Here is a 57,671-nt window from a genome sequence, read left to right on the forward strand (position 1 = left end):
ACAGGTTCTTGAGTAATATACCCAAATCTCTTACGGTAAGTAGATAGATCTAAATCTTTACGATTTGTGTCATTTATGAAAATATTACCAGAAGTAGGATTCAGCAACCCGATTATTAAATTTACTAAAGTTGTTTTACCACTTCCACTTTCACCAACAAAGGCATATGTTTTGTTTAACTGAAGATCAAGATTAATATCAGAAAGAATCAATTTTTCCTTTTGATAATAATAAGACACATTGTCTAACTTGAAATTGTATCGTTCTGGGATTGATTTCTTATTTGAAGTTTTCTCTTCTTTAGAATCATTAAACTCTTCAATTAGATCAATACCTGCTTCTATGGCACCTATCTGACCAATAAAGCCTTGCCAGCTTGTTTGTACGGTTAGTAAATAATTTAAAGCCCGGTAAAAAAACAGAATACTTAAAATAATTGATGTCAAGCTGGTTCCCAATAACATTGCTTGAATACCTATCACAACAGCTACAATAACTATAACAATTGGTTCTCTGGTACTTATCAGAATTGCATTATAATTCCCAATTTTCAATTGGACTTTCTCGACTTCTTCGATCTTCTCTTTAAGTTTGAACTTAAAATCAAAGAAATAACCTGTTCCCTTTAAGTACTTGAAAAATAATATTGACTGAACCAAAAGCGATTGATAGTCATGACTTATACTGGTTATTTTTATAGAAGCTTCCCTAGTCCTTTTATAGAGATATTTAAATATAAAACTAGTTAAATATCCCCCTAAGGAAACGAAGAAGGCAAAATTGAAATTGGAAATAAAAGCCAAAAACACATACACTAAGAGCAGTACAGCTCCCTGCATGGTATTAAAATAAAAACCAAAAGCACTGACAATTTTATTGACCTCCCCGGACATCGTATTTTGAATTCTTCCTCCATTAATTTTGGAAAATTTTTCATACGATATATCCCCTAGCCCGTCAACCATATTGAACCTTAACTTTCTTACAAATTTGATTTGAAGAATAATCCGATAAAGCATTTCTAGGTATTTGAAAAAGCCCTTCAATACAAAAAGGATTAATAAAAATCCTAATACAAGTGAAAGATTAAAAGGTAATCCTGTGCTTTCTAAAATGTTAATTAAAAAACTGAAGTCCCCTAAATTTTCTGCTGCCTTTTCATAACTAACTTCATCCGAAGCTGCAGATTGCAGTAAAGGGATAAACATGGATAAACCAAATCCATCCATCAAGCCTACAAGGATACTTAAAATAAGAAGTAAAAAAAGGCTAGGCCCTAAATACGAATAAAAGAACCTAAAATACCTTATTTGATTTTTCACCTTAATTAATCTTATTTATAATCTTCATAATAGCCATAACCGTAGCCATAAGAATATCCATACCCACTGTTGACCTTGGTCATATCTACACCATTAAAAACAGCATAAATACTTTTTAAATTTTTTGTGCCCTTCAAGGTGTTCAGTGAATCAATGAAGGTGCGTTGGCTATAATTTTGTCTAAATACAAAAAGGGTCAAATCAACATGATTCAATAAATCTAAAGTTTCACTTACTAGACCCACTGGAGGAGTATCCATGATAATAACATCATATTCTTTTTTCAACTCTTCTACTAAAGCAGTAAATCTAACTGAGAGCAACAATTCTGCAGGGTTTGGTGGAGTTGGTCCAGCAACCAGAATATCCAGATTTTCATAACCTGAGGGACTGATAACTTCCTTCCAATCATTCGATTCCCCACTTAAAAAAGTGGATAGGCCTTTTTTATTTTCAATTTTAAAATCGCCAAATATTTTAGGCTTTCTCATATCACAACCTAGCAAGACAGTTTTTTTGCCTGTAAGGCTGTAGACAGAAGCCAAATTCACGGCACAAAAAGTTTTCCCTTCTCCAGAAATTGTTGAAGTAACCATAATAGTTATTTTTTCATCTCTTTGGAGAACATATTTAAGGTTGGCCCGAAGAGATCTAAAGCCTTCCGATATACCCGATTTACCTTGATTTAATACAACTAGATTATTATCAGATCTATTCAATAAAATAGTCGATAAAATTGGGATTCTTAGTCTCTTCTCTAAGAATTTAAGATCCTCAATTTTCGTCCTGAATATTTCTTTCAGGAATATTAGAATTAGAGGGAATAATATTCCAATCAGAAAAGCTACAGTATAATTCTGTAATGGTTTAGGAGTGATTTTAAACCCTCCGGTTGCAGGTTCAATTATCTTATTATTGACTGTATTGGAAGCTTTAGTGATAGCTGCCTCAGCTCTTTTCTCTTGTAAATACGTATAAAGGTTTTCACTTAGTGTGAATTGTCTTTCGATACGAATTAAATTTTGTTCAGTCTCTGGCAATGACCTGAATGAGACATCCATTTGATTAATTCTTGACCTTAAATCTTCAATCAGCATTAATGAGTTTTGATCCACATTATTGAGTATTTCTCTAATAGACCTGTTTGAATCCTCAATTTTCCTGTTAATCTCTTTAACAGCCGGAGAAATTTCAGTCTGTGTAGCTAAAAGACGGGATTTGTCTACTTGTAGAGAAAGTAAGTTTTCAATCAATCCGTTTAGAATAGGATCATCAATACCAATACCGGAAGGAACTACCAGTTCCTTATAATTTTCTCTTAAAAGGTAATCCTTAAGGCTTTGATAATATTTTCTTTTGAACTCTTCATTATTAAGTTGAGTCTCCAGTTCTGACATTTGATCAAAAACAGCAGCTCCTTCAGTGCTTAGATTGTAGATCTTATTTTCAGATCTATAATTTTCCAATTCTTTTTCAAAAAATCGTAAAGTATCCGCAACACCTGAAACCTGACCATCAATGAATTTTATTGTATTGGAATAAACTTCATTTTTATCCTGCAATTCTAAATCAAGGTAAGTCTGCATCAAGGTGTTCAAGTATGCTTCTCCCATTAAGGCGTTAGAAGTAGTGATACTTAAATTCATGATTGAGGCCCCCCTTTCTACAGCTTCAACATCCAAATTATTTGCATAATAAGAAGTTAAAGAGGTTACATCTTTTATTTTATAAAGTATTTTCCCTTCCTTCTCAACATCAAGTTTTGTTACCTTAATTCGGAATTGATCTGTTTCAACCCATTCTCCGAATGCATAGGAAGTTTTAGAAGGGATATTAACAAACTCAACATATGATCCGTCAGGTAAAAATTTTGTGTATTGCTTATCTACAAAATCAATATTGAAACTTTTATCATCAGTCCACTCCAAAGAGATCATTCCATTGATTATCTGTGCAGAAGTCCAGTCTACCTGAATTAAAATGGGTGAATTTTTATAAAGCCTTTGATTTGTAAATGTCCCTTCCTTATAATATTCAACATCAAAATCCAGCTTTCTTAAAGTATTTAAAGCAATTGGTTTTGATTTTAGGATAATTATTTCATTCTGAAGCCCCATACTTCCGACATCCATAATGGCGGGCTTCTCAAACAAGGCTAGAGCAGATTCTTTCTCTTTGATGAAAAATTTAGCACTTGACCTATAAAGTGGTTCAGTCGTTTTGGTAAGAAAAAAACCTATTGACAAGGAGATGAACAATGCAGCTAGAAACCAAGGCCAATTTCTTATTACTTTACTTAGAAATAATCGCAAATCAAATGCTGAATCCTCTTGCTGAAGAAATTCATTTTCTGTTTGTTCAAAATTCATATTAAATATTTAATTTGTAGCTAAAGTAAGAATCAGAGCGACAGCTGTAATCGTAGTCGTTAAAAGTGTCAACGTTTGTATAAAATTGGTCGCATTCCCTATCTCTCTTACTTTCAGGGGTTCGGCGTATAAAATATCATTTGGCCTAACGAAATAAAAATCAGAAGTAAGCAAGTTTTTGTCATTCAAGTTGATTTTGTGAATTTTAGATCCTTCAGGGTATTGACGAACAACTATTAATTCATTTCTTTTTGCTAAAATATTCAAATCACTAGCTGCAGCAATAGCTTCAAAAATGGTGACTCTATTTTGGAGAACAGTGATTTTTCCAGGATTATTAAACTCTCCTAATGCACTAAATCTTATTCCTCCTAATCTAATTCTAACAAAATACTCATCTTCGTTCACATACCTTTTAACTTCATTTTCAATTAATTTTTTAGCTTCAATGGTAGTCAATCCGTCAAGAAGCACTTCACCAATCAATGGTAATTCAACTTTTCCAAACTCATCAATGGTATATCCATTCATGAAGAACACATCTCCACCTGCTTGCCCTCCGCCTCCCATCATCATATTATTTTGAGAGGTAATCGTAGCAACGTTAAGCAACTCATTAATTTCTGCACTAGTAGTAGTGATATTAATGTCAACGATATCGAATTTTTGAAGGTAGTACTCCTCAAAACTGTACGGAAGATTTTCACTTGAAGAAATTACAGGGTTAGATTGGTCGCCAAGCTCTTGCATATAAATTATTCTTTCATTGGAAATGCAGGAAGAGGCTAGTGCAACTAACACTGAAAAAAAGAGAATTTTATAAGTCCATCTCATTTGATCTTTTTGGATTTTTGAATTAGGGTGCAATTTGCTTTTTATTTTCGGAATTTCTGAATAATTATTAAAGTCTCGCATCTACTTTATCCTTATCCAGTATGCATTTCACATCAAATACAACTTGATTATCTGACTTTTGAATAGGGAAACTTTTAAAAGCTCTATGGGCTACAGCCAAGATCACTGCGGAATATTTATCGAGGTTTGGCACCTGATCTCCAGAGCTGATATCAATATTATATTCATGCTTCACTTCTACTGGATTCGCCCAAGGATCATAGATATCAACTTCCATATCAAATGATTTCAACTCATTATAAATGTCTATAACTCTTGTATTTCTAACATCTGGGCAATCCTCTTTAAAGGTAAAACCAAGTATCAAAACTTTAGAATCTATCACTTTAAGGTCTTTCCGCATCATCAATTTAATCACCTCTGTGGCAACATGTTTTCCCATGCTGTCATTTAGTCTTCTCCCTGCAAGGATAATCTCTGGATGGTAGCCTACTTCCTGTGCTTTTTGTGCTAAATAGAATGGATCCACACCAATACAATGACCTCCGACAAGCCCAGGCTTGAATTTCAGGAAGTTCCACTTTGTCCCTGCTGCTTCCAACACTTCACTTGTATCAATTCCAAGAAGATTGAAGATTTTTGAAAGTTCATTAACAAAAGCTATGTTGATATCACGCTGTGAGTTTTCAATAACCTTCGCGGCTTCAGCTACTTTAATTGAAGATGCCTTGTGCGTACCTGCGGTAATGACTTGTCTATATAATTGATCTACAAATTCTGCCACTTCAGGTGTACTTCCGGAAGTCACTTTTAAAATTTTTGCTACTGTGTGCTCTTTATCTCCAGGGTTAATTCGCTCCGGTGAATATCCTGCGAAAAAATCTTCATTGTATTTCAATCCAGATATTTCTTCCAACACAGGCACACATTCCTCCTCGGTTACTCCAGGATAAACCGTGGATTCATAAATAACCACATCTCCTTTTTTTAAGTATTTCGCGATGTTTGCCGAGGCCTTCAGCATAGGAGTCAGAACAGGTCTATTATGCTTATCTGTAGGGGTAGGAACTGTTATAATATAGACATTACAATCTGCCAAATCATTGGAGTCCGCAGTAGAATATAATCCTATGGAACCCAAATTTGGCGAACTTAATAAATTAACAGAATGAAGAAGCTCATCCTCCACCTCCAAAGTATGGTCTTTTCCAGATTTAAGATCTGCTATTCTTTTTTGATCTATATCGAACCCTATCACGGGAAACTTTTTAGCGAATTCAACAGCTAAAGGAAGGCCTACATAACCAAGACCTATAATTCCTATTTTAACTTGATTAAATGGAATAAACATAAATAATTAAGTATTAGTTAAACTTTAAAATTACACAGCTTCGCTCTTTCAGTCCCAGGACTTGGCAAAAGTTTTCAATGGGATCGTCGGATTCTGGTTGATTAGATCCCATACTTTCCAAAAAAAACTGATTTGAAGATTATTAAGGGTTTTTGAAGTGAGTACCAAAATTACTCATTTTAAACTTTAGGCAAAGAAATTATCCAAAGAATGGTAGCAATCCGAAATTCAATTGTTTTGAAATAAATAGATCAAATTAAGTTCTCCTGAAAAAGACAATTTCTTTACTCCAGACGGGAAATCTACAGTAGAATTTCCTTCACTTAACCATTGATAATTATAGGCACTTACAAATTGAGTTTTAGAACTCAGAATCAAATTCCCCCATTGATGGTCAACTAGAACCCCAAGACTAAAATCAACCCAAGGCTTTTTATTGGGGTTTTGTCCAAATGCTCGATAAAAAAAATCTTGATGATTTTCCAATCTCTCAAGACGAACCCCAATTTTGTTAAGACCTTCAATTCGTGAAATCTCCAGCGTTTGAACATTTACTCCTACTCCAGAACCTACCCCTAATGCTTGTCCATAGTTTACAAATCCTCTTGCCAAGCCGTGGGTATGCCAAGTTTGATTCCCAATCAATCCAGGATAGCGAATATATCTATTCACGGATTCCTGCTGATGCGTCATTTCCCCTCTGATCTGAATAAATGTCTTCGGTTTGGAAAGTGCAAATAATTTTTGAAAACCAGCCAAATATGCTCTTGCATGTTCTGGATTAAGCATAAACTCTCTCCAGTTAAAAGAATGGTCTCTTCTCCCTAGCTCAGCGTAAATTTCAAACTTTGCAGATGGTACTAAATAACGAAAAGAAACCGAAACCTGCTGATCCTGACCTTTAGAATCATAAACAATCGTATTTCCATCATCGAAAAATCTTTCTTTTTGAAAGACTTCAAATACAGGAAACCAATCACTAAAACCATTCCCCTTTAGTTTATTGTATTGTTGAAAAGTTCTATTAAAACCTAAAAAAAGGTTGGGGAGAAAAACGGGATTATAATTAATAGAAATACCATTAAGATACCTCCAATCACCTGTGAAATCTTCAAAATATTTCTGATTCAAAGCATTAGATTGTGTTGGAGAAATCCCGCTATTTTCCAATCTACCTACGATCAATTGAGCCTCAATATTTCCTAAAAAAGTTTTTAGAGGACGTCTGGTATTTAAGGATAAATGAGGAAATCCTTCAGCATTATTTGAGAAGATAAGAGCGTTGAATTGTCCTGGGCCCCACCAAATATTTTGAGTTGATAAACCTAAACTAATCGGACCAGCTACTATATTAATGGAGGATTGACCCCACCAGAACCTTGAAAAATAATCATTCCCAAATCGCTCAGGATTATCTCCGCTATTCCAATAAAAAAATCTTGCCTGAGTTACCGGTGTGGAGAATTTATCAGAGAACCCTTCAAAGGGTTTGTTTTGAGCAAAGATAAATTCAGGTTGTAATTGAAGCTCTATAAAATGATACTTTGCGAAAAATCCTGTGGAAAGATAAGTTTGAAAGCCAACGTTTGGAATCATCCCTCTATTTCCCCAACCATATGGTCTTTTTGTATTAACTGTATTATTAGAAACTAATGGCAAGAATGTAAATCTTACTTTTTCATCAACAGATCTGTGAGTTCCGTAAAAATATTGGAGAAGTTCTTTTCGAACTCGGGAGGAGTCATCTGCAAAAATTTGTAGAGGTCGGTTTTGAAATGAATATAAAGGTGAAAAATCTCCTAACAATTGACCTCTCCTTAAATTTTCTTCAAGTACCGATAGTCCTGCATTTAAGGTTTGTGAAAATGAATATTTACAAAAAGTAAACATCATTAAAACCATCATCAAGGCTGTTTTTAGAAAATCACACCTCATTTCCGAAGAAAGGTATTATAAAAAAAGAGGGTGAATGATTTTGGCATTAATCTGATAGGAAAACGCAATAAGAACCTTACTAAAGAGTCAAAGGGGATTAGATTTTCTCTATAAGCTTGGATGAAGAATTGCCCCTCATTAACCCCATAATCAAACCCTTGTCTCCTACCTAACATATCTTTTCCTAAACGGAAAAACAATAGAGGTTCCTGAATATTATAAAATCGAAACCCCGCCTTTATTAATTTAAACCAGAGATAATAATCCTCAAATAATTTCATCGATTGGTAGGACCCAACCTTCAATACTGCTGATTTTCTAAAAAAGATAGAAGGGTGATTAAAAGGGCATCGGGAATATGCAAAAGTGACGATTTCCTCATGTGTTTCCGGTACTTTTTTCTGCCTATTCAAATCTCCTGGGACCTCAATAAATTCTGAAATATTCGTCCCAACTAGATCATATGAAGGGTTTTTGGATATAAACTCTATTTGTTTTTCAAATCGCTCTGGATGACAAATGTCATCTGTATCCATCCTAGCAACCCATTCATATTGACAAAACTTCAATCCTTCGTTTAGAGCATAGCCCAGACTTTTGTTTTCATCTAGGCTAATTATTTTTAATGGCAATAGATCCATGAACTTATCTATTTGTAGATCAAGTTCCGGAGTAAGCGGTCCATCTTTTACTAGAATTATTTCATTTGCAGGCTTAGTCTGATTTACTAAACTTTCAAATGCCAACCGCAGAAATTCGGGATTCTCACGGAAATAAACTGAAATAAGAACTGAAAAATCCAAAGGAAATTAATTCACTGAAAGTGGCAAATTGATTAAAAAACTCGATCCGAAATAATGCATATTTTTTGGTTTACTATTTCCTTCTATTTTGGTACCATCAGGCATAATGGTGATTCTAAGTTTATCCGAAAGCTCATCATTTTTCAATTCCTGAGGTAGTATAAGGTCTGATATTTTAATTGTAAAGTCCACTCCCAAATTGTCTCTCTTCTCCAACTGAGCAAATTTGAAACCTAAATGTTCAGAATGACTACAAATTGTACCAGTGATCAATCCGGAAATATTCAGCTGATACGAATCAATTAGAATTTTGCTTTCGGCAATCGACCGGAAGTTCATGAAATAAGGATCTTCTTTGTAGTAAAATATCAAATTTTCATTTGAACGACTTTCAATTTTAAGACCAAGCTTAATCAAATCTACTTCTCCTTTATTATATGAAGCCTTAAATTCCTCATTTGAAATTTCAGGTAAAACTAAGTATAAATAATCTGGAATTTCTATCCTTGAGGATAATCCATGCACTAAGTTTAAGCTAAAAAGTTTCACTAGAGATTCGTTTCCTTTATTTCGACTATCGAGTTGCTGCCATCGTGTCTGTTTCTCAAGCAATGACATCCCCCATTTTATGCTACCTGATTTGGAAGGGAGGAGTAAATATCCAACGTTATTATGCCATACTCCAATAGGCCCATTTGATATTTTCTCAAATTCTTCTCCAAGCTTAATCTCCTTTTCAGAATCACCTTCTAAAAGCGTCACCTTTCCTGTTACTTGCTCCTGAGTCACAGTAGTCACAACTTTCCCTTTACCAGAATAATTAATGTTGTGCCCTTCAAATAAAAACAAATCTTCCAATAACGCATAGCTCTTTACAGCAGTTACTGTACTCTCTGGACTGGACCTGTCGATGCTGAAACTACCAAGAACGCCATGCTTTGCTTCTAGAATCCCTGCAAATGATTTTTTGTTGGAATAGCCCTTACCATAGGGAACAATAGGGAGTGGAAAATCAATAAGTTCAGTGGTAGTTCCCGGAACCATTCTCCAATCCCAAGCTCCTTTTCCACTCTCCTTGTTATTCTTGTTTAATAAAAAACTACCGTCAGAAAAGAAGAAGTTTTCCATTCCATTTTTCTGACCACTATCACCTGACTCCTGACCTGAGGTTCTATCAGAAATAAAGCGGACGGAAGCAGTATAATTTCTAGTTTTGGATAGCATTAAATCAGAGGTGTAAAATCCTCTATGGCCTAGATCTTTTGTAAAATTAGGATCGTCCAAAACTTTATCAATTCTTATTCTTGCAGGAGTCCCAGAGTCAAAAAAGCTACGTAATATCTTAGTGCGGCTCACAGGGAAGGAGGAATAATATTTAGGAAGCTGGTTATGTCTTCCCAGTACTTGATCTACGACCTGTCCATTCGGTAAAAAAAAAGGATATAAACCATGGTCCAAAAAATCCACAAGTGTTATCAGTTCATCATTATTTAAAGCCCATTTAGTGCCCTTCGAATAATAGGCATATGCAACAAAATCACTATACCAGTCTAATCCATATCCGAGATTATAAATCTGGCTACCTCCGTAGTTATGCTGATGTAATGAAAAGTCAGCCATCAAGGCTATGGGGTGTTCATTTCCAGTATTAATTCTGATTGGCAGCTGATTTTTTGCAATTATACTAAGTGTATCTACTAATCCTGGATTATTAATAGCAGCTGCAATGGAAATAAGGCTATAAAGCCTATAACCAACGTTTCCCATCCTCTGAACATCCTCATTCAAATTGTCACCTAATGAAAGAAAAGCAGAACTACTTTTTCCAAAATTCCAAGAATATCTAACATAGTGAGCCGCATCAACAAGAATCCCACTAACCAATGTTTTGAACTCTGGATCTGCTAAATCTTTATCGAGATCCTTGTATAATGACAATAAGATCGATGCTAAATATCTTGGCTGGTCCAAAGCACTATCAGTCCATCGAAACTGAGGTTTGTCGTGAAGCCAATAGTAAAGGCTGCGATATAGTGTCAGCTTGATTTCGCCAAGCTCTTTTTCAGGAGCAACAGTCTTGATTTTATCTTGATAATAGAGTGCCAGCTGAAGTATATCTGTCTTGATGTCAGTTGTAGTAGGCCTCGCATTCACTCTATTGAAAGCACCAGTACTTACATTTACTTTATCTAGATAATCTGCAATTCTAAACTGTTCATTTTTTCTTGACTCGATAGACTGAAATCCATTGAGGTCGACTAGTCTATTTCTGAGTTGGGTCATATCCTGACCACTAGCATTTAGAAGCAGACCAAAAGAAATCCAAAAACACAAAGTAAGAATTTTTAAAAATCTCATTTCACAAAATAGGTAATGAACTTCTTACTCAAATCAATTATTAAATCCATTTTTTGTGTAAACGACAAGTCAGATTTAGCTAAAACTTTCAGGAATTCTTTAGGATCCTTATTCCATAATGCGACTTTGGCAAGTTCGATTTGATCATATTGGAGTATACCATTTCGTTCACTAGCGGATAGTTTAGAGAAAATATTCTCAAATTTCTCTTGAAACATTTTTTGAAATTTTCTGAAATTTTCAATGGAAGGGATATTCGTTCTGTCCTCTATGTTCAATCGAACTAAAACTTCATTGAGTGTTTTGACAGGATTTTTTTCCAAAATTCTTATCATCAATTCCACATCTTGCTTTCTTCTAAAGTCTTCGTCAAAACTTCCTATTTCATCTAAAAGTGTTCTTTCTATCATCAAAGTAGAACCGGAAGCCAGATTGATTTTTCCCTGTGCAAACGGTACCAACATTTCATCCATAGGAGGAATTACAGGTGAAACTCTAACTTTCTTATTATTCTTGTACGAATCAAATCTACAGACCACAGCTCTGTACTTTTCATTCTGTAAAGCTTCAATTTGGCAGGCCAACTTCTCGGGATAAAACTCATCGTCATTATCAAGAAAACAGATGTAATCACCTTTTGCAGCAGAAATCCCGGTATTCCTGGCAGCTGCTCCACCTTTGTTTTTTTCATGAATGATGTAGTTGATTTTTGGATTTCCTCCAAATCTCTGTAGGATTTTGGCAGTAGCGAGTTGATCAGGAGTACCCTCACCGTTATCATCAATAATTAATAATTCCCAATCATCAAATGTTTGTGTGAAAACACTTTCTATGGATATCTTGAGATATTCTGCTCGCTTATAGCTTGGGATAATTACACTGACCTTAGCCATTTACAAAGTTTTTATACTGCTTTTTACCATCTTGCAAAGCTTGGTAATAGCGCAGTGGCGAAATCTGACTTCGATATTTTTGAAAGTTTTTAATAGTGGAAAACACATAGAACAAACTTGCCATTGGCTCACCGTAGATTCTATACACTCTACCTCCAATAAGGTTTAATGCATTTTCTGTAAAAAGGTCTTTTCGGTTTTTTCCAGAGCTTTCTAGCGGATGAATCACAATTGGTTTTGGAATATATTTTATTTGAAAACCAGCCCTAAGAGAATCAGCTAAAAATGCAGTCTCCTCTCCAGAAGGAAAAGTTGAACCTAAACCTAAATTTTCCTCAAATTTGACTCTTTTAAAAACATCTGCTCTACCCGCCATTTCAATTGATGAAACTGTATCAATTTCCGTAATTCTAATTTTTCTTTCCTTTTCCCAGTATGATTTGTATTTCTGATTAGATAAGCCTGTACTTATCTGAAATGTTAAAATGTGAGTGTCTATATTTTGATTAAAAGCAGTTATAATAACAGTTTCAAACCCTTCAATAAACTCTACATCTTCGTCAGCAATAAGAAAAATATCTTGGCTAGATGAAGATTCTAGAGCCATTTTAATAGCATTATTACGATTTTTTGATAATCCTCTGCCTTCCAGAATACTTATCTCCAAATCAGATCTACTTTGCAATGAAATAGGAATAGCAGGGATTTTTTCAATATCACCTTGCAAAGAAATAAAGTATCGAACATTTGGGTTGGGAATGGGTATGTTCTTTTCAATTTCTAACAACCCCTCTTCAAAAGCGCAATAAAGTACGTTTAGCAATTGACTATATTTTGTGAATAATCCCGCATGCCCAGAAATATGCTATTTCCCAAGGATCTGCCAAGCTAAAACCAATTATTAGAAATGGTATGAATAAAAATAAAACACGAGGCCCAGAAATAAGCCTGATGACATACCAAAAACTTAGATAAACTAGTAAACCCAATAATCCTAGCTCACCAAGTAAAATTGCAAAATGAATGTGCGCATATCCTCCTGACATGTAGCTATATAAATACCCCCCTACCTCATACCCCAAACCCATTAAAGCGATAGCTATTTCTTGGTCAAAGAAACCGTTCAAGCCTTCTAGTATTTGGAGTTTTGTTAAGAAACTCCCGTCTTGGAATTGCACCTGATCTTGGATAAAAAAAAGAACCAAAATCGATATACCGATGGATAGTAATACTGTCAACCATTTAGAATAGCTTGACCATTTATTCCAGACAAAATAAAGTCCCATCCCGGCAGACACGACAATAGCAGCCCTACTTAAAGTTAAAAAAATTAAAAAATAAATGATTGTAAATGAAGCCAATCTCCAGAATTTAGAATCATAGTTCACAAACATATTCAATCCCAAAAATATGATAAGAAATGCACCAACATAATTGGAGTCGAAAAACATGATACTAGACATTTTAAAAAAGTAAAAAGTATCAAAAGATAATCCTCCCTGAGCCCCTTGATAAATCTCAATCAAGTAATCTGTACTTTCTGAATTAAGGTCTAAAGTCGGTAAAAAGAATCTAAAAAAAGTTTCAATTCCTACAACCACTATTACTCCTAAAATACACGCCTTTACCAATCGATTAATTTGAGTTTTAGATAACTCCATCTGGAGATAGTAGGTCAGAAAAAAACCTGAAAGTATATAAATAAAATGTAATTGATTCCTTATAAAATCGCTGGTGTTATCCAGCTTATCGAGCCAAAAAAAATGGGCAAAAATGAAAAAACCAATAAACCCCAAGATATAAAACCATGAAAGTTTATGGGTAAAAGAAGCTGTTGATTTGATGAATAAAGAAATTACAAACCAAAAAAATAAAAGTGCCATGATGACACGAAATGGAATGTACCTATTGGCTCCACCAAACAAAAAATCAAACCTCAATAAAACAGAAAAGGAAATCAAATATAGACTTCCTAGCTTTAGAGATTTTATTTTCCTTTCAATCTGTGTCTCCAAACTTAATGGGTGATTTGAAAAGGATAAAAATTGCTGCTGAAATAATTCCCAATGAACCTGTTAGAAATAAAATCAGGAAAGTTTGTGGCTTATTTTTTAAAGGAGGTATATAAACAGGCTCAATAGTCGCAAAAAGAGGATGTTCCTCATTGAGTTTAATTCGAGCCTGCTCCAGCTGAGAATTGATGTTAAAAAATAAATTTTTTGACAATTCATATTTAGATGTCAGATTTTCCTGCTGATTTATAAGGGAAGCACTTGAGATATTAAAGTTTCTGTCTTTAAAATTGGCAAGTTTAGATTGATCTTCATTAAACTGTTTCTCTAATTCTATTTTCTTATCTTCCAAAAACGAAATAATTCTTGTCTGCTTTTCATTTCTATATTTTTCCATGAAATCAACAAGATACTCTTGCGTAAACTGTGCTAAATATGCAGAAACTACAGCATTGGTAGTTTCAACGGAAATGGTAATTAATCCTGTTTTTTTATCAACACTTACAGCTACCATATCCCTTAAATCTTTCAGAAATTTGAATTCGCCAACTGAGGGTCGATAAAAAGTCTGATTTGAAGATGAAACTATCTCATTTGCCTTAGATAAATCTTCTTCATCAGTCCCTCTAATTATCCCTAAAATTAAACCAGGTAAACCAATCGTATATTTTTTTATGAAACTAAATGTGTTAAAAGGGGCATACTTTTGTAGGTAAGACTCAATTGTTAAATTCTCATTGAAATCAGGATGAAAGAACTTGTGATTTTTAAACTCTAAAATAAAAGGAGTGCTTTGTACAATTGAAGGATAAAATTCCGGACGGAAAGCATCAGAACCTGCTGCTGGTAGATTAAAAGACCCAAGCCCCGGAATGGAAGAAGCCAATTGGCTTAGACCTCCAGAATTTCCAAGAGAACTGTCTTTTGTTTCGGGAAGCAAAACAGATTGAGCTTTAAAAGTCTTTGGAGTTAAAAAAACAATCGCTAACCCCAAAACCAAATAGGCTAATACTATTCCGATCAGCAAGCCCTTATATTCTATTATGATTTTTTGAAATGCTTTAAAATCCATAGCTAATTTTCAAGAAAAAGCAATTTTCAGCTTTAGATAAATCATTGATATTGAATTTTTAATTCTGAAAACCGATAGTCTAAATCTATTTTTGAATTCCAAATGCGGACCTAATTCTCTATAAAATTTTTTTAGTTTAATTCTATTGTCAAGATAAAAACTTAAGTTTTTTTCCACGCCTTGATAAACTCCACCTGAATGTATTCTATAAACGCCCATCATTTCTTTCATAAATCGGATTTTACCCTGTGTAGCAAGAAATATGATCAGGATTAAATCTCCTCCAGCAAAATACATCAGATTATCTGGATATCTGATCTTATCCTTTAACATAAGTAAAGAACAGGTGGGATAGACACCTCCAGAATGATTAAAAATCCTATTTAGGTTCAGATCAAAATCTCTTTGAATTCCTTCATAATTAGACTTTGAGAATTTCATTTCATTTTCGTTCCATATTTTGGCACTATGAACACATGCTGAATAATTAGGGTTTTTCTCCAAGAAATCAACTTGCTTTTGTAGCTTGTAAGCATCAGTCCAAAAATCATCTCCTTCACAGAAAGCGATGTATCTGCCTTCACAGCGAGGAAAGTTGAACCTCACATTCATCCCTCTAATACCCTTCGAATATTGATTTTCCGAATTGAAAAAAGGCTTAAATAACCCAGGATACCTTTCCACATATTCCTCAATAATACTAACTGTTTCATCTGTTGATGCATCGTCATAGATGACTATCTCGAATGGAAAATCAGTTTTCTGAGCCACAAACCCATCCAAACACTGACGGATAAAGGAAGCATGATTGAAAGTAATACAAGAAATACTTACTAAAGGACTCAAGTCACTCATAAGGTAATCTTGGATTTGATCTCTGTCCAGGCAGATTCTGTCTGAATTCTTAAGTCTTTGTTTATTTGAGAATACTTCTCTTTAATCTCAAAATAGTTACTTTCCACAAGGGCTATTTTATTCAATATCTCATTTTTGTAATCGTCTTTTGACAAGGATACATTATAATCGATCAAGCCTAAGTGCTCCATCAAGCCACGATGCTTTGGGTGATTTTCAAGTGAAATCACTGGGGTATTGAAGGCAATAGGTACAATCTGTCCATGACCTCTCATAGCAATCACAAACTCTGCGAACTTGTAATAACCTACGGCTTCATCCGAATGATCAAATGCAAAATAGCCAAAATCCCAAACTTCAGTATTGGCAATTCCTTGAGCAATCTGCCCACTCAACTCAACATCCTCCGGAACGTGGGGTGAGAAAATAACTTTATAACGTTTCGCTAATTTCTGAGTAACTTCCTTCATCTGAGCGATAAAGGATTCTCTCTTCTTCAGGGAACCAAATCTCTTTTCAGGCTTATCGTTGGCAAGTTGAATTAAAACATAAGGCAACTTTTCCTTCCGCTCATAAATTGTATCAATATCTACATGAAAACCTGGATCAGGTATTGCTGGGATAGTTTTCCCAAACTGCTCAGCAAGTCTGTTTTGGCTTCCATCATTTCTAACAGAAAAATAGGCGGATTGCTTCATGGTTTCTTCCAAATGAACTATGCCACGCTCCGGGATTCCTCCCTCCTCTTTCCAATAATTATACCCAACGCCATACACAATAAATGGAATCTTGATTTCTTTGATCAAATCCTTCTCTATCAACCAAAACCATCCATTCGGCCAATGAGCTCCATGGATAATACCTCCGCCTCCAATCACAAGCAAATCAAAGCGCTTATTGACTACTTCTTGTATGTAATAGGACGTGAATTCCCTACCTTGTAGGTTAGTATTTCCGATGTATGAAACGTCTAAGTATTTCCGCAATAAATTTTTCACCCCGATACCAAGGGCATAATCTCCAATATTGTAGTTAAGACAATAGGTATGTAAAATTCTCATAATTTTTAGTCTGTAATCAAGCTTGCCACCGCATCAGGAGCAAATACAGGAATACGTAGTTTTAAACTTACTTTTTTTCGTTCTGCAAAAGAATCATCAATAAAAATAGCATTGTCGTACTGCATGAAATCAGCTTTTTCTTGAGTCTTTTTAAGGTGAATCAGTTCATCAAACAAAGAGGAAATTCTAAATTTCTTGAGCGTATCGACCAAGTCCTTTTCATGTTTGGTGATCAAAATAATTTTCTTAGACTTATTAATACTTTGGTAAATAAATCTGACAAGATCTGAATTGATTTGATCTCCGAGAATCAGGCAGTCATCTAAGTCAACATAGACGTTCTGATAATCAAAATCAAACTTGAAACGTTGATCCAATGCTCTATCCAGTTCTATTCCATAGCTATTCTCGTTTGCTTCAACTGGATAATTGAATGCATCGAAGATTGCCATCAGTGCAAAGTTGATTCCCTTTGCACGGAATAAGGAACTACTTCCACCCAGCCGAGTAGCAAATTCCAAAAGTGAAAGTTCCCCATTCTGATTTTTTTTCACTTGAAAAAACCAGGCACCTCTCAATTCGACTTCTTGATTAATCTTCTGTGCAAATTTGTTGACCTCATCTAATAATTCAGGCGCCGGAGTAGTATTAACACTGATCCCTTTTTGAATTCTTCCTCTTTTTCGAGGTCCAACAAACAATAGCTTACCAAACCTGTCAGTAAAACAGTCCACGGTATATTCTTCTCCCGGAAGGTATTCTAAGATGAGATGTTCGGGATGCTGTTGCTTTCTTTTTTTAGCTTCTTCCAGGGAGTGAAGAATTCTTGTTCCTCTAGATCCGTAGCCTATATCTGGTTTGGAAAAAACTGGAAAGGCATGAATATCATCCAGACTTGTGTAAACCTCAGGAGTTTTTATTTTCCCCTCAAAAAACTGGTAAGTTTTGCTTTTAGAAAGCGCTAATCTATTTGTCTTTTTAGGAGATCCAAGAACTTTGCAGTGCAAACGATCGCCCATCTCAGAAAGTGTAGAAATAACCTGATCCATAGTTGGATACACTGCATCAATGTTCTTTTCAAGAATTAACTTCTGAAAAACCTCTTCAAAATCCGGTGCATCCACAAATGGAATGTTTCCAAAATATTCAGTGTAGACAAATTTACCATGATCATCCACGCTATTGGCTCCTACCAATTCTACATGTCTGGAATATTTTAAAGAACGGAAAACCTCCAATCCAATCTCTGAACCGCAAGGAAAAACCAGCACTCTAATTTTACTTTCAGGCATTCGTCAGGAAAGATTTGATTATTCTACAAATTAAATCAACCTCTTCTACCGATAATTCATAATAGATTGGTAGGCATAAAACTCTTTTTGAAATATTTTCTGAGATTGGTAGTGAATCTGACTCTAAGTAAGGTATTTGAGTCAAGCTTGGGTAAAAATATCTTCTGGGGAAAATTTGAGATTTATTCAATCTGCTTAGGCATAACAAAGTAGCTTCTTCATTATCAAGTAATATTGGATAATAACTATAATTAAAAGTAGTTTCTTTGCTGATTTTTTGTTTTTCGAAACCCAAATCCGTCAATTTTAAATCATATAGCTCAGATAATATTTTCCGTTTTGCTATAATTTCATCTACTTTTTTAATATTAGCTAGCCCCATTGCTGCATGAAACTCAGAATTCTTACCATTGATACCCACTTCTCTAAAGACTTCTGGTCCATCATGACCAAAATTCCTCATAAATCCCATTTTTTTAAAGAGATCTTTATTGTTTGAAAAAACTCCTCCCCCCTCAATTGTGTGGAATAGCTTAGTAGCATGGAAACTTACTGTTGAGATATCTCCATATTCAAAGAGAGATTTTCCTAAAAATTTCACACCAAAGGCATGTGCCCCATCATATATGACAGGAAGATTATGCTTGTTGGCAATTTCCGAAATCTTAATAACGTCGCAAGGATTCCCAAATACATGAGTGGCTAGAATGGCAGAGGTATTAGGAGTTATCGCTTCTTCAATTTTTTTGCGATCAATATTCCAAGTTCTAGGATCTATATCCACAAATACTGGTTTACACCCTTCCCAGACAAGACTGGAAGTAGTTGCGACATAAGAGAAAGGCGTAGTAATAACCTCCCCCTTTAAACCAAGCGCTTTGATTGCAATCTGTAATGCTATTGTTCCATTACTCAGATAAAGGAAATTTTTCATTCCAAGAAACTCAGCAATTTTCAGTTCTAGCTCATTCACAAGCGGGCCATTATTGGTTAGCCACTGTCGCTTCCAAATTCCTTCTAAATACTTATTGTACTCTTCTGCAGGCGGTAAATAAGGTTTCGTTACAGGTATCATTTCACAAATTTAATTTTTGACCATTTTAAAAGGTCCATAGAAGGATTAGTTCTAAACAATAAATTTAAAATCAGATAAAAAACCATTCCTATTGGAATCAAAATTACACAAAGAAAAATCGGTTTTAACTCCGTAAACCAAAATGCTTTTTGGACGAAAAATAAAAACAAACCAGATAAAGATGCTAGACCCAGCATCGGGAAAATTGCATACAACTGATCTAGGAAACCATAATCAATAAATTTTCCAGTATAAAATGTGTTAATGTAGAAAGATGTAAAAGAAGCAAATACTTGTGCCCATATCAAGCCATAAATTCCAAATTGGAAGGCAAACAAAATAATAACAACAATTTGTATCTTTTTGATTATTTCTAATTTAAGAAACAGGTCTGAGCGCCCAAAAACATTCAGAATATTTAAATTATAAGAATGAATAGGGTACAAAACGCCAGTAAAACATAAAATTTGAAAATATGGTACTGCCGGCAACCATTTTTCACCAAATAATACCAAGAAAATAGGTTCGGCTAATGCCGAACCTATCAACATTAATGGAGCAATTATAAAAATAACTCGCTGAGTTAATTCCTCGAAGCTATTTTTTAATTCACTAATATTTTCTTTTTGAATAGAAAATAAAGGATATGTTACTTTCTGAAGTGCCGATGAAAAAGTCTCTACTGGATACTGCTTCATCATATTTGCTCTGGTATAAAATCCTAATGTGCTTACCGGAAAAAATCTACCTATCAATACATTATATATATTATCAAATACTGTATTTAAAATCCCAGCAATAGATAACTTGTAACCAAAGCTAAAATGCTCTTTAAATCGGGAGAAATCGAATTTGACCTGGGGTTTCCATATTCCTAAAATCCAAAACAAACAACTCAAAAGAACTTGATTGCAAAGATACATCCAAACTAAGCTCCAAACTCCAAATCCCTTCCATGCTAATACTACCCCTATAATCCCACTGATTAATGCAGCAGGAATACGGATTTTAGTGAGCCTCCGAAAAGCCAAATCTTTAATTAAGACTGTTTGCTGGATCGCAGATAAAGCAATAAAAATAAATCCTAAAGAATAGACCCTTAAAATATTTACTAAGCCAGGCTGATCATAAAAATCAGCAACAATAGGAGCTAAAAAAAAAATTATTAGATATACTGTCAAGCTAAACAACAGATTTGCAGCAAATACAACTGAAAAATCTGTACTATCAGGATTAGTTTTTCTAATCAGGGAAGATGTCATACCAGAATCCACCAATGTCTGTCCAAGTGCTATAAATACAACAATCATCCCTATCAAACCAAAATCCTCAGGGCTCAAAATCCTCGTTAGGAATATATTAAAAATAAAAGCTATCCCCTGAGAACCAAACCGGTCCAAAAAGGACCAGCCAATGTTTTTATAATTAGATTTTGATATTGCCGATGGCACGATTTGTATAGAATTAACCTATAATCTTGCAGGAATCCCTTTAATAATACTTCCTGTAGAGAAAGTCTTTGTCACGACTGCCCCCGATCCTACAATTACTTCATTTCCCAACTTGACTCCTGGCAGAATAACAGCACCTGCACCAATTCTACAGTATTCCCCAATTTGAGAGTTCCCAAGCATCATTGCTCCTGGACCAATATCACTGAAATCACCAACTTGACATTCGTGATGAACGTGAGCACGCGTATTGATCAGAACTCCTTTTCCGATTTTTGTTTTAGGCCCTATAAAACTAAATGGCAGCGCATCAAATTGCCCTTTAGCAGAATGACTAATAAAAGATGAATCATCTTTTATACTTTTTAGTGTGCCTCCTGCAAGTTCTAATAAATCGCATAAATTCTGTCTTGCGGCAGGATTACCAACCCCAAGACAGAAATAATTTGAAATTGTGAAATGAAGTTTTACGTCATCTAAAGACGTAACTACTCTAATTCCCTCTATAGCCTTACCATCTTTTTTAGGGTCTTGATCAAAAAACAGGATTTCATTTTTTGAAAATCCATTCTTTAATAAGACCTCCAGAACCTCTAAACTGTGACCTCCAGCTCCTGCAATTATCATTTTTTTTTAGTTGCAATAAGAAATCTAAATACCTCCGAATTTAAATTCGGAGGTAGAATTTTTATTTAGAACCGATTCCGAAAAGCTCAAAGCCAAGGGACTTCAGATACTTTTTATCATAAATATTTCGACCATCAAAAATCACTTTGTTTTTCAGAAGCTTTCCAACTACATCCCAACTTGGGATTCGGAACTCAGACCATTCAGTAACAAGTAATAATGCATCTGCGTCCACTAAGGCTTCATAAGCATCTTTGCAATAGGTTACTTTATCGAAAATATAATGTGCTCTAGCTTCTTCCATCGCAACAGGATCATAAGCTTTAACAGTGGCTCCTGCAGCTCTAAGTTCGTCTATGATTACTCCCGCAGGAGCTTCTCTCATATCATCAGTATTTGGTTTAAAGCTTAGTCCCCACATCGCAAAAGTCATCCCGCTCAAATCTTCTCCAAAATGGGCTTTCACCTTTTTAGAAAGTACAAATTTCTGAGCATCATTCACATCTTCAACAGACTGAAGTACTTTAAGATCATATCCATATTGTTTTGCGGTTTTGATAATTGCCTTCACATCCTTGGGGAAGCAAGATCCTCCATAGCCCACACCTGGGTAGATAAATTTATTACCTATCCTCGGATCCGATCCAATACCCCTTCTCACCATGTTTGCATCAGCTCCTACCAACTCACATAGATTGGCGATATCATTCATAAAAGATATTTTGGTAGCAAGCATTGCATTGGCTGCATACTTAGTCATTTCTGCGGAAGGAATATCCATATAGATGATTCGCTCTCCGCTTAATTGAAAAGGCTTGTATAATCGCTGCATAATCTTTTCAGCTCGCTCATCATCAACCCCAATTACAATTCGATCAGGCTTTAAAAAATCATCCACTGCTGCACCTTCTTTCAAAAACTCTGGATTTGAAGCTACCGCAAAAGGTAAATCCGAACCTCTATCCTTTAATGCACTTGCTATGGCTGTACGCACCTTCTCTCCAGTGGTAACGGGAACTGTACTTTTTGTCGCAACTACTATATAGTCAGTCATTTTACGACCAATTTCATCCGCCACTGCAAGCACGTACTTTAAATCTGCTGATCCGTCTTCGCCGGGAGGAGTCCCCACAGCAATAAATGCCACTTCTGCACCTTGAATTGCTTCACCCAGATCAGTACTAAACTTAAGTCTACCACTTTTATAATTTCTGATAACAATCTCTTCCAAACCAGGCTCATAAATGGGCATTATACCATTCTTAAGTTTGTCGATTTTCTTCTGATCGATATCCACACAAGTGACTTCGATTCCTACATCTGCAAAACATGCTCCAGACACCAAGCCTACATAACCGGTTCCTACAACTGCGATTTTCATAAATTAATAGTTGATTATTTCTATTGAATTAAATTATTAACAAGTATTCCCAAGGTTGCTAAGCTTGAAGCAAGTCCTATCCAACCAGCGGCACTTAAGCCTTCTTTCTCCGGCTTTCTTGGTACTATTATTTCAGCTCCAGGTTCAAGCTCAGGATAAAATTTCAAACCCAGAAAACTATGAGTACGTTTTGCATCACCATTGGCATAGACCACATAGGTTTTTGATCTTCTTGCTTTTTCAGTGAATCCACCAGCCTTTGAAATATAATTCTTTAGGTTTCTGTTCAAATCAAATCTAGTGGTGGTAGGAAGTAAAACCTCTCCAACCATTCTTACAGTCTGCAACTCCTTAGGTATTTGAATAATATCACCTTCCATTAATATTAAATCTTCGGCGCTACCGGGGTTTTTTAGAATCTTTTCCAAGTCTATTCCTACGAAATCTTGCTGATTCATTCTCATTGTAGAATCGATAGAGTTGCTATTTAAGTTGAGGTTTGTAAAAAGCGTTCCTTTCTCGATTTCCCTTTCTGCTCTTAATTTTTCTTGCTCAGCTAACTCCAGCTTTTTTTCTATTCGTTCAAATAACAATTCTTCAGCTTCATTACCTTCTCTATTTTTTAGAGGGTCTAAATTATCTTTAATTTCTCGAAGCAAATCCTCCCTGATTTGATCATCAGTTTCTCCTTTGAAATAAATTGTCCTTCTGATTAAACTTGCACCTTTAGGATAAGCAAATTGGTTTAATCCACCTGCCCTTTTTATAACATCCGATATTCGTTCGTTCGCTCCCGAAATAGCGAATTCACCAGGATAAATTACCTCTCCCTTTATCTGAACTATTTGCTCACGTTCAAAGCCGGGTTTTCTTCGAATAAACACATGATCAAAAGGCCTCAATGGCTTATTTGCCTCCTCAGAAGTCAAAATCAATTCCGGATCGATATTTAATGTCTCAATTTCTGCCAGCTTTCCAGATTCACTATCACGCACTCTTCTGGCAATCTCAATAAAAGAATTTGATGCCGATTCCAAAAGTCCACCGGACCTCAATATCAAGTCTCCCACGGTCATTTCAGTTGCATAGGGATAAGTTCCGGGGAAATTAATCTCCCCTGAAATCTTCACATAATACTCCTCCTGAATATCATATCGGCTAGGCACAAAAAGGAGGTCTTCATTTTTGAGTGGGACATCCGGTACTGTACCATCAAGAATTCCTTTTAAATCCAAAGGCTGAGCAGCTAAAGTAAGATCCTCACTAGTTCGGTAAAGAGTAGCACGATTAACAAAAGCCTCTGGCTTGAGTCCTTGAGATTTATCGATTAGTTGTTTTACAGTTAACCCGCTTTTATCAATAGAATATTCACCTGGTCTGTTTACTGACCCAGTGATTTGAACACGGTTTGAAAAACGTTCCAATGCTTCTCCTATGAGAATTTCGTCTCCATCTTTTAGAGAGAATGACTGAAATTGTTCGGATGATACATCAATTACTTTTCGTTGATTGTTTTCAATCCTTCGAATAGTCACTCTATCTTGATAAGCCAGACTTGTAAACCCACCTGTGTAAATGTAAAGATCACTTAGTGACTCACTTTGTTTTACTTCGAAAAGTCCTTCCCTGCGAACAGGGCCAATAACTTCCACACGTGCAGATACCGGAGGAACAATCACTACATCATTATCCTGAAGCATGATGTTAGCCGATTGATCTCCCTTTGATAAAAACTCATAAATATCTACAGTAGCTACTAATTTACTATCTCTATATACCTGAATGTTTCTAAAGGCTCCGTTTTCATTTGGTCCACCAGCGGCAAATAAACCATTAAAAACTGTAGCAAAAGATGGTAAAGTGTAAGTTCCTGGTTTAGATAGCTCTCCAACCATGGAAACTTTGATAGAACGAATATTACCCAATCTAAGCTGAAGAAAAGTATTCGGATTCGAACCATTTAACCCTGAATAAATACGCCCTAAAGATCCTTTCAATCTTGAAGTAGCTGCCTCAATAGTAGCACCACCTACCTGAACTGGACCGAGATTAGGTATCAAAACCCTTCCTTCAGGGCTTACTGTCAAATCAAAAGATTGTTGTGAGGCACCGTACACATCAATAAGTAATTGATCACCTGAACCCACGATATAATTTTGTGGAGTGGGTAAATTAAGACTTGGATTAAAATCAAGATTCCTGTTGTGGAAAAGCTTGTAACCAAAAATCTTTTTTTGTGTTGGTGTTAAATCAAAATAAGGATCAGCCCTTCGAACGGAGTCAAATAAATCAGAATTTTTTTCTAAATCTAATCCCCGATTTACTCCTGATAATGAATTGCTTTGTGGATTAACCTTGCTCTGCAAATCATTGATGCGCTGTCTTAACTTTGCCGCTTCAAAGGCTGGCATTCCTCGTTCCCGTGCGAGGGATTCAAGCTGCGAAGCACTCAAGCCGCTGGCTTCTGCTTTTTTGATTAATTGCTCAATTTGCGCATCTGAAAGATTATCCACTTTCAAATTCTGGATATCGGATAAGTTTTGGCCATTTACTGAAATAGTAATGAATACCAAAAGCAATAAAAAAAGCAATCTAAAGTTCGACTTGAACCTATTCGATATGGTCAAATTAATGTGTTTCAATCTTTATTGAGTTTTGGAAGTTTGGATGGCTAATTTCTCACTTTTAATTTGTTTTCAAACTATAACTTCAAAGCTTCGCCCTTTCAGTCACAAAAGCGCCTAGCTACCTAAATAAAAAAATGGCCAAAAAATCAGCTCCCTGCTTCCTTGTCAAACAAAGTTAGCCCGGGGGATGGCATACGGTGATCAAGCAAAGTCAATATGACTTTTCGCTCTATCATTTGCTCAATTTTAGCAGTAAGTCCCAGAATATAATTTTCGTTTAATTCATCTCCTGTAACTACCACCTCTATTTTCCCTGAATCTATGCCCTTTGCAATATCTCCTACAAGGATAACCTGACTGACCTCTCCCATTCGCTCCAAAATTTGCTCCAGCAGTCTATCCAGCCCGAGGTATTTTCTGATAATTTCTTGGATGTTTGAGAAGAAAGGATGAGCCACGTTCGCCTGGTACTCTATCTTATTTTTATCTGTTTTTTTTGTGAGAATCCCTGCTTGCGTTAAGTTGTTTAACTCCTTGCGTATTGCATTGGTGGACTCACCAAATTCATCGGCTAAGCCGCGAAGATGACTTTGTGTTTTTGAATTCACAAAAAACTTAACAAGCAACCTCAAACGAGTTTTCGAGGTGATTAAGGATTCAAGCATAAAAATTCACTTCAAATAGTGAGTAACAAAGGTACTCATTTCAATGAACCCATGAAATAAAAAAAGATTCTTCAGTGTTAAAAGAATCTTTTTTTAATCATTAAAGTTGAATTACCCTCTATACAGGTTGTCCGGTTTTTTCCGAAATAAGTTTCTAAGCAAGCTACCCGTTAAACCACTGAAACTGCCCAGAAAAAATCCAATAATCGCTGTAAGCCCAACTATAGTCATTCCACTTCCAAGACCCATTAGTTCTCCCATACGATTTGGAAGGTCACTTCCTGTGGAAGCACTGATAAATAAAGCTTGTCCAAGCCAAGCCAATCCATAGCCTAAACCACCAGCGAGAAATCCCTGAATTCCACTTAATCCCAAGAGAGCTGAAAGTAAACCAATTACTATCATGATCACCCAGAAAGGAAAAAAGGGATTTAAAAAAACTACGATGCCTATTACAACAAGAATAAATAGTATAAATCTCATGATGATTATTTTAAGATGGTTTGAAACAGGACTCCTTCAGAATCTTCCTTACTTCGAAGATTAAAATTCAAATATTCCCCATTGGCCCAAATTGGGATGAAATTGCTATAAAATTTACTCCCTGGATTTCCGGATTGACCACCAGGATAGACTCCAAACGCCTTGATTTCATCTCCCATTTCGACTACCATTCTCCAACTGGCACCATGGCGTTCACTTGTGGCATTAAGAATCCCTCTACCTCCTCCTGTATATATATTGGTCACTGAGAATGGTGCAAACTGTGGAACCAAATGCTGAACACTGGTTCGTTTATAATTTGCCCAAGAATAATCCCCCTCTTTTTCCTCCCATTCCTTCATCGCCTTCACCATAGCTTGGAAACCAATCTTGACATGATCAGAAGCTGTCTCTATTACATCTGTTTTATCTACATCAAACACGGGGTCCTGAGGAGTTATTTGAAGTAAACGAACTGTTTGATAATTATTCGGTTCAACTACCGGCACACCAAATTCACTCCATTTCTTCCAGATTTGATCATACGCTTTATCCCACCAGATATAAAAAAGAGTTGGTGCCTTTTGATTGGGATCAGCGAAAAAATCCCAGCTTTTCAACTCATCTAAATATTTCTTGGCTTGGGGATAAGAATCAAAGCTTGTCCCTAGCAAGCCTATCATTACAGGCAATGCTTCTGCCGCGTGCAAGTAATAATCATCAAACTGCAATGCCTTCATGTCATCGGTAGTAATATCGCTTAGCTCCCGAAGTCGATTATTCAATCTTCGATTTCGATAATGCTCATAGCTATTGTCAAATACATAGTAAGGATATGAAGGGTCAACAGGGTGCTGATTTGCAGAAGAAACAAATCCCCTTTCAGGATTAAGTGTCGAGGCATTTTGTTCATTTGGAATATACCCCTGCCATTCAAATCGTGGATCAGCTCCATCCATGAAAAACTTTCCTTGCTCTTTCCATTTCAACGGGAATTTCCCTTGAATCCGCATGGCGATATCTCCAGATTTTGATGCTAAAACAAAGTTTTGAGCAGGAGCTGAATAATTATCTAGAGCCTTGTTATAATCCTCATGGTTTTTACCCTTGTTCATCATGATGAAGGTTCTTTGTTCATTGGAACCCTCATGAACAGTCCATTTCAAAGCAAAATTGACATCCTGTCGCTCACTTTTAAAAGTACGATCGTAAACCACGGGACCATAATGAGTATAGACCACGGTATCCAAATATGGATTTTCACCTTTTACTTTGATTTCTTCAATTCGAAAGGTAGTAGGCCTCCACTCATCGCCATATCTATAAGCTTTTCTTTGGTTATCTTGAAATGTGATTTTATACCAATCACGAGCATCTTTGGTAGCATTTGTCACCCCCCATGCTATATTTTCATTAAATCCTGAGATCACACCCAAAGCTCCTGGCAGGGTGGCTCCTTTGACAGAATGATTTGGAGTACTCAACTGCATACTATACCAAAGGGAAGGCAAATTCAAGCTCAAATGAGGGTCATTTGCCAAAATTGGATTACCACTTTTTGTTTTAGAACCTGAAACCGCCCAGTTGTTAGAGCCTGTTCCTTCTTCAGGCTGTGGAAGTGGATCGATCACGAGCAGATCATTTGGAAAAGGAATGCTGTCAGGCTTTGTAACAGAAAGCGGAGTAAAGTCCCATAAATGTTCTGACTCAATAACAGGATCATTATCTACTGGAAAATCAGGATAAAGCTTATCCAGCATTTCCTGGCCTAAAATTTTCCTCAAATTTGAATACTCAAGATCCCTGTCTCCCACCAACATGTCAGACATGTACTTGAGTAGTAAGATAGATTTATAAGTAGTCCAATGTTCGGGTCTATAATTCAAAATCTTATATTCTACAGGAACTTGCCCCGGAGATAACTGATCAATGTATTGATTGACCCCATCAGCATAGGCTTCAGCCAGCTTGAGTATTTCAGGATCATTTTCTTGAAGATATTTCAATCCTAATTCCGCACCATACCCAAGACCTTTCCTTCGAGTCATCCGGTCAAGTTCTATAGCTATAGGACCTACTATTTCAGAGATTCTTCCAGCAGCAGCCATGGTTTGAAACTCCATCTGCCAAAGTCTGTGTTTTGCAGTGACATATCCCTGTGCACGATAAAGATCTTCCTCATTTTCGGCAAAAATATGGGGAATCAAATTTTCATCATAAACCACAGTGACCGGAGAAGTCAAATTGGAAAGCTCCAACTCATCCTTAGCGAGTTCATCTTCACTATATGAGTTTTGCCAAAAACCATGATTTGGATCTAAAAGCGGAGCTAATGGAGGAACTGGTCCAAGAGGCATTGAAACGGCAATGGCCAATGCAACAGTGATAGCTAATGCAATAAAGAAACCTATATATTTCATTAATGAGTGTGAAAGGTGATGTGGCGAATTTAATTTATTCTATTAATTAAAAGTTTACCATTCCCGAAGTTTTGATAAGGATCAAAAAAAACCTTCAAATTTTCACTTGAAGGCCCTTTATTTCAAAACTTTTATTTCATCGATATCGGAAGCTTCATTTTCTCCCAACGGATAACAATACCCGGACTTTCCACTTTAACGGAAAGTCTTTCTTCCGAATTTCCCTCCCAAGTAGGCAAAACTTCAACCCTTAACACGTCATTTTTTTCATCATATTGAAAATGTCCGTGTTCTAAATTCCATTCAGAATTGAAAATTACTGTCCAAGGTCCAGATTCTTTGGGGATAGTAAAAACTGAGTATTTTCCTGCAGGAATAGAATTTCCCTCAACTATAAAGTCTTCAGATAAGTCTACATAAGTTGCTTCATTTGCACCGGTTCGCCATACAATATTGTAGGGAACCAAATCGCCCCAGAGGGTTCTGCCCTTTACTGCCGGGGAACCGTAATGAATTTTAATGTCTTTTCCGCCAATTTTTCCCTCCTCAATTACTACAGGACTGGGTCTTTCATCTTTTGTTTCTACAGGAACTGTTTCTGCTGAATTGTCTGATTCAACAGTATCAGTGGACTTAGGAGTACACGAGAATATTCCTCCTGCAATCAAACCTGTCATCAAAATAGTTTGGTATGTTTTCATAGTGGGTAATTTAGCGTCTAAATAACAATTATTCAGTAAATCTTCAAAGTCTGAGCCTTGAATTCTCCGTCAGTCAAAGAAAAGTTTTCAATAAATACAAATGGCATACATTTACACGTTGGTTTGTTATTGTTATTCAATTCCATCAAACCGATAATGCAAAACTATTTCAAATTCTTTTCGTGGATAAATAGTTGTTTTTCAATTCCTTTGTTCCTCATGGCAAAATGAAATTTATTACCTGGGTCGTTTTCATTGCTTCAATTATTCTTTTTTCGAGCGTATACATTTCGCCGGAGTACTTTCAATATGTCGGTTTGCTACCATTTTTCATCCCTATCATTTTGGTAGTAAATATTATTTTGCTTGGTATTTTAACCCTTTCCTGGAGAAAATTAGCCTTAATTCCCTTACTTACGATGGTTATAGGCTACAAGTTTTTTTTGATTACGATTCAGATTCGTTCCAATAATGAACCTGTTGAAGGTCTTCGAGTATTGAGTTACAATGCGCACCTTTTCGATTATAAGAGTAGATCGGAGGGGAAATTTGATCCAAATGTATTCAATTGGCTGAGTGATCAACCAGCCGATGTGAAAGTATTTCAGGAATTTTATCAGGATTATACTACTGCTTCGCGAAATGCAGTAAAACTTTTAGGAGCTGATGTAGGATTCAATGTGTCCTATCAAATAATCGAAGGCAATCCAAATAAGCGTTCGTATGGGATGGCAATTTTTTCAAAATATCCAATCGTAAATGAGGGAAAAGTTTTTGATAATAACCGTACTAATGGGGCCATTTTTGCAGATATCAAAGTAAATGAAGATACCATAAGGATCTATAACGCACATCTAGAATCAATGAAAATCAATTCTGATGGCTTGGAAGATATAGAGGGGGTCAGAGAAAATTATCGACAGACTTTAGGCAAACTCCACCGTGGCAGTCTCGCAAGAAGCAAACAACTTAAGGTTTTGGTAGATCACTATACCAATAGCCCTCATCCAATTATTCTGATGGGAGACCTCAATGAAATTCCCTACTCGTATACCTATTTCAAATTAAGTGAGTCACTCCAAAATGCATTCGAGATAGCTGGGCGTGGATTTGGATTTACTTATAATCGAATTCTTTTCTTTTTGAGGATTGATCATATTTTTTCCAGTCCAGAGTTAACTCCGATTCAATTTAAAACTCATCGTGAAGTGGATTATTCTGATCACTATCCCGTCTCAGCAGTTTTTACTTGGGAAGGTTTGGAGCTTTAGCAATTCGTTTTTGAAACTTTTCATCCCACTTTTTTTTCATTGGTAATAGTAAAATCGGGAGTAAAAAAAGATCTGCCAATAGGGCAAAAATAAGTGATGCAGCAATCAACAAACCTGTAAAATGCGTTACTCCAAATTGACTGAAAATCAATAAGCCAAAACCTGCTACCAAGATAATGGTCGTTTGAATTATAGCTTCACCAGTCTCTATAAATGTTCGTTTCAAACCATAAATCAAGTTTTTTCCAGTTTGAAGTTCTTTCCGAAGTCTAGTCATAAAGTGAATACTATCATCCACGGCTATTCCAAACGCTACTGTAAAAAGGATAGCGGTGGTCAGTTTAAACTCATCCCCAAAACATACATAAGTCCCAACATCCAGATTAATGGGATCAGATTAGGAATCAGTAAAATAAATGAAATGCGCCAAGACCGAAATAAAAATCCTGCGATAATCCCCACTAAAATAAAAGCCACACCTAGCCCTTTTGCCATTTGCCAAGTGACTGATTGGTGGCCTTTATCTATCAAAAAGGAAGTTCCAGTCCATCGAATCTGGAGCAAGTGCGGATCTATTTCCCGATCTGTAAATTCCTTGAGCGCTTGTCTCTTTTTAGACATTTCTAAAGTTCCAAGATCAGCCGTTCGTGTGCTCAATCGACCTGTCTTCCGATCTTCACTCAAAACTTTTACCCCAGATTTTTCAAAGGCCTGATCTAAAAATCGTTGCATCCGCTGATACTGTCCTTTTGAAGGAAGTGAGAAGGCTTGGACACTTCCTTGATTTTGGGCCTGATTGAGCGATTTGATCACTGTCAATGGGCTTATAATTTGTCCTCCAAAAAACAAGCGATCTACTTCTCCCTCCAATTGATCAAGCTCTTCCAAGACTTCCAAATCGAGTAAATTCTTGGCATCGGGCCCAGCCGTCAAATTAATTTCCAAAGGATTAGAACCCCCAAACTGAGTATCAAAATAGGTAAAGGATTTTTGGATCGGATGATCTGCAGGAAGGTTATCCAGTAAAAACCCATTTATTTTCAGCTGTGAGCCAAGAAAAGCAGAAAGTATGGTGACTGAAATAAAAATGACCGCAATCACTTTCCTTTTTCGAAGAAGAATCAAAAACAAACTGGTTAGATTTATGAATTTGGTTTTGCTTCTTGGTTTGTCTGGAATCTTGATTGGGAATAAATAAAGCAATCCCGGAGCAATCAAAATTACGGCAAGAAACATGACTAAAATCCCTAGCCCAGTGGTCAATCCAAATTCTTTCAGCGCAGGTATGGAAGTGAAATAAAGCGAAAAGAAACCAAGAGATGTAGTCAAAACTGTCAACCAGACAGGTACAAAAAGAGACTTAAAAACTCCTCTAACTGCCTTATGCTTGGGGATTTTCATTCGCAACTCTTTAATCAAATGATTGAAAAAATGAATTAAAGAACTCAACCCCACAATCAAAAAAATGGTCGGTTGCATAATTGACATCACATCCAATGCTTTCCCTAAATGCAAAATCAAACCAAAGGCCCAAGCTACCCCGATAATTAAAATAAAGAATGGAATTACTACTCCCCACCAAGTCCTAAAAATCAAGGCCAACATCAACAGCATCAAGATTATAGAGAAACCGAAAAACAAACCAAATTCTCGCTGCATAAGATTTACAAAATCTCCCTGAGCTTGAATTTTTCCCGCTACAGCCCTTACAATAATAGGCGCAGAATCAAAAATCAAGTTGATTTGGCCATACAGTTCATCACCGTCTTCTTTACTGATATTTTGCTCATTTTTGACCCACAAAAGAAGACTTTCTCCATCTTTTGAAATCAGTTCAGTACGGTATTGATTAATTTTTTCATTTTGACCCTCTAAATTCACAGTATCTGTCCAGTCTAAGACTTTAACTTTCCGAAGGCCGAAAACCCCGATTACCGGTCGCTCAAGATTCAAAATTGAAATAACAGTATCTACTTTTTCCAGCGCTTCAATATTCTTTTGAAGAACCAGAGAATTTGATAAGAAGGTGGAATCAAGTAAAGCTCCATTGGGATTGCTAAGAGCTAAAAGCAGATAGTCGTTGTCATTTTCAAACTGCCGTCGGAATTCTTGGTAAAACTCCAAATCATCATCGTTCTGCGGGAAAAATTGCTCGAAATCATAGTTAAAAACTGGTATTGGCCTGAAAATGAGAAGTAAAATTGAAATCAAACCAGCTATTCCAAGAAAAAAGTAAGCCCGGAATTTTTTAAACATGAGTGTTTTTAGATTAAATTCAGTTCGAATTTCTTTCCAAGTATAATAAGTTTGGCTAGTCTTTGTTTGTTTTCAGTTCCTTTTATTAGTCGAACTCCTTAACTTGGCCCTCCTAGAAAAGCAATAAAAAATATGAAGCAGTATCACGATTTGATGCAGAAAATCCTTGATGAAGGAGTGAAAAAAGAAGACCGAACCGGAACGGGAACTCTCAGTATTTTTGGCCATCAAATGAGGTTTGATTTATCCGAAGGTTTTCCAGTGGTGACGACCAAAAAACTGCACCTCAGATCAATAATTATTGAGTTACTTTGGTTTCTCCGCGGAGAGTCAAATATTGGCTACCTAAAGGAAAATAAAGTATCTATTTGGGATGAATGGGCTGATGAAAATGGAGATCTAGGGCCTGTCTATGGATATCAATGGAGACATTGGCCTGACGGAAAAGGTGGCGAAATCGATCAAATCAAAAACCTAATTCATCAGATCAAGACCAAGCCCGACAGCCGAAGGCATATTGTAAGTGCATGGAATGTAGCAGATGTGGATCACATGGCTTTGCCTCCTTGCCACACGATATTTCAGTTTTATGTCGCTGACGGCAAACTAAGCTGTCAACTATACCAGCGAAGTGCAGATGTATTTTTAGGTGTTCCTTTCAACATTGCATCTTATGCCCTTTTTACTATGATGGTTGCACAAGTTTGTGATTTAAAGCCAGGAGATTTTGTACATACATTTGGTGATGCACACTTATATTCCAATCATTTGGAACAGGCAAATTTGCAATTGAGCAGAGATATTCTACCATTGCCTACAATGAAAATAAACCCTGATGTAAAGGATATTTTTGGCTTTAAATACGAAGATTTTGAGCTTTTGAATTACGATCCACACCCACATATCAAAGCGGCTGTAGCAGTATAAAAAAAGCTCCGAATTTAGAAAATTCGGAGCTTCTATTTTAATTACCCAATTCGTATTTGAGTGTCTTTCCTTTTTCCACGGCAGGTAAACCTTCTGTCATCCAAAGCGGAGCAGGAGCTCCCTTTAAATAATGATCAAAGAATTGACTTAATCGTATCGAAAGGTCTTTTCTATTTTTTCGCTGAACCAGGTTATGATCTTCCCCATTGTATTGTAGAAGCCAAGCTGGCTGATTCAATCGCTTTAAGGACATAAACATTTCAATCCCCTGATACCATGGAACTGATCCGTCTGCATCATTGTGCATAATCAATACTGGAGTTTTTACGCGATCCATATAAAATAGCGGAGAGTTCTCCAGATAATAAATAGGCTTTTCCCAAAGTGTGCCACCTATTCTAGACTGAGTTTGCTCATACTGGAACATTCTGCTCATACCTGTTCCCCATCGAATTCCTCCATAAGCTGAAGTCATGTTGACTACAGGTGCACCAGCACCCGCAGCTTTGAACATATTAGTCTGAGTGATCAAATAGGCCACTTGATAACCTCCCCAGCTTTGTCCTTGGATTGCCATATTATCAGCATCTACAAAACCACGAGCCACAATTGACTGCACAGCAGGAATAATACAATTGTAAGCTGAAGGCCCTGGAAGTCCCAAATCATATTTAATATCCGGCACCAAAACCAAGTAGTCATTACTTACGAAATATGGAATATTGATAGTCGAAGCACTCGGTGCGGGAGCTCTATAGCGGTGAATCCCATCACTATTTCGCTCATAGAAATAAACCATCATCGGATACTTCTTATTCGGGTCAAAATTTTCAGGCTTGTATAATAAACCCTGAAGTGGCTCCCCATCATTTGCTAAATAGTTAACCAGCTCCACAGAACCCCAATTTACATTAGCTTGCTGAGGATTGAGATTGGAGACCTTATTCAAGTTTTTAAAGGACAAATCACCCAAGTAAACATCTGGATTCTCCACATAAGTAGATCGATTCAATAAAATCGCATCCGATTCTTTAGCTTTAGTCAATCCTGAATAGCTGTGAGCAGTCATCAAGATTTGTTTTGGAGCAGCTTTCCCATCTATAGAACCTGTATAAAAACCTGCGTCCTTATCTTGCTCATTGAATGCTGTTAGGAGTAGCATGGCTTTTGGATCTATACTTCGCTCTTCACGATCAAGGTCTTGTCTTCTAAAGACAATATTTTCCTTTCTCCCCACGCCCTGCGTGATATTAATTGCAGCAGAAGGGTTTTTTGGATCGATTCTCCAAATGTCAAATCGGTCATAAATAAGAACAGCAGCGTCTCCGGCAATCCAGCCTGCACTACCATAGCTTCCTGGCAAAGAAGGACTGTCGTGAATCTCGTCATAGAAAACGGTTGGAAGATTTTCGGACAATTTGATTTTAGCTTTCGAAGCGACATCATAAGCTACCCAACTACTATCTCTTGCATCATACCAAGTCACATATTTTCCTTCTGGCGAAATCGAAGGAAAACCCGAAGCATTTTCTTCTACAAGTGTTTTTTGTCCTGTTTTGAAATCTACCAAGTACAAATCTCTTCCGATCTGAATATCCCAGCTGTAGCTTCTTCTATAAGGTTGATCGGTGTAAGCCAGGCCAAAGTCACGCTCTACCTTTGATTCCAATGAAACATTTTCCAGCTCAGGAGTTGCTAATTGTGTAATCTTTTTAGATCCCAAATCCATGCTTGCAAGGTATGTCTTCTTCTCATCTCGAGATTTGCGCACCAATTGCATAGGTTGAATTTCGGCATCTTGCCATCCCCAAATATCTAGGCTAACACGCTCCTCGTCAAGGATAGTCGTGTCGTTTTGATAAGCATAATCCACGTAATCAGGAGCAACTCCAAAAAACAAACGATTCTCATTTTCAGAAAATTTCAAATTCCCGTCTGGGCTGATTCTACCATTTTCGAGGATTCCCGAAGAGCTTTTTGAAGCTATTTCCTCCATACTGCCTGTACTAGTATTCACTAGATAGAGCGAATGGTAAGGCTTTTTTGATTTTGCGGAATCCTCTGTGGCTAAGTAAGCTAAGTATTTGGATTTAGGGGAAAAGGTCATATCCGAATAAGTTGTCATCCCCTCAGAGATTAACTTACTTTCTCCATTCGCCAAATTCAATAAATAAATCGCAGCATTGTCTAAGGTGTCTTCTTCAGCCAAGACATATTGAAGAAAATCTCCATTTGAAGAAAAACTATAAGACTTCACCCGATCAAAACTATAAGTCACAGAACCATCCAATTTCCTAACCTCTAGCTTTGTCCCATCAGTTTTCTTTGGCTTTTCAGCTTTTTTGGTGGAATCGGTAGCTGTGGTGTCTGATTTCACAGACTTTTTCTCTTTTTCCTTTTCATAATTGATCGCTATCCAACTTCCTTTTTCCGAAGGAATAGCGAATGATTTCACCTTTGGGATTTTTATCAAATTGCCATTACTCATCTGATAGATGAATAAGCTATCAGAAGGCATATCGTCCTTTTTGGTTTTTTTGAGCTTTAGGACTCGGATAGAATCCTGTTGTGGTGTGATTTTGCCGACAGCATAGGAATCATCCGCTGTAAAATCAAAACCTGTACCTCTGGGAATTACAATTCTGTTTGTAGGCTTTTTGAATGATAGAATCTCCAATCTCCCATCTCCATCTTGAGGAGATACTTGATAGCCGACCCACATTCCGTTTTTAGTGATTTTTTCTGAGGCAACCCGCTCCCATCCATCATAATCTGCATGTGTCAAGGGTCTCTTTTGCTGCGCAAAGCTGAATTGCGCAGCAAAAATCAGTAGGAGAAAAACTCCTTTTGATAGTTTGTTCGTCATTGGTTTAATTATTTAGCTTAAATTCTTGTTCGAAATACCCTCCTCGGGTTGAGGAAAGTTTTATTTTTCCAGTAACCGGTTCATCCCCTTCTACCGTTACTTTAAAGGAAACCGACTTGGTTTCGCCCTTGTCTGTATATCCAGAATAAATAGTCTTATCATAGAGCTCTGGACTGATTATTTTAACTTTCGCAGCTTCAAATCCTTTCGTTAATTCCTTATCAAAATCAAGGGAAACTCGATCTTCCTGCACAATCTTCACAAGTTTGGCCTGCTCCAGTGCAACAGGCAGCCCACCAACATTTTTCCAACTAATCGATACTTCAAACTCTCCTTTTCCTGTTTTGACAACTCTCACAGGAGAAACTTCAAGCTCTGGCAGTTTTTTAGCCATTGCAAGGTTAAAAAGAGCTTGTTTCTTAGCCCAGTTTTCAAGCTGCCAAGGAGGTCCATTCTGTCCAAAAAACTTTGGGTGAAATCCACCGATCTCAACTTCACCTAAGGAAGGGTGTGTAAATGGTGTCCAAGACTTAAATCCTTTGCCACCATTCTCAGTTTCATCCCAAACCAAGCCATCGTAGTCATCATAAATCCCATCCCCATTGTAATCCTTCATCGCACCATTATTCCAAAGCTCATCCCCATACCAAATACTCCCAAAATAGAAGTACCCAAAGTCAGGTCCATGACCAAAAAGTGGCGTTGGTTTTAAAGGATCTCCAGTCATTTCGTTGACCTTATAGCGTGTTGCATACGTCTCATAGACATCACCTGCCCAAGGGTATGCAGTAAAGGAAAGACCCAATTGATCCATTTCCTTATATATTTCAAGATCCGAAGGATACATACGCTCCTCCGATTTGGAGGTAGAAGGAGCTCTCAGGTGCATCGGCACTCGCGTATCCATCGAGTTTACCACCGAAATATTGGGATGGCTGAGAATCCAAAGAACAGTAGCTTTTGATTCCACTTCACTCAAGGGAGCTTCTCCTGCTCCATACTGGGTATATCCTCTTCCGGTAAGATCGCCTCCAATATCTGGTCTCCAATTTTCTGGATAATTCCGATGAAGATCCAATCCTCCTATTCCATCTTCATTGTAACTTCCATCAAGATCATTATCGATTCCTTCGGTATACATCAGGTATTCACCTTGGCCAGGAAAAACCCGCTTCATAAGTTTACCGGAAGGATGAGTTGGATCAATGATGAAGTTTGCCTTTTCTTTTTCCTCTTTGGTAATGGCCTTTTTGCGGATCTGATAGATCACTCCATCTCCATCAAGGTCTTCCTCCGGATCTTCATCCAATAGCCCATCGCGGTCGTTGTCATGTGGTTTTACAGTGCTACGGTTACGCTGCTCAGTAAAAAGGTAAAGGTTTGATCCATCAGGATTATTCTGAGGACGTAGGTAAATCGCCTTTGAATCGATTAAATGAGTGATTTCAGGATCTTTACCATAGTTCTCTAATAAATGTTTGGTCAACCAGAGAATCGATTCGCTGGCTGTAATCTCTCCCGAATGCCTTCCCCCTTCAAAATATGCCGCAGGTTTATCAGTATCCTTTCCAGTTTTTTTATTGGTGATAGTCATTTGGTAGATGGGACGACCTTCATAGGATCTAGCAATTTCATACAAGTCAACTATCTCGGGAAACTGCTCAGCCCACTTGATATACCAATGATACATTACATCCACAGTGTGGTATTTATCGAAGGTCAATTGATCAGTAGGCTGATATTCTACTTCAGGGAATTCGAATTTTTTGAAAAACGAACTCCCATGACGTTCTCCGGAAACGGTATGAAATTTTGCATTAGGGTTGCTTTCAGGGAAAACATGTTCCTTTTGAAAAGATCTTATTTGGGAGTATAAAAGACCTGAAGATAAAAACAGGAATAAGAAGACTATAATATTTTTCATTAAAGAAGAATTTTTAAGAACGCTAAAAATAAATATAGGAGTCTCCCTTTCCCCAACCGCTTAAAAAAAAAGAGGAAGAAACTGGCAAATTGCTTTCGTAAGTATTAATAATCAATTCAATGGTTTTATGTCAGTAGACCAAAAAAAGAACAAAAAGGTATCCCATTCACTAAAAACTTTTAAACTTCCTTCTCTGAATACCCAGTCAACATTTGACTGTCAATTCAAAAAAACAGCCATTAAAAAGGGTGAAAGAATAGGCTTTTCTGGAAGTTCAAATTTCCCCAACACAAAATGATTCTATACCTCAATTTGTAAAACAAAAAAGTCTTGCCAGTAGCAAGACTCTTTTCAGAATATAAACCCAAATATAACTTTAGAGATTAAAAGTTTTCCTTTTTTGAACTAAAATTTGGCTAAATGATAAGCCGCGAATTTTAATTTGATTAAATATCACAATAGCAGAATAATCAATTGGACATTTATCTAGGGACAAAGTAAAGTGATTTTGATTTTAATTACAAATTGAAAAAAATATTTTGCAATATTTTGAACAATCTCTAATTTACAAGCGGATTCATTATAAATCATCTAAATCCACAGCGAAAAAATGGATAAAATTTTAGATATCGACAACATAGACCTAAAGATCATCTCACTTTTAAATGAAGATGCTAAAACCCCTTACACTGAAATTGCGAAAAAAGTATTTGTGAGTTCGGGTACAGTTCATGTTCGAATGAAGAAGCTTGAGGATATGGGGATAGTGAAAAGTGCTACTTTAAATATTGATTTTGCAAAACTTGGATATGACATTTCTGCTTTTTTAGGAATCTACCTAGAAAAAAGTTCGCTCTATGACAATGTTATTGAAAAACTAAAAACCATCTCTGAAGTAGTAAGTGCCTATTACACAACAGGTAACTATTCCATTTTTGCTAAAATAATTTGCCGAGATACTAATCATCTGAGAACAGTCCTTGATAACATTCAAAAAGTAGATGGGATCGATCGTACGGAGACTTTGATCGTTTTAGAGGAGTCAATCAATCGTCCAATTCAATTTTTTGACAAAGAGAAATAAAATAATTTGGATTAAATCTAAATAATAATTTTAAAATTTTATGACAGAAAAAGCATTGAGGTATAAATGCTTTTTTTTTCGTTAAATCTGTCATTTAAACACAAAACGGAACTGTTTAGATAGGGAAATTGTATAAGCAATAGAAAAATCAAGTAGCTGTAAACATTATAAATTCATTAGAAGTTATACATTTGCAGTTAAATTGTAATTAGTCTAAATAACTCTGCAAACATGAGCAAAGACAATCAGATTTTAGAAGATTTCACTTCAAAAGAATATGAGCATGGCTGGTCAGTCAATTATGAAGCTGATGAAGCTCCCATAGGACTAAACGAAGGCATCATTCAATGGATTTCTGCTAAAAAGGAAGAGCCACAATGGCTTTTGGAATGGAGATTAAAGGCATTTCGCACTTGGCTTACGATGGAAGAGCCAAAGTGGGCAAATGTACACTACCCTAAAATCGACCTTCAGGGACTTAGGTACTATTCAGCACCTAAGCAAACCAAAAAACCGAAAAATTTGGATGAGGTAGATCCAGAGCTTTTGGATATATATAAAAGACTTGGAATCAATTTGAACGAGCAAAAGCGTCTTCAAGGGATTGCAGTCGATGCTGTTCTTGACTCAGTTTCAGTAGCCACAACTTTTAAGGACACATTGAGCAAACTTGGAATTGTGTTTTGTTCATTTTCTGAAGCAGTAAAAGAGCATCCTGATTTAATAAAGAAATACTTGGGTTCTGTAGTACCAATGACTGATAATTACTATGCAGCATTGAATTCTGCAGTATTTTCAGACGGATCCTTCTGCTATATCCCTAAAGGAGTTCGTTGCCCAATGGAGCTTTCCACTTACTTTAGAATTAACGCTGCAAATACCGGTCAATTTGAGCGAACACTAATTGTAGCTGAAGACGAATCGTATTGCAGCTATCTTGAAGGATGTACTGCTCCTCAAAGAGATGAAAACCAACTTCATGCAGCTGTGGTAGAAATCTATGCAGGATCTCATGCTGAGGTTAAGTATTCAACTGTACAAAACTGGTTTCCAGGAGACAAAAATGGAAAAGGTGGAATTTACAATTTCGTTACAAAGCGAGGAATCTGTGCCGGAGACCATTCAAAAATATCCTGGACTCAAGTAGAAACCGGATCTGCTGTGACTTGGAAATACCCTTCATGCATTCTTAAAGGTGATTATTCTATCGGTGAATTTTATTCTGTAGCGGTAACCAACAATTATCAGCAGGCAGACACCGGAACCAAAATGATTCATATTGGAAAAAACACCAAATCAAGAATTGTTTCAAAAGGTATCTCAGCAGGTAAATCACAAAATTCCTATCGAGGACAGGTTCAGGTAATGAAGCGCGCAACAAATGCGAGAAACTTCTCTCAATGTGACTCATTATTAATGGGAGATCGTTGTGGCGCTCATACTTTTCCATACATCGATATAAATAACCCAACTGCAAAAGTTGAACATGAAGCTACGACTTCTAAAATCGGTGAAGATCAAATTTTCTATTGCAATCAAAGAGGAATAGCGACGGAAGACGCTGTCGCATTGATCGTAAATGGTTATGCTAAGGAAGTGTTGAATCAATTACCGATGGAGTTTGCAGTAGAAGCACAAAAACTTCTCGCATTAACACTAGAGGGATCAGTTGGATAATTTTCTGATTCAAAATCGGAACAGTAAAAATTGAAAAATTAGAAAAATGTTAAGTATAAAAAATCTACACGCTTCCATCGAAGGAACGCCTATTTTAAGAGGAATCAATCTTGAAATAAAAGCTGGTGAAGTTCACGCCATTATGGGTCCAAATGGCTCAGGTAAATCAACTCTTGCATCTGTTTTGGCAGGTCGGGAAGAATATGAAGTAACAGATGGTGAAGTAATTTTCAACGGAAAGGATTTACTCGAGTATTCACCGGAAGATCGGGCTAGAGAGGGTGTCTTCTTGGCATTTCAATACCCAGTTGAGATTCCAGGGGTAAGTTCGACGAACTTCCTTCGTACAGCTGTGAACCAAGTGAGAGAGTATCGTGGACTAGATCCTTTGGACGCAGTTAAGTTTTTGACTCTAATGAAAGAGAAAATGAAGCTCGTTGAGATTGATCAGAAACTTCTCAGCAGATCTTTAAATGAAGGATTTTCCGGAGGAGAAAAGAAGCGAAACGAAATTTTTCAAATGGCTATGTTAGAGCCAAAGCTTTCTATTTTGGATGAAACTGATTCAGGTCTTGACATTGATGCTTTGAAAATTGTGTCAAATGGAGTAAATCAGTTGAAATCAAAAGACAATGCCACGATCGTAGTTACTCACTATCAGCGATTATTGGATTACATAGTTCCAGATTATGTTCATGTATTGTACAAAGGAAGAATCGTAAAATCAGGCACTAAGGAGCTTGCGCTTGAATTGGAAGAAAAAGGATACGATTGGATTAAAGAAGCCGTCGATTCTGAAGCAACAGTCTGATTTTTAAATTAATAAGAAATTTATGAGTACGCTTACCAAGCAAACAAAAATTGGGAGCCTGATTGATTTTCCTGCTAAAGGATTTGAATCAGCACGCTCTCAAGCCAAGGAGGCTTTTGAGATCCAGGGATTACCCGGTGCAAAAACTGAAGAATATAAATTCACGGCGATCACCAAAAAGCTGGAACAGCAGCTCACCGATGTAACCATGGCAGAACCTTTTGAGGTTACTCCTGAGTTGGTTAATTCACATCTATTTGAGGGGTTTGATGGAGATGTTCTCGTTTTTGCAAATGGCCATTTTCAGTCAAATGTTTCTTCTCAAATTGAAGGGATAGAAATCTCTTTACTTTCAAAAAAATCGGACACTTCGATCGGGAAAATTGCGAAGCCTGAGAAAGACGCCTTTTGCGCCATTAATCAAGCTTCTTTTGCAGACGGTCTTTTTATAAGTATCCCGAAAAAGACTCAATTAGAAAAGACAATCTTATTCTTGAATTTCACCAAGATTTCTTCAGGACAGGTAATTCAACCTCGGATTTGGATAGAGGCTGGTGATTTTGCTGAAGCCTCATTTATCGAACAAACGATCAATCTGACGGATGTTACTTTTTTTGTAAACAAAGTCGTAGAAATCAAAGGCGGGCTTAATACTCATTTGCATTATTACAGACTTCAAAATGAAGGTTCAAACGCAATAGAAGTCAGTAACATTGAAACCGATATTCAACAGGATTCTACATTTAGCTCTGTTGTTATTTCGCTTTCGGGCGAGATGGTAAGAAACAATCTCAGCCTAAATCTACTTGGAAGTAATTCTGAGGGAAATATGTATGGACTGTATCTTCTCAATGGTAAGACTCATGTGGATAACCACACTAATGTCGATCATACTATTCCTCATGCTGAATCCAACGAGCTTTATAAAGGAATTTTAGCAGATCACTCCAGAGGAGTATTCAACGGGAAGATTTTTGTCCGTCAGGATGCACAAAAAACAAATGCTTTCCAGCAAAACAACAATATCCTCTTATCAGAAGATGCTGTTGTTAATACTAAACCCCAACTAGAAATCTGGGCGGATGATGTAAAATGTTCACATGGTTGCACCACTGGACAGTTGGATGAAGAGGCTTTATTCTACCTTCAGACCAGAGGCATAGGTAAATTGCAGGCCAAAGGCTTACTGCTTTATGCATTTGCCGGTGAAGTATTGGAGCATATTAAGCATGAGGCTTTTAAAACATACTGCACACAATTGGTAGAAGATCGCCTTGGTGCCAAACTATAATCATTCATGAGTTTTGATATCGAAAAAATCAGGAGTTTGTTCCCAGTACTTCATCAAGAAGTACATGGGAAGCCCTTGGTTTATTTTGACAATGCAGCAACCACACAAAAGCCTCAGGCTGTGCTAGATGCATTGACTACCTATTACAACCATGACAATTCAAATATCCATCGAGGAGCACATGCACTAGCTGATCGGGCTACCAGGTATTTTGAAGAGACGAGAGAAACTGTTAAAAACTTCATTAATGCCAAAGAGGCCGCAGAGATTATTTTCACTAAAGGCACTACGGAAAGTATAAATCTGGTAGCAGCAACTTTTGGAAGAAAATTTATAGGAAAAGGAGATGAAATCATCATCTCTACTTTAGAACATCACTCCAACATCGTGCCTTGGCAGATGCTCTGCGAGGAAAAAGAGGCAGTTTTAAGGATTATTCCTATTACTGAATCAGGCGAAATCATTTATGCGGAATTTGAGAAATTACTTTCTCCAAAGACAAAATTTGTCAGCATAGTGCATGCTTCGAATGCTCTGGGAACGATCAATCCTGTTCAAAAAATTATCAATGCTGCACATGCAGTTGGTGCAAAAGTCCTTTTAGATGGTGCCCAAAGCACCAGTCATTTGGAGGTTGACGTACAAAAATTAGATTGTGACTTTTTGGCTTTTTCAGCGCACAAGCTCTACGGACCTACTGGTTTGGGCGTTTTGTATGGAAAAAGGGAAGTTCTGGAAGCTATGCCTCCATTCCAAGGTGGTGGAGAAATGATCAAAGAAGTCACTTTTGAAAAAACCACCTACAATGAAATCCCATTCAAATTCGAAGCAGGTACTCCTAATATTGCTGATGTAATTGCATTCAAATCTGCACTTGACTTCATCAATTTGTTGGGTAAAAAAGATATTAAAACTCACGAGGATGAACTGCTCGCATACGCCAATGAGCGGATGAGTGAAATAAAAGGTTTCATCCCAGTCGGTACTGCTGCAGAAAAAGTTAGCGTGTTGTCATTTAATATCAATGGAATGCATCCTTATGATGTAGGTATGATGCTGGACGCAAATGGAATTGCAGTACGAACAGGTCATCACTGTACTCAGCCATTGATGAAAAGATTAGGACTTGAAGGAACTGTTAGAGCTTCGTTCGCTGTTTATAATTCCAAATCTGAAATTGACAAATTAGCAGAGGGTATAAGCCGAATCGCTAGAATAAAAAATAAATGATGAACAGTATTGCTGAGATCCAAGATGAAATAGTTTCCGAATTTGAAATCCTAGGGGATGACAAAGAATCGACTATCTACTACATCATGGAGTTGGGTTCAGCTATGGAGTCCTTTCCTGAAGCAGCCCGAATTGAAGAAAACATCATTAAAGGTTGCCAATCCAAAGTCTGGTTGATTGCTGAAGAGCAAGACGGAAAGGTTCACTATATGGCTGACTCCAATACGGATATCACCAAAGGCTTAATATCCCTTTTGCTCCGGGTTTTAAATGATCGGACTCCTGAAGAAATTCTTGATGCAAAACTTAATTTTGTAGATAGAATTGGGATGGGATCAATCATTGGAAGCCAGAGATCTAATGGTTTTGCTGCCATGATCAAGCAAATCAAATTATTTGCTTTAGCAATCCAAAGCAATCAAAATGTCTAATCACATGGAAACTGAGCAAAAAGAAAATAACGTAGGGCAGATTGAAGGCTTAAAAGAAAAAGTCATACAGGCGATTAAATTGGTATATGATCCAGAAATTCCTGTAGATGTCTATGAGCTGGGATTGATTTATGAAATCACAGTTTACCCTGTAAATAATGTTTACGTTTTGATGACATTGACCTCTCCAAATTGCCCTTCTGCAGAATTTATTCCCTCTGAGATCAAGGATAAAATTCAGCAAATCCAAGGAATAAATAACGTAGAGCTAGAGCTGACATTTGACCCACCATATGCTCAAGATATGATGTCAGAAGCAGCAAAACTTGAATTAGGATTTCTATAAAACAAAATAAACTTAATTGATATGTATCCAGAGGAATTAATCGCTCCAATGAGAGCGGAACTTTCGACCATAGGATTTGAAGAGTTCAGAACAGCAGAGCAAGTAGCTACTCATCTAGGACCAGACCACAAAGGAACAACATTGGTAGTAGTAAACTCTGTCTGCGGTTGTGCTGCCGGTGCAGCAAGGCCAGGTATTAAATATGCTGTAGAAAATTCAAAGGTAAAGCCAACGACATTAGCGACTGTTTTTGCTGGGAATGATCGCGATGCAGTAGAGAAAGTTAGAGAGCTTGTATTACCTTATCCTCCCTCCTCCCCGGCAATGGCACTATTTAAGGATGGTGAATTAGTTCATTTTATCGAAAGACATCATATAGAAGGCCGAAATGCTAAAATGATTGGTGACCACTTGGTAGAGGTTTTCGAACATTTCTGTGACTAAAAATTGCCCTTCGGGGCTTTTTTTAATTTAAAAAAATCGGAAATATTAAATACTTATTGAAATAACTTTTGGTCTTTCAAAACTGAAAAGAAATTGAGAATACTTTATTTCGAAAAAAAGGTGATTTCGAAAGATTATTTTTCCGATCAACATATTAAACTTAAAAAAACTTAGTGTTTTTGTTAACTTAAGGCCACTATTTAAGGTTTAACCCTTTGAGCAATACTAATAATTTATTTATGTCTGAATCAGCTAAACTTTCCTTTAAAGGACAAGAATTTGAATTTCCAGTAATCACCGGAACAGAAAACGAATCTGCAATTGATATTGCAAAATTACGTTCTGAATCAGGATTAATCACCCTAGATCCTGGATACAAAAATACCGGAGCAACAAAAAGTGCAATTACTTTTTTGGACGGAGAAGAAGGCATACTCCGATACAGGGGCTATCGAATTGAAGACCTTGCTGAAAAGTCTACTTTTCTTGAAGTCTCTTACCTTCTTATTTATGGAGAATTGCCAACTCAAGCTGAGTACGAAAATTTCTCCAAAGAAATCACTCATCACACCCTAGTTCATGAGGACATCAAAAAAATTCTTGAAGGTTTCCCTTCCAACGCCCATCCAATGGGAGTTTTATCTTCCTTGATTTGTGCTTTGACAGCATTTTATCCAGATTCTTTGAATCCAAACAGAAACATTGAAGAGGTAAATTTGAGCATCATCAGATTAATTGCTAAGATGCCAACTTTCGCAGCTTGGGCTTATAAGAATGAGATGGGACATCCTGTGAATTACCCTGACAATTCTTTGGACTACTGTTCAAACTTCCTCAAAATGATGTTTGCACTTCCTGCAGAGAAATATGATGTAGATCCAGTTGTAGCTTCTGCATTGGACAAGTTATTAATCCTCCATGCAGATCATGAGCAAAACTGTTCGACCTCAACGGTAAGAATCGTTGGTTCATCACAAGCAAGTATTTATGCTTCCATATCTGCCGGTATAAATGCACTTTGGGGACCACTCCATGGTGGAGCTAACCAGTCAGTAATCGAAATGCTTGAAGCTATTAAAGCAGATGGTGGTGATGCTAAGAAATACTTAGACAAAGCAAAAGATAAAAATGATCCATTCCGATTGATGGGTTTTGGTCACCGTGTTTACAAAAACTTCGATCCGAGAGCAAAAATCATCAAAAAAGCAGCAGATGATGTTCTAGAAAAGCTAGGAGTTAACGATCCAATTTTGGAAATCGCAAAAGAACTTGAGTTCGCTGCATTGAACGATCAATATTTCATCGATCGTCAATTGTATCCAAATGTCGATTTCTATTCCGGAATTATTTACAGAGCTCTTGGAATTCCTACTGATATGTTTACAGTTATGTTTGCATTGGGAAGACTTCCAGGTTGGATTGCTCAGTGGAAAGAAATGAGAGAAAATAATGAGCCAATCGGTCGTCCTCGTCAAGTTTACACAGGCGCGAATGAGCGTGATTATGTTTCTATGAACAGAAGATAATTTGATATTTCCCTTTTATTAAAAACCAGTCAAGTGACTGGTTTTTTTTGTTAAATAGAATTGTAAACAAGTGATTTTTGACTCATTTTTGAAATTGAAAACACCCAAACCAATTTAAAATGACTATTACAAATTTGGAGGAAGCTAAAAACCTCACACAACAATTCACTTCAAAACCAAGCAATGAAGATTTACTCAAGCTTTATGGCTTATATAAACAAGCCACAGAAGGTGACAATCTTACAGAAAGACCGGGAGGATTTGATTTCAAGGCAGCAGCCAAATACATTAGCTGGCTAAACTATAAGGGGAAAAGCAAAGAAGAAGCAATCAATTCCTATATCGAACTTGTCGAAGAATTATCGAAAAAACATCTTTAAAAGATCTGAAGCCTGAGTAATCAGGCTTTTTTATTTCTAGCAAACCAGCTTGCTATAATTGAACCTGCTATCAGTTGCTGAATATGGTAAAGCATAACCGGAAGCAATACCAAACCCAAAATTGCAGGATCTGGGAAAATTACCTTCCCAATTACAACCCCTTGAACAAGTGATTTTTTTGACCCGCAAAATAAAGCGGTGATTCGATCTTCTAATTTGAATCCCAGAAAACGACTAAACAGTTCAATAATAGCCCAAATCAAAAAGAATAAAATCAACATTGAAAAACTGATTTTAAAAAGCGTACTCAATTGGTAAGGAGAAAAAACCTCCTGCGAAAATGACTGTGCAAACGAAGTATAAACAATAATCATGATCACTGTCTGATCAAGCATTTTCAATTTTGAAAGATGTTTTTCAAGTTTTGGGAAAATTAATTTATGAAGGGATACTCCTAGAAAAACAGGAAGTAGCACTTTCAGAGTCAATTCACCTAAAGTAGAAGTAAAATCCAGTTCCAAACCGGAAGAATTCCCCAGAATACCCATCCATGCAGGAGTAATCACAACACCCAATAAACTAGAGATACTCGCATTAAAAATCGCTGCTGGAATATTTCCTCTGGCCAAAGAAACCATGACAACCGAGGCACTGACTGTAGAAGGCAATACCGACAGATAAGTGATTCCAAGTTTAAAATCATCCTCTATCCATGGTACTATTTTAAGAATTCCTAAAACCAGTAGAGGAAAAATAAGGAACGTAGCGAGCTGAATTAAAACATGTAACTTCCAGTTTTGAAGCCCCGATCTCAGTTGCTTAGGATCAAGTTTCACTCCGTAAAAGAAAAATACCAATCCGATACCTATGTTGATAATTTCCTTCCAGGGAATGTCAGACTTTGCTGATCCAAACTGAGGAAAAATCCAGCCTAGAAATATTGCGGCAAATAAGCCCAGCAAAAAGCCGTTTATTCCTACTTTATTTAGGAGACCTACTATTCCCGAACTTTTCAAGGTAGAAGTCGCTTGAAATTATCACAAATAATCGCAGTTGCAATTGCCACATTCAAGGACTCGGCGGCACCAAAACCTGGAATTGTCACTTTTTGAGTAACCAACTTTTCTAATTCGTCAGAGATACCTTGGGATTCATTCCCCATTAAAATAATTCCCGGATTGGGTTGATGCATTCGGTGGATATTTTGGCCGTTTAGAAACGCTCCATAAATGGGCACATTCCATTTCTCAAAAATACTTTTAAGATCCGTGTAGAAAAAATCAACTCTTGTAAAGGACCCCATACTCGCTTGGATCACTTTAGGATTATAAAAATCGGCTGTCTGAGGAGAAAAAACCAGGTGCTTTATTCCATACCAATCCGCTATCCGAATGATTGTCCCTAGATTTCCAGGATCACGAACATCATCCAAACCAATTACCAACTTACCGGCAGGATAATCGAATTCCTGATTAGATTTAAGTTTAACTACCGCTAAGGCACTATCATTGCTCTGGTATTGCCCGAGCCCCTCAAGTTGTTTCTGGGTAACGGGAATCAATTCAGTATTGGTCTTAGATATTAAAGCTCTATTCACAGAAATGAAGTGTTCTGTGGCAAGTAGAAGCTCTACCTCAAAAGTAGAATTAAGTACTTCTAAAACGCTTTTCTCACCTTCCACAAAGAATCGCTGTTCCTGATTCCGGAATTTCTTCTGATGTAAGGATTTAATAAACTTAACTGTATTTTTGCTAAGCATTCGGACTTATTATTCCATTTTGAAATCCCTCAAATATATACTTTTTATCAGTGTTCTTTGGATAATTGGCAGTTGTTCATTGACTAAAAACCTACCTGAGGGTCAATATGCACTTTATGAAAATAAGCTGGAAGGAATTAAAAATTCTGATGAAGAGGCTATATCCAATCTTTTTCTTTCAGAGCCAAACACACGAATCCCACTGACCAATAGCTCTTTAGGCGTTACCATTTATCGCCTTGGAGAAGGTTTTTATGATAGTGCAAAAGTCGCCAATAAGCTTGAAAATAAAAGAATAGAGCTTCAGGAGGCCAAATCCCAACTAAAGGAAAGCGAAGGAGATAGAAAGCTTCAAAAAAGAGCAGATAAACTTGAATCCAAAATAAAGGATTATGAGGAAAAATTAGAGTTTGGAAACTTCCTTATGCGTACTGGTAATCCGGTAACCAAACTAGATAGCAGTAAAACTCAACTTACTGTAACTGAAATAGACAATTACCTCTACAATCATGGTTTTTTAGATTCAGAAGTCGACTTTAGGGTAGATACTAAAAAGAAAAAAGCGACAGTAACTTATCTGATTGATGAGAAAAAACCTTACACCATAGATTCCATTTATACCAATTCTGATAACGAATCTATCAAAAAGTTACTTGCTCAGAGTCAAAACAAATCTTATTTGAAAGTTGGACAATATTACAATCAAGATGCATTTGTATCTGAGCGGAATCGAATTGAAGATCTTTTAAAGAATAATGGGTTTTTCATGTTTAATAAGGGATTTATAGATTACAACCTTTATTATGATACTGCTAAAAAATCAATAAACGCGGAGCAGCGAATTCTAAAACCAACATTTTCGGAGGATCATGAAGTCTATACAATTGACTCCATTTATTTTTTCGTAAATCCCCCATCTGAAGATTTTGAAGACAGAAATGTAATCCGAAACTATAGAAATATTGATTTTGAATTCTATAGAGATCGTTATTCTGAAAAAATATTATCCTCAAGAATCTTCTTCCAAAAAGGCGAGCGATATAAGCGTTCTGATTTTATTGAGACACAGAAACAACTGAGTAATCTCGATCTCTTTCGATTCATCAATATTTCCTTCGATACTTTAGGCACCTCACTCTTAGCTAAGATTGTAACCCAGCCAAACCAAAAATATCAACTGACTAATCAACTTGGTCTAAGCATCACCGAGCAGCTTCCCGGCCCTTTCTTCAGCGCCTCGCTAAGGAATCGCAACTTCTTCAGGGCAGGGGAGATTTTGGAATTCAACTTCCGGGCAGGACTCGAAGGAGTAGCCTCAGCTACCGATCAGGGAGTCTACCAGAGTAGAGAATTAGGCACATCAGCTTCGGTCATATTTCCGAGATTTCTGATCCCATTCTATCAATCGAGTCTTCAAAAATTCGGGAAGTTTAACCCAAATACCAGAACCCAAATTGGATACAACTATACCAACAGACCGGAATATACACGGAGTGGCTTGAATGGTTTACTATCTTATACTTGGGCCACTCAAAACAATCGTCAGCAATTTACCATCAATGCGGCTGACCTGAATTACATTCGAACACCTCAGATTCAGGATGAGTTTCTTCAAATATTAACAGATCTACAGAGTCAAGGTAATAACCTGATTTGGTCATTCTTACCCTCATTTATCAGTTCAATATCTGGACAGTCGATTATTAACTTCAATCAATACGGTAATTTCAAAAACAATAGCGCCTCACTCCTCCGCCTTTTTGCTGAAAGTGGTGGCACTAGCCTGAACTTCCTGAATGTCAAAGACAACAGTGAGGATATTGAATTTGCTAATTTCCAATGGCTCAAATTCCAGGCAGACTTTAGAAGGTATTACCCTTTGGACAAAAAGCAGACGTTAGCTTATAGAGCTAATTTTGGAATTGCACAACCCTACGGTATCAGTAATGGTATTCTTCCTTATGAAAAATATTTCTTTGCAGGAGGAGGAACCAGTATCCGGGCCTGGCAGGCCCGAAGACTGGGGCCTGGGAGTTACTCTCCAAGAATAGGCGAAAGAGGACCTTATGATTATCCTGTCGAACAGCCTGCTGAGATGATATTTGAAACGATGCTTGAATACCGACGAAAACTTATAGGGTATTTTGACATGGCTCTTTTCATAGATGCAGGTAATTCCTGGGTAATTGGGGTAGATAATTCCCGACCAGGTGCTGATTTCCGCTTCAATCGATTTTATAAAGAAATTGCCGTTGGTTCTGGGATTGGTCTACGAATGGATTTCGACTTTTTAGTTATACGATTAGATTTGGCTACAAAGGCAATTGACCCAGCTCAGCCGGAAGGAGATCGATGGGTCCTAGACAATATATCATTTAGAAACCCATTTGGTGTAAAAGGGCAAACCGTTCTTAATTTTGGGATAGGTTATCCATTCTAATTCATCATATCGAAGAAATGGCAATAAAAACAAAAGAAGAAATCGCTGAAATCTACCAGCAAATGCAAGACTACATCTGTGAAGGAATCTCCAAAGCAGATGGAAGAGGATATTTTGAAGAGGACAAATGGAATCGTGCTGAAGGAGGAGGTGGAAGAACTCGAATCTTCCGAAACGGAGCGATTCTTGAGAAAGCGGGAATAGCCTTCTCTGCGGTACATGGCCCTACCCCAAAAAAGATTTTAGATAAACTTGGTCTAGACGAAGCAGATTTTTTTGCAACTGGCGTATCTATCGTGATTCATCCCAAGAGTCCGATGGTACCTATCATTCATATGAATATTCGGTATTTTGAAATGGATAATGGGGAGTATTGGTTTGGTGGAGGAATTGATCTTACCCCCCATTACATTGATCCTGCAGACGCAAATTATTTCCACCAAAAGGTAAAAGAAGTCTGCGACAGATTTGAAAAAGACTATTACCCAAAATTCAAAAATTGGGCAGATGACTATTTTTTTATTAAACATCGAAATGAAACCCGAGGTATAGGAGGCATTTTTTATGACAGGCTCAAAGCTGAGAATGATGAAGGATTTGAAAAAATACTTGATTTTAGTCTGGCGATTGGAAGACTCTTCCCTGAGGTTTATGGATATTTTATGTCAAAAAATTCTTCTTTGCCTTATGGGGAAAATGAGGTTTCATGGCAAGGTTTGAGGCGGGGAAGATATGTAGAATTCAACTTGGTTTGGGATGCAGGAACAAAATTTGGATTGGATACAAATGGGAGAACAGAAAGTATTCTCATGAGTATGCCTCCCGTAGCCAACTGGGAATACATGCATGAGGTAGTTGAAGGCAGCATGGAGGACTTTACTCAAAAGAATTTGAAAAAGGGAATCGATTGGCTAAATTTTGAGAAATGATTGAGAGATTAAAAGGCTGGGACGAGCAATTATTTATTTGGCTAAATAGCTTTCATGCAGATTGGCTGGATCCAATTGTATTTCAATTGACTCAGACTGTCACTTGGATTCCATTTTATGCGATTCTGATTTATCTGATTTATCGTGCTGAAAATAAAGGGATCTGGTGGGTTCTAGGTGGGGCTGCTTTGACTATACTTATTTCTGATCAAGTTACTTCAGGGTTTATGAAGCCATTTTTCGAACGCTTGAGACCTTGTCATGACGAAAGATGGGAAGGAATCATGCATAATTATGGAAGATGTGGTGGATTATTCGGGTTTGTTTCTTCTCATGCGGCAAACACTTTTGGAATTGCCACATTTCTAAATCTTAAACTGAAGGACAAAATCCCATATTTGAAATGGCTCTACCTCTGGGCATTTCTCATTTCATACACTCGAATCTATCTCGGTGTTCATTATCCTTTTGATATCCTTCTGGGGGCAGTTATAGGAATAATTGCCGGCTGGCTTACTTGGTTTTTAATTGTGTTTGTAAAGCGGGAAATACTAAAAACATTTTTAAAATAAAAGTTTGATTATTTTAAAGACCGAATTAATAAGACCTGTAGTAAATGCTTCAGGTTTTTTTTTATTCTTATCTTAGAATTTAGAATACATTCATGGATATACTTTTAAATTTCAAAGAGCTAGGCTATTTCATATCAATCATCATAGGAGTTCAAGTAAGTTTGGTCCTTTTTGTTTTTGGTATCAAAAAAGTTAGAACTAATATACTCCTGGCTTCCTCTATTTTCTTAAAGACTCATGGGATTTTTCTAGGTAGCTTGATTTCATCCGGAGCGATGGTCTATTTCCCGGGGTTGTATCGGACTGGAAACTTAGCAGGATTATTATTTGCACCTTTTCTCTATTTATATATTCGGAATGTAGTTTATCAAAACTCACTTTCATGGAAAGATTTGATTCACTTGGTTCCGTTTCTGATATTTTTTGTTGATTTCTTACCAATTTACTTTTTAAGTTCTTCGGAAAAACTCGCACTAATCCTAAGTGAAATCGAAAATCCTGCGGAGTTCACCAACTTCAATCAATCACGATTTTTTCCTTCAAACTTTTATGGAATTTTCAGGACAGTTTTAATTGCCTTTTATTGGACACTTTCGATTAGAATCATCTATAAAAACAGAAAACGATTTTTAAAAACGAAAAAACAGTTTGGTACAACTTGGCTTAAATGGATCTCACTCTACCTTTTCCTTTTACTCTTTTCATTCCTCCCTTATTTTATAATTGGACTGAATGGTGACCCAATGCTTGCTTTCGATTTAATTCATTTTTCCGTTGCACTAGTAACTATTTTTGCCGGAATAGCTTTGCTTTTCTTTCCAAAAATTCTTTATGGATTAGACGAGTTTGAATTCATCAAAAACGAGCAAAATGAGGTAGATGAAAACTTAGATAAACATGTAATGAGCTTAGAAAAAGTCAAAGAGCTTGAGGTAAAAGTTCACAAATCTTTAATAGATGAAAAGGTCTTTCTAATCAAAGGATATTCCTTAGCTGATCTTGCAAGAGACACTGAAATACCAAGCTACCTTCTAACTATCTACATTAACAAATACCTAAACTGCTCCTTTTCAGATTTGATCAATAAAGAGCGAGTGAATGAAAGTATTCGGATGATTGAAAATGGGCATTTGGAGCAAAAAACTTTTGAGGGAATCGCTGATCTATGCGGATTCAACAATAGAAATTCATTCATTAATTCCTTTAAGAAATATAAAGGAATGACGCCCTCACAATACAAAAACCAGTTGAATATAGCTTAGCATTTGTCCCAAATGTGTCAATTCATCGATTGTTAGCAAGCTAAAACAGCTCTATTTGGCTTTTTGAGTGACTTTTTTTATTTTTAGTTTGCAACATTCAATTTCAATCTTAATTCTATTCATTTTATGAAGAAATTATTTTTAATGCTTTTAGGAGCATATCTAAGTGTAGCAAGCTACGCTCAGGAGAAAAAACCAAATATTCTTGTCATTTGGGGCGATGATATAGGAACATGGAACATTAGCCACAATAACCGTGGAATGATGGGTTATCGTACCCCGAATATCGACAGAATTGCGAGAGAGGGAGTAGCATTCACTGACTATTACGCACAGCAATCTTGTACGGCAGGCCGTGCGGCATTTATTGGAGGAAACGTACCTGTAAGAACTGGTATGACCAAAGTAGGTATGCCTGGAGCCAAAGAAGGTTGGCAGACTACAGATATCACAATGGCTACGGTGTTAAAAAACATGGGTTATGCAACTGGTCAATTTGGTAAAAACCACCAAGGTGACCGAGACGAGCACTTGCCTACTAATCATGGTTTCGACGAGTTTTTTGGAAATCTCTATCACTTAAATGCTGAAGAAGAGCCTGAAAACGAAGATTATCCTACGGATTTGATCCTTGCGAATGGCAAAAAATTCCAAGATGTCTACGGACCTCGAGGTGTGATCCACTCCTGGGCAGATGGAAAAGGCGGGCAGAAAATTGAAGATACTGGTGCCTTAACAAAGAAAAGGATGGAAACTATCGATGATGAGTCGGTAGCAGCCGCAAAAGAATTTATCAAAAAGCAGGTAGCGGCCGGAAAGCCTTTCTTCACTTGGTGGAATGGTACTCGAATGCACTTCAGAACACACGTGAAAGAAGAGCATCGTGGTATCAGCGGTCAAGATGAGTATGGTGACGGAATGGTGGAGCATGACATGCACGTAGGAGAACTTCTTGCACTTTTGGATGAACTAGGGATTGCTGATAATACAGTTGTAATGTATTCTACCGATAACGGTCCACACTATAATACTTGGCCTGATGCTGGAACTACTCCTTTCCATGGCGAGAAGAACAGTAGCTGGGAAGGTGCTTACCGTGTTCCGGCTTTCATAAAATGGCCTGGAAAATTCCCGGCGGGAACTACCCTAAACGGCATCGTATCGCATGAAGATTGGTTGCCAACGTTTGCAGCCATCGCTGGTGATGCTGATGTGAAAAGCAAAATCATGAAAGGTGTTTCCATGGGAGGCAGAACCTACAAAAACTACATTGATGGAGTCAATCAACTGGATTACTTAACTGGAAAAGTCGATGAATCCCCTCGGAAAGGATTTGTATATGTGGATGATGCTGGATCAGTAGCCGCATTGCGATATCTTGATTGGAAAGCAATGTTCTTAGAGAATAGAGCTAGCCAACTTCAAATCTGGTTAGAGCCATTTGTAGAACTTAGAGCGCCTTACTTGATGAATCTACGAAGAGATCCTTTTGAGAAAGCACTTCATGGCTCAAACACTTATTACGATTGGTATATAGATAGAGCTTATATCCTGACGTCCATCCAAGGATACGCATTCAATTTCCTTTCTACTTTCCAAGAATATCCACCTAGTCAGACTGCTGGTGACTGGAGCTTAGGGAAGGTCCAGAAACAAATCGAAAATATGTCCACTGGCCATAATAAATAATCATAAAGCCGGTTCAAATGAACCGGCTTTTTTCCTTTTATTTTCGCTGAACAATGAAAACTAGAACAATTCTCTTAGCCCTATTTAGCGTCTTGACACTAAATGCTTGCCAGTCTCCAAAGCCTTCAGATGTAGACTCAAGCACTGCTGAGCCTGTCCTATCGGATCCTCTGCCCTCTTGGAATGAGGGAGCTGCTAAAAGTTCAATCTTAGATTTTGTCGCGGCGACTACTACAGTAGGAAGTCCTGACTTTGTAGCCCCTGCTGATCGAATTGCAACCTTTGATAATGACGGCTGCCTTTGGTCCGAACAGCCTTTTTATTTCCAGCTTCAGTTTAGTCTAGACCGTGTGAAAGAAATGGCTAATCAACATCCAGAATGGAATTCTGACCCCTTATTTTCAGCAGCCATAGCGGGAGATGTAAAAAAGGTTCTTTCTTTTGGAGAGCATGGATTATTAAAACTGATTATGGCATCTCATTCTGGAATGACTGCAGAAGAGTTTGATGCGGATGTCATTGAATGGATCAATACAGCAAGGCATCCTAAAACCAATCTCTTATATAAGGAAATGGTATACCAACCCATGCTCGAGGTATTTGACTATTTAAGGGCAAATGGCTTTAAGACATTTATTGTTTCAGGAGGTGGAATTGATTTTATGAGACCTTGGAGTCAGGAAGTTTATGGAATTCCATCTGAACAGGTAATTGGTAGTTCGATTAAATCAAAATTTGAATTAATAGATGGAAAAGGGACGATTATCAAGCTCCCAGAACTAAACTTCATCGATGACAAAGAAGGTAAACCTGTTGGAATTCATCAGCATATAGGCAAGCCTCCGATAGCCGCTTTCGGGAACTCCGATGGAGATTTACAAATGCTCCAATATTCAGCAGGAACTGAAGGCAAATCATTACAAGTCTATGTGCATCACACAGATGCGG

General features: G+C 36.9%; 47 protein-coding genes (1 of these 47 running past the window's edge). 18 read left to right on the forward strand and 29 right to left on the reverse strand.

The annotated features are described in order from the left end of the window. From P8O16_RS18310 to P8O16_RS18420, 23 genes are all read right to left on the reverse strand, one after another. Positions 1-1,322: ABC transporter ATP-binding protein (locus tag P8O16_RS18310; protein WP_300317153.1), on the reverse strand; the 1,322-nt coding region annotated here is incomplete at its 3' end. Positions 1,323-1,333: 11 nt separating this feature from the next. Further along, positions 1,334-3,454 (reverse strand): tyrosine-protein kinase, encoded by a 2,121-nt coding sequence (locus tag P8O16_RS18315; protein ID WP_300317156.1) that lies wholly within the window; start codon positions 3,452-3,454, stop codon positions 1,334-1,336. Positions 3,455-3,700: 246 nt separating this feature from the next. Beyond that, positions 3,701-4,606 carry a polysaccharide biosynthesis/export family protein gene (locus P8O16_RS18320; protein WP_367182841.1) on the reverse strand — a complete coding sequence of 302 codons (906 nt, stop codon included), beginning with the start codon at positions 4,604-4,606 and terminating at the stop codon, positions 3,701-3,703. Then, positions 4,593-5,897, reverse strand: coding sequence for a nucleotide sugar dehydrogenase (locus P8O16_RS18325; protein ID WP_300317159.1), 1,305 nt, complete (start codon positions 5,895-5,897; stop codon positions 4,593-4,595). Before P8O16_RS18325 ends, P8O16_RS18320 begins: the two co-directional genes overlap by 14 nt. Positions 5,898-6,125: 228 nt before the next feature. Continuing rightward, entirely contained in the window at positions 6,126-7,802 is a 1,677-nt protein-coding gene (locus tag P8O16_RS18330) for a capsule assembly Wzi family protein (protein ID WP_300317160.1), read from the reverse strand. Positions 7,803-7,828: 26 nt separating this feature from the next. Continuing rightward, positions 7,829-8,635 carry a glycosyltransferase gene (locus P8O16_RS18335; RefSeq protein ID WP_300317163.1) on the reverse strand — a complete coding sequence of 269 codons (807 nt, stop codon included), beginning with the start codon at positions 8,633-8,635 and terminating at the stop codon, positions 7,829-7,831. Between the two features lie 6 nt (positions 8,636-8,641). Then, positions 8,642-10,918, reverse strand: coding sequence for a polysaccharide lyase family 8 super-sandwich domain-containing protein (locus tag P8O16_RS18340; protein ID WP_300317166.1), 2,277 nt, complete (start codon positions 10,916-10,918; stop codon positions 8,642-8,644). A gap of 71 nt (positions 10,919-10,989) precedes the next feature. After that, positions 10,990-11,886 (reverse strand): glycosyltransferase family 2 protein, encoded by an 897-nt coding sequence (locus P8O16_RS18345; RefSeq protein ID WP_300317168.1) that lies wholly within the window; start codon positions 11,884-11,886, stop codon positions 10,990-10,992. After that, complete coding sequence (locus P8O16_RS18350) at positions 11,879-12,709, reverse strand: hypothetical protein (protein ID WP_300317171.1); 831 nt, start codon at positions 12,707-12,709, stop codon at positions 11,879-11,881. The genes P8O16_RS18345 and P8O16_RS18350 overlap by 8 nt, the downstream gene beginning before the upstream one ends. Positions 12,710-12,713: 4 nt before the next feature. After that, positions 12,714-13,547: a hypothetical protein gene (locus tag P8O16_RS18355; RefSeq protein WP_300317174.1), complete on the reverse strand. Its 834-nt coding sequence runs from the start codon at positions 13,545-13,547 to the stop codon at positions 12,714-12,716. Between the two features lie 337 nt (positions 13,548-13,884). Continuing rightward, positions 13,885-14,784, reverse strand: a complete 900-nt coding sequence (locus tag P8O16_RS18360; protein WP_300317177.1) for a hypothetical protein — start codon at positions 14,782-14,784, stop codon at positions 13,885-13,887. 195 nt (positions 14,785-14,979) lie between these two features. After that, a complete protein-coding gene (locus tag P8O16_RS18365; RefSeq protein WP_300317179.1) occupies positions 14,980-15,825 on the reverse strand; it encodes a glycosyltransferase in 846 nt (281 codons plus the stop codon). Continuing rightward, positions 15,822-16,886 carry a polysaccharide pyruvyl transferase family protein gene (locus P8O16_RS18370; protein WP_300317181.1) on the reverse strand — a complete coding sequence of 355 codons (1,065 nt, stop codon included), beginning with the start codon at positions 16,884-16,886 and terminating at the stop codon, positions 15,822-15,824. The genes P8O16_RS18365 and P8O16_RS18370 overlap by 4 nt, the downstream gene beginning before the upstream one ends. A 5-nt stretch (positions 16,887-16,891) precedes the next feature. After that, the gene (locus P8O16_RS18375) at positions 16,892-18,178 is read right to left on the reverse strand and encodes an ATP-grasp domain-containing protein (RefSeq protein ID WP_300317184.1); all 1,287 of its coding nucleotides are present in this window, start codon (positions 18,176-18,178) and stop codon (positions 16,892-16,894) included. Then, positions 18,171-19,253 carry a DegT/DnrJ/EryC1/StrS aminotransferase family protein gene (locus P8O16_RS18380; protein WP_300317187.1) on the reverse strand — a complete coding sequence of 361 codons (1,083 nt, stop codon included), beginning with the start codon at positions 19,251-19,253 and terminating at the stop codon, positions 18,171-18,173. Before P8O16_RS18380 ends, P8O16_RS18375 begins: the two co-directional genes overlap by 8 nt. After that, positions 19,250-20,704, reverse strand: a complete 1,455-nt coding sequence (locus P8O16_RS18385; RefSeq protein WP_300317189.1) for a lipopolysaccharide biosynthesis protein — start codon at positions 20,702-20,704, stop codon at positions 19,250-19,252. The genes P8O16_RS18380 and P8O16_RS18385 overlap by 4 nt, the downstream gene beginning before the upstream one ends. Before the next feature lie 18 nt (positions 20,705-20,722). Next, positions 20,723-21,331 (reverse strand): acetyltransferase, encoded by a 609-nt coding sequence (locus P8O16_RS18390; protein ID WP_300317191.1) that lies wholly within the window; start codon positions 21,329-21,331, stop codon positions 20,723-20,725. Between the two features lie 61 nt (positions 21,332-21,392). Further along, positions 21,393-22,712, reverse strand: a complete 1,320-nt coding sequence (locus P8O16_RS18395; protein WP_300317194.1) for a UDP-glucose/GDP-mannose dehydrogenase family protein — start codon at positions 22,710-22,712, stop codon at positions 21,393-21,395. Between the two features lie 20 nt (positions 22,713-22,732). Then, positions 22,733-25,354, reverse strand: coding sequence for an SLBB domain-containing protein (locus tag P8O16_RS18400; protein WP_300317198.1), 2,622 nt, complete (start codon positions 25,352-25,354; stop codon positions 22,733-22,735). Positions 25,355-25,485: 131 nt separating this feature from the next. Further along, positions 25,486-26,004: an ArsR family transcriptional regulator gene (locus P8O16_RS18405; RefSeq protein ID WP_300317200.1), complete on the reverse strand. Its 519-nt coding sequence runs from the start codon at positions 26,002-26,004 to the stop codon at positions 25,486-25,488. A gap of 111 nt (positions 26,005-26,115) precedes the next feature. Next, a complete protein-coding gene (locus P8O16_RS18410; protein WP_300317203.1) occupies positions 26,116-26,487 on the reverse strand; it encodes a hypothetical protein in 372 nt (123 codons plus the stop codon). 5 nt (positions 26,488-26,492) lie between these two features. After that, a complete protein-coding gene (locus P8O16_RS18415) occupies positions 26,493-28,907 on the reverse strand; it encodes a penicillin acylase family protein (RefSeq protein WP_300317205.1) in 2,415 nt (804 codons plus the stop codon). Positions 28,908-29,038: 131 nt separating this feature from the next. Further along, on the reverse strand, positions 29,039-29,608 hold the full coding sequence (locus tag P8O16_RS18420; RefSeq protein WP_300317207.1) for a DUF2911 domain-containing protein: 570 nt from the start codon (positions 29,606-29,608) through the stop codon (positions 29,039-29,041). A 227-nt stretch (positions 29,609-29,835) separates the two neighbouring features. Between P8O16_RS18420 and P8O16_RS18425 the strand changes: the two genes are divergently transcribed. Further along, a complete protein-coding gene (locus tag P8O16_RS18425) occupies positions 29,836-30,879 on the forward strand; it encodes an endonuclease/exonuclease/phosphatase family protein (protein WP_300317210.1) in 1,044 nt (347 codons plus the stop codon). Here P8O16_RS18425 and P8O16_RS18430 read toward each other — a convergent pair. Together P8O16_RS18430 and P8O16_RS18435 are read right to left on the reverse strand one after the other, a co-directional pair. After that, positions 30,854-31,177, reverse strand: coding sequence for an MMPL family transporter (locus P8O16_RS18430; RefSeq protein WP_300317212.1), 324 nt, complete (start codon positions 31,175-31,177; stop codon positions 30,854-30,856). The genes P8O16_RS18425 and P8O16_RS18430 overlap by 26 nt on opposite strands. Before the next feature lie 38 nt (positions 31,178-31,215). After that, entirely contained in the window at positions 31,216-33,135 is a 1,920-nt protein-coding gene (locus P8O16_RS18435) for an MMPL family transporter (protein WP_300317214.1), read from the reverse strand. Positions 33,136-33,267: 132 nt separating this feature from the next. Between P8O16_RS18435 and P8O16_RS18440 the strand changes: the two genes are divergently transcribed. Then, positions 33,268-34,062, forward strand: a complete 795-nt coding sequence (locus P8O16_RS18440) for a thymidylate synthase (RefSeq protein WP_300317216.1) — start codon at positions 33,268-33,270, stop codon at positions 34,060-34,062. Between the two features lie 37 nt (positions 34,063-34,099). Here the strand turns inward: P8O16_RS18440 and P8O16_RS18445 are convergent, their stop codons facing one another. Together P8O16_RS18445 and P8O16_RS18450 are read right to left on the reverse strand one after the other, a co-directional pair. Further along, a complete protein-coding gene (locus P8O16_RS18445) occupies positions 34,100-36,928 on the reverse strand; it encodes a prolyl oligopeptidase family serine peptidase (protein WP_300317219.1) in 2,829 nt (942 codons plus the stop codon). 4 nt (positions 36,929-36,932) lie between these two features. Continuing rightward, positions 36,933-38,852 carry a M14 family metallopeptidase gene (locus P8O16_RS18450; protein WP_300317222.1) on the reverse strand — a complete coding sequence of 640 codons (1,920 nt, stop codon included), beginning with the start codon at positions 38,850-38,852 and terminating at the stop codon, positions 36,933-36,935. A 610-nt stretch (positions 38,853-39,462) separates the two neighbouring features. On the opposite strand from P8O16_RS18450, the gene P8O16_RS18455 reads away from it, so the two are divergent. The 10 genes from P8O16_RS18455 (at position 39,463) to P8O16_RS18500 (ending at position 48,072) form a co-directional block, all read left to right on the forward strand. Next, positions 39,463-39,936: an Lrp/AsnC ligand binding domain-containing protein gene (locus tag P8O16_RS18455; protein WP_075352110.1), complete on the forward strand. Its 474-nt coding sequence runs from the start codon at positions 39,463-39,465 to the stop codon at positions 39,934-39,936. 231 nt (positions 39,937-40,167) lie between these two features. Next, the gene (gene sufB, locus P8O16_RS18460) at positions 40,168-41,613 is read left to right on the forward strand and encodes a Fe-S cluster assembly protein SufB (protein WP_300317225.1); all 1,446 of its coding nucleotides are present in this window, start codon (positions 40,168-40,170) and stop codon (positions 41,611-41,613) included. A 46-nt stretch (positions 41,614-41,659) separates the two neighbouring features. After that, positions 41,660-42,424, forward strand: coding sequence for a Fe-S cluster assembly ATPase SufC (gene sufC, locus P8O16_RS18465; protein WP_075352108.1), 765 nt, complete (start codon positions 41,660-41,662; stop codon positions 42,422-42,424). A 22-nt stretch (positions 42,425-42,446) separates the two neighbouring features. After that, on the forward strand, positions 42,447-43,715 hold the full coding sequence (gene sufD, locus P8O16_RS18470) for a Fe-S cluster assembly protein SufD (RefSeq protein ID WP_300317229.1): 1,269 nt from the start codon (positions 42,447-42,449) through the stop codon (positions 43,713-43,715). A 6-nt stretch (positions 43,716-43,721) separates the two neighbouring features. Beyond that, entirely contained in the window at positions 43,722-44,945 is a 1,224-nt protein-coding gene (locus P8O16_RS18475) for a cysteine desulfurase (protein WP_300317231.1), read from the forward strand. Then, positions 44,945-45,376 carry a SufE family protein gene (locus tag P8O16_RS18480; protein WP_300317277.1) on the forward strand — a complete coding sequence of 144 codons (432 nt, stop codon included), beginning with the start codon at positions 44,945-44,947 and terminating at the stop codon, positions 45,374-45,376. The genes P8O16_RS18475 and P8O16_RS18480 overlap by 1 nt, the downstream gene beginning before the upstream one ends. After that, entirely contained in the window at positions 45,369-45,722 is a 354-nt protein-coding gene (locus P8O16_RS18485) for an iron-sulfur cluster assembly protein (RefSeq protein WP_300317234.1), read from the forward strand. Before P8O16_RS18480 ends, P8O16_RS18485 begins: the two co-directional genes overlap by 8 nt. Before the next feature lie 21 nt (positions 45,723-45,743). After that, positions 45,744-46,166, forward strand: coding sequence for a BrxA/BrxB family bacilliredoxin (locus P8O16_RS18490; RefSeq protein WP_075352105.1), 423 nt, complete (start codon positions 45,744-45,746; stop codon positions 46,164-46,166). A 239-nt stretch (positions 46,167-46,405) separates the two neighbouring features. Then, positions 46,406-47,692, forward strand: coding sequence for a citrate synthase (locus tag P8O16_RS18495; RefSeq protein WP_300317237.1), 1,287 nt, complete (start codon positions 46,406-46,408; stop codon positions 47,690-47,692). A gap of 119 nt (positions 47,693-47,811) precedes the next feature. Next, positions 47,812-48,072 (forward strand): acyl-CoA-binding protein, encoded by a 261-nt coding sequence (locus P8O16_RS18500; RefSeq protein WP_300317239.1) that lies wholly within the window; start codon positions 47,812-47,814, stop codon positions 48,070-48,072. Positions 48,073-48,092: 20 nt separating this feature from the next. Here the strand turns inward: P8O16_RS18500 and P8O16_RS18505 are convergent, their stop codons facing one another. Continuing rightward, on the reverse strand, positions 48,093-49,088 hold the full coding sequence (locus P8O16_RS18505; protein ID WP_300317240.1) for a bile acid:sodium symporter family protein: 996 nt from the start codon (positions 49,086-49,088) through the stop codon (positions 48,093-48,095). Further along, a complete protein-coding gene (locus P8O16_RS18510) occupies positions 49,085-49,831 on the reverse strand; it encodes an RNA methyltransferase (protein WP_300317242.1) in 747 nt (248 codons plus the stop codon). Before P8O16_RS18510 ends, P8O16_RS18505 begins: the two co-directional genes overlap by 4 nt. A 79-nt stretch (positions 49,832-49,910) precedes the next feature. Here P8O16_RS18510 and P8O16_RS18515 point away from each other — a divergent pair, with 79 nt between their 5' ends. The 6 genes from P8O16_RS18515 to P8O16_RS18540 all read left to right on the forward strand — a co-directional run. Then, positions 49,911-52,271, forward strand: a complete 2,361-nt coding sequence (locus tag P8O16_RS18515; RefSeq protein ID WP_300317244.1) for a BamA/TamA family outer membrane protein — start codon at positions 49,911-49,913, stop codon at positions 52,269-52,271. Between the two features lie 17 nt (positions 52,272-52,288). Then, on the forward strand, positions 52,289-53,200 hold the full coding sequence (hemF, locus tag P8O16_RS18520; protein ID WP_300317247.1) for an oxygen-dependent coproporphyrinogen oxidase: 912 nt from the start codon (positions 52,289-52,291) through the stop codon (positions 53,198-53,200). Then, a complete protein-coding gene (locus P8O16_RS18525) occupies positions 53,197-53,772 on the forward strand; it encodes a phosphatase PAP2 family protein (protein WP_300317250.1) in 576 nt (191 codons plus the stop codon). The genes hemF and P8O16_RS18525 overlap by 4 nt, the downstream gene beginning before the upstream one ends. Positions 53,773-53,864: 92 nt before the next feature. Further along, positions 53,865-55,034 carry an AraC family transcriptional regulator gene (locus P8O16_RS18530; protein ID WP_300317252.1) on the forward strand — a complete coding sequence of 390 codons (1,170 nt, stop codon included), beginning with the start codon at positions 53,865-53,867 and terminating at the stop codon, positions 55,032-55,034. Between the two features lie 126 nt (positions 55,035-55,160). Continuing rightward, positions 55,161-56,723: an arylsulfatase gene (locus tag P8O16_RS18535; RefSeq protein ID WP_300317255.1), complete on the forward strand. Its 1,563-nt coding sequence runs from the start codon at positions 55,161-55,163 to the stop codon at positions 56,721-56,723. Positions 56,724-56,776: 53 nt separating this feature from the next. Next, positions 56,777-57,671 carry the 5' portion of an HAD family hydrolase gene (locus tag P8O16_RS18540; RefSeq protein ID WP_300317258.1) on the forward strand. Its footprint extends 131 nt past the window's final position, so only the first 895 of its 1,026 coding nucleotides appear in the window; the start codon lies at positions 56,777-56,779; its stop codon lies off the right edge, out of view.

Source organism: Algoriphagus sp., assembly GCF_029254265.1.
Lineage (GTDB): Bacteria > Bacteroidota > Bacteroidia > Cytophagales > Cyclobacteriaceae > Algoriphagus.

Coding starts and splice junctions, on each gene's coding strand:
- P8O16_RS18315 (WP_300317156.1), bottom strand. CDS start 3,454: ATGGATGTCGGAAGTATGGGGCTTCAGAATGAAATAATTATCCTAAAA.
- P8O16_RS18320 (WP_367182841.1), bottom strand. CDS start 4,606: ATGCGAGACTTTAATAATTATTCAGAAATTCCGAAAATAAAAAGCAAA.
- P8O16_RS18325 (WP_300317159.1), bottom strand. CDS start 5,897: ATGTTTATTCCATTTAATCAAGTTAAAATAGGAATTATAGGTCTTGGT.
- P8O16_RS18330 (WP_300317160.1), bottom strand. CDS start 7,802: ATGATGGTTTTAATGATGTTTACTTTTTGTAAATATTCATTTTCACAA.
- P8O16_RS18340 (WP_300317166.1), bottom strand. CDS start 10,918: ATGACCCAACTCAGAAATAGACTAGTCGACCTCAATGGATTTCAGTCT.
- P8O16_RS18345 (WP_300317168.1), bottom strand. CDS start 11,886: ATGGCTAAGGTCAGTGTAATTATCCCAAGCTATAAGCGAGCAGAATAT.
- P8O16_RS18355 (WP_300317174.1), bottom strand. CDS start 13,547: ATGGAGTTATCTAAAACTCAAATTAATCGATTGGTAAAGGCGTGTATT.
- P8O16_RS18365 (WP_300317179.1), bottom strand. CDS start 15,825: ATGAGTGACTTGAGTCCTTTAGTAAGTATTTCTTGTATTACTTTCAAT.
- P8O16_RS18370 (WP_300317181.1), bottom strand. CDS start 16,886: ATGAGAATTTTACATACCTATTGTCTTAACTACAATATTGGAGATTAT.
- P8O16_RS18375 (WP_300317184.1), bottom strand. CDS start 18,178: ATGCCTGAAAGTAAAATTAGAGTGCTGGTTTTTCCTTGCGGTTCAGAG.
- P8O16_RS18380 (WP_300317187.1), bottom strand. CDS start 19,253: ATGATACCTGTAACGAAACCTTATTTACCGCCTGCAGAAGAGTACAAT.
- P8O16_RS18390 (WP_300317191.1), bottom strand. CDS start 21,331: ATGATAATTGCAGGAGCTGGAGGTCACAGTTTAGAGGTTCTGGAGGTC.
- P8O16_RS18395 (WP_300317194.1), bottom strand. CDS start 22,712: ATGAAAATCGCAGTTGTAGGAACCGGTTATGTAGGCTTGGTGTCTGGA.
- P8O16_RS18405 (WP_300317200.1), bottom strand. CDS start 26,004: ATGCTTGAATCCTTAATCACCTCGAAAACTCGTTTGAGGTTGCTTGTT.
- P8O16_RS18410 (WP_300317203.1), bottom strand. CDS start 26,487: ATGAGATTTATACTATTTATTCTTGTTGTAATAGGCATCGTAGTTTTT.
- P8O16_RS18415 (WP_300317205.1), bottom strand. CDS start 28,907: ATGAAATATATAGGTTTCTTTATTGCATTAGCTATCACTGTTGCATTG.
- P8O16_RS18420 (WP_300317207.1), bottom strand. CDS start 29,608: ATGAAAACATACCAAACTATTTTGATGACAGGTTTGATTGCAGGAGGA.
- P8O16_RS18425 (WP_300317210.1), top strand. CDS start 29,836: ATGAAATTTATTACCTGGGTCGTTTTCATTGCTTCAATTATTCTTTTT.
- P8O16_RS18435 (WP_300317214.1), bottom strand. CDS start 33,135: ATGTTTAAAAAATTCCGGGCTTACTTTTTTCTTGGAATAGCTGGTTTG.
- P8O16_RS18440 (WP_300317216.1), top strand. CDS start 33,268: ATGAAGCAGTATCACGATTTGATGCAGAAAATCCTTGATGAAGGAGTG.
- P8O16_RS18445 (WP_300317219.1), bottom strand. CDS start 36,928: ATGACGAACAAACTATCAAAAGGAGTTTTTCTCCTACTGATTTTTGCT.
- P8O16_RS18450 (WP_300317222.1), bottom strand. CDS start 38,852: ATGAAAAATATTATAGTCTTCTTATTCCTGTTTTTATCTTCAGGTCTT.
- P8O16_RS18455 (WP_075352110.1), top strand. CDS start 39,463: ATGGATAAAATTTTAGATATCGACAACATAGACCTAAAGATCATCTCA.
- sufB (WP_300317225.1), top strand. CDS start 40,168: ATGAGCAAAGACAATCAGATTTTAGAAGATTTCACTTCAAAAGAATAT.
- sufC (WP_075352108.1), top strand. CDS start 41,660: ATGTTAAGTATAAAAAATCTACACGCTTCCATCGAAGGAACGCCTATT.
- sufD (WP_300317229.1), top strand. CDS start 42,447: ATGAGTACGCTTACCAAGCAAACAAAAATTGGGAGCCTGATTGATTTT.
- P8O16_RS18475 (WP_300317231.1), top strand. CDS start 43,722: ATGAGTTTTGATATCGAAAAAATCAGGAGTTTGTTCCCAGTACTTCAT.
- P8O16_RS18480 (WP_300317277.1), top strand. CDS start 44,945: ATGAACAGTATTGCTGAGATCCAAGATGAAATAGTTTCCGAATTTGAA.
- P8O16_RS18485 (WP_300317234.1), top strand. CDS start 45,369: ATGTCTAATCACATGGAAACTGAGCAAAAAGAAAATAACGTAGGGCAG.
- P8O16_RS18490 (WP_075352105.1), top strand. CDS start 45,744: ATGTATCCAGAGGAATTAATCGCTCCAATGAGAGCGGAACTTTCGACC.
- P8O16_RS18495 (WP_300317237.1), top strand. CDS start 46,406: ATGTCTGAATCAGCTAAACTTTCCTTTAAAGGACAAGAATTTGAATTT.
- P8O16_RS18500 (WP_300317239.1), top strand. CDS start 47,812: ATGACTATTACAAATTTGGAGGAAGCTAAAAACCTCACACAACAATTC.
- P8O16_RS18510 (WP_300317242.1), bottom strand. CDS start 49,831: ATGCTTAGCAAAAATACAGTTAAGTTTATTAAATCCTTACATCAGAAG.
- hemF (WP_300317247.1), top strand. CDS start 52,289: ATGGCAATAAAAACAAAAGAAGAAATCGCTGAAATCTACCAGCAAATG.
- P8O16_RS18525 (WP_300317250.1), top strand. CDS start 53,197: ATGATTGAGAGATTAAAAGGCTGGGACGAGCAATTATTTATTTGGCTA.
- P8O16_RS18530 (WP_300317252.1), top strand. CDS start 53,865: ATGGATATACTTTTAAATTTCAAAGAGCTAGGCTATTTCATATCAATC.
- P8O16_RS18535 (WP_300317255.1), top strand. CDS start 55,161: ATGAAGAAATTATTTTTAATGCTTTTAGGAGCATATCTAAGTGTAGCA.